Here is a 57347-nt window from a genome sequence, read left to right as displayed (position 1 = left end):
ATCAGATCATCGGCGTCCTCTGCACCCAGAAAGCGGTGCGGCCAGAAGGTCAATGCCTTGGAGCCGATGCGGATCGTCTGAACGTGGTCAAACTCGGGCTGCAGCAAGGGCTCGAGGTAATCACGCAGGTGGCGCGTCTTCATCACCATGGGGTCGCCACCGGTGAACAACACATCGGTGACATCGGTGTTGCGGCGCAGATGCTCGTGCAGCGCGCCAGCTTCTGAGGATGCGATGCGCAGCTCCTTGTCACCCACGAACTGCGCCCAGCGGAAACAGAAGGTGCAGTAGCTGTGACAGGTCTGCCCCTGGCTGGGGAAGAACAGCACCGTTTCACGGTACTTGTGCTGGATGCCGTCCAGGCGCGCGCCGTCCTCGTCACGCGGCATGTTCATTTCCATCTGGTCGGCCGGGTGCGGATTGAGTTCCATGCGCACTTCGCTGACGGCCTGTTCCAGCTCGACCTTGTCGGCACCCTCACGCAACAGAGTGGCGATGCGCTCGAAGTGCTCGGGCGCCAGCATGCCACGCTGCGGGAAGGTGAGCTGAAAGATGGGATCGGCGGGGATGTTGCTCCAGTCGATGAGCTCGTCGATGACGTACTGATTGACCCGGAAGGGCAACACCGAGGCCACCACCTTCATCTCGAAGCGCTGTTCGGCGGGCAGATTCTCGAGTTGGGGGATACGTTCGAGGTCACGCTGGGTGTAGACCTTGAACGGCACGGGATCGAAAACCGCCTGCGCAGCGTTCTCGATCCTCCACAGCGGCTTGAGTGCTTTCGCTTTCACTTGAGCATTCATGGTTCGTCTCCTTATGGTCTGGCTTGGCGTATTGCGGCAAGGCCGGGAAGGCGGCGCCCACAGCTCGGTGACCGGATGCACATGGATCGGGTCGGACGGTTGTCAGCCAAGCGGGAAAATCATCCGGCGGCGCAGGGATGCGCCGGGCCCGGACTGCAATGCACCCGTTTCCGGGGCCTTGGTAGAGGTGGGCGCATGGTATTTCACAAACTGAATTTGTGCAAATATGAGTACTCGCCGGGTAATTTGGTTCCGAAGGCACTCCACGGCCATGCCCTGCCGAACCCTGGCTTGAGCGCAGCTGCAACTCATGAGCGGATCCAGCAACAGCCCCAGGACGGGAATCCAGGAGCGGCATGCGGTATCCTGCCCGAGTCTCAACAGCGCCGCTTTTCCCGCATTCAGTCACACCTCAAGGAGAACCCCATGTCCGACCTCTGGCTCAGCACCCTGAAAACAGCCACCCCTCAAGAAGGCTATGAGCTCGCCATCAAGCTTTCTCGAATGGGTATCAAATACACCCAGCCATCCGATGAAGTCCGCCAGAAACTGAGGGATGACTATGCCAACAACGCCGACAGCCTGACGGCGGTGTCACAGGTCGTCGCAACCAACTTCCAGACCGTTGCCGCGGCAAACAATTACTGGAACGAGCGCACTTGAGAACGTGGAGCCCAAGCCTGGCTCCGTCTTGAAGCAGCAGCCCTGAAAAAAAACGGGCCTGCTTGCGCAGACCCGTCGATTCGACAGACACCCGGGCATCACGCCCGGGCTTCTCTTGCCATCGAATGAAAGTGTTGATCGGATCCGATCACTCGAACTCGATGATCACCTCGTCGACTGCCAGGCTGGCGCCAGGCGTGGCGACAATTGACTTCACCTTGCCATCCTGCTCGGCCCTGAGCAGGTTCTCCATCTTCATCGCCTCGATCACGGCGAGCTTCTCGCCCGCCTTCACTTCCTGACCCTCGGTCACCGCAATCTCGCGCAGCAGACCCGGCATCGGCGAGAGCAGGAACTTCGACATGTCGGGCGGCAGCTTCTCGGGCATCAAGGACAACAGATAGGCCGCCCGTACCGTCATCACGATGGGCTCGACCTGCAGGCCGAAGTGCGAAATACGGTAGCGCAGGCCACGACGCTCGATCTGCAGATTTATCGGCGCACCGTTGACCGTGCCGGTAAACAAGAGCTCGCCGAAAACCCAGTTCGACACGATGTTGTAGGTCTTGCCCTCGTGGGTGACGGCAAGACCACCCTCGATCGGCTGGCTGGTCAGCGCGTAGTGCTTGTTGCCCATGACCACCACCCACTCGCTGGACACCTTGCGGCCGTGCCCGGCGAGCTGACCTTCGATCTGCACCGCACGCTCGATGTAGCGCATGCGGGCAAAGGTCGCCACCGCGGCGAGCAGCGCCGGGTCTTCGTAGGGCACCATCGAGACGTCGAAACCGTCCGGGTACTCCTCGGCAATGAAGCCGGTGTTGAAGTTGCCCGAGCAGAAGCGCGGATGCTGCAGCAGCGCCGCCTGGAAGGGGATGTTCGAGCTGATGCCGCGGATGACGAAGGCGTTGAGCGCATCGCGCATGCGGCGGATGGCGTCCTGCCGATCCGTGCCGTGCACGATCAGCTTGGCGATCATCGAGTCGTAGAACATCGAGATCTCGCCACCTTCGTGCACGCCAGTGTCGACGCGCACGCCATCGCCTTCGGCCGGCGGCTGGAACTTGACCAGGCGACCGGTGGAGGGCAAAAAGCCACGGAAGGGGTCTTCGGCGTTGATGCGGCACTCCATCGACCAACCGTCGAGCTTGATGTCTTCCTGCTTGAACGACAGTTTCTCGCCCGCAGCGACGCGAATCATCTGCTCGACGAGATCGATGCCGGTGATGTTCTCGGTCACCGGATGCTCCACCTGCAGGCGGGTGTTCATCTCGAGGAAGTAAAAGCTCTTGTCGGCACCCACGACAAACTCGACGGTACCGGCCGACTCGTAGTTCACCGCCTTCGCCAGAGCCACGGCCTGCTCGCCCATGGCCTTGCGTGTGGCGGGGTCGATGAAGGGGCTGGGCGCCTCTTCGATCACTTTCTGGTGCCGACGCTGGATCGAGCATTCGCGCTCGTGCAGGTACACGGTGTTGCCATGCGCGTCGCCCAGGACCTGGATCTCGATGTGGCGGGGCTCGACGACGAACTTCTCGATGAACACGCGATCATCGCCAAAGCTGTTGCGCGCCTCGTTCACGCAGGCGGCGAAACCCTCATGCGCCTCCTTGTCGTCATACGCCACGCGCAGACCCTTGCCACCACCACCGGCCGAAGCCTTGATCATCACCGGGTAGCCGATCTTCCTGGCGATTTCCACCGCCTCGTCAGGGCCGGAGATGGCTTCGTTGTGGCCAGGGATGGTATTGACGCCCGCATCCATCGCCAGCTTCTTCGACTCGATCTTGTCGCCCATCTTGCCGACCGAGTAGTGCTTGGGGCCGATGAAGACAATGCCTTCCTCTTCCAGCCGGCGCGAGAACTCCGCGTTCTCGGACAGGAAGCCGTAACCCGGGTGCACCGCTTCAGCGCCGGTCTGCTTGCAGGCGGCGATGATCTTGTCCATCACCAGGTAGGACTCTTTCGAGGCCGCCGGGCCGATGCACACGCCTTCGTCGGCGAGTTCCACATGCAGCGAGCCCTTGTCCGCCTCCGAATACACGGCAACGGTGGCGATGCCCATCTTGCGGGCGGTCTTGATGACGCGGCAGGCGATTTCCCCGCGGTTTGCAATCAGTATTTTCTTGAACATTTGATTTTTCCTCGTGCGCGGATCAGAGCGGGATGTTGCCGTGCTTGCGCCACGGGTTTTCCAGTTCCTTGTCCTTGAGCATGGCCAGCGAGCGGCACACGCGCTTGCGCGTCTCGTGCGGCATGATCACGTCGTCGATGAAGCCGCGTGCGCCGGCGACGAAGGGGTTCGCGAAGCGCTCCTTGTATTCGGCCTCACGCTCGGCGATCTTGGCCGGGTCGTTCTTCTCCTCACGGAAGATGATCTCCACGGCACCCTTAGGCCCCATCACCGCGATTTCGGCGCTCGGCCAGGCGAAGTTCACGTCGCCACGCAGGTGCTTGGATGACATCACGTCGTAGGCACCGCCGTAAGCTTTGCGCGTGATGAGGGTGACCTTGGGCACCGTGCATTCGGCGTAGGCATAGAGCAGCTTGGCGCCGTGGGTGATGATGCCGCCGTACTCCTGTGAGGTCCCGGGCATGAAGCCAGGCACGTCCACGAGGGTGACCACCGGGATGTTGAACGCATCGCAGAAACGCACGAAACGTGCAGCCTTGATCGCGCTCTTGATGTCGAGGCAACCGGCCAGCACCAGCGGCTGGTTGGCGACGATGCCCACCGGCGAGCCTTCCATGCGCGCGAAGCCGATGAGGATGTTCCTGGCGTAGTCCGGCTGCAGCTCGAAGAAATCGCCGTCATCGACCATCTTGATGATCAGCTCCTTCATGTCATAGGGCTGATTGGGGTTGCTCGGCACCAGGGTGTCGAGCGAATAGTCGATGCGATCGGCAAGGTCGATGGCCGGCACCGCCGGCGGTTTCTCGCGATTGCTGGAGGGGATGAAGCCCACGAGGCGACGCGTCATCATCAAGGCCTCGACGTCGTTCTCGAAGGCCAGATCCGCCACACCGGACTTGGTGGTGTGAGTCACCGCGCCACCAAGCTCCTCGGCGGTCACTTCCTCGTGGGTCACGGTCTTGACCACTTCCGGGCCGGTCACGAACATGTACGACGAGTCCTTCACCATGAAGATGAAGTCCGTCATCGACGGGCTGTACACCGCGCCACCGGCGCACGGACCCATGATCAGCGAGATCTGCGGCACCACGCCCGAGGCCAGGACGTTGCGCTGGAACACGTCGGCATAGCCGCCGAGCGAATCCACCCCCTCCTGGATGCGCGCGCCGCCCGAGTCATTGAGGCCGATCACCGGCGCACCGACCTTCATCGCATGGTCCATGACCTTGCAGATCTTTTCGGCGTGAGTCTCGGACAACGAGCCGCCGAACACGGTGAAGTCCTGCGAGAACACGAACACCAGACGGCCATTGACCGTGCCATAACCGGTGACCACGCCGTCACCCGGCGTGTGATCGGCGTTCATGCCGAAATCGTTGCAGCGGTGCTCCTTGAACATGTCCCACTCTTCGAAGCTGCCATCGTCAAGCAGCAACTGGAGGCGCTCGCGCGCAGTGAGCTTGCCCTTGGCATGCTGGGCGTCGATGCGCGTCTGGCCACCGCCGAGGCGGGCCTTCTCGCGCTTCTCCTCCAGCTGACGGATGATGTCGGTCATTGATGATCTCCTGTGAGGTCCTGGGAATGATTTGCCCGCAAGATACGCGGGCGCTTGATGTACTTCAAAGATGGCCGAGCAGGCGCAGCGCAGCGATCGAAGGCGTGGTGCTGCCTTCCTCCACCGCGCGCGCCAGCGCCGGTAGTTCCTGTTTGACTTGCGGGTGATTGCGGAAACGGCTGCGCAGCTCGGAGTCGATCAGCTCCCACATCCAGGCCATGGCCTGATGGCGGCGCTTGGCCGCGAGCTCACCCGAGTCAGTCAGCGTGCGCCGATAGTCCATCACCGCGTTCCAGAAATCGGCAATGCCCTGCTTTTTCAAGGCGGACAGCGTCAGCACCGGCACTGCCCAGTTGGGGCTGGCCGGACGCAACATGTGCAACGCGGTCTTGATCTGCGACTTGGCGCGCATCGCCGCCACGGGGTCGATATCGGCCTTGTTGATCACGATCAGGTCGGCGATCTCCATGATGCCTTTCTTGATCGCCTGCAGATCGTCACCCGCATTGGGCAATTGCAGCAGGCAGAAGATGTCGGTCATGCCGGCAACCGCGGTCTCGCTCTGGCCCACACCCACGGTCTCGATGATGATGACGTCGAAGCCGGCGGCCTCGCACACCAGCATGGATTCGCGCGTCTTCTCCGCCACCCCGCCCAGGCTGCACGCCGAAGGGCTGGGGCGGATGAAGGCGGCTGGGTTCTGACTGAGCAACTCCATGCGCGTCTTGTCGCCGAGGATGGAGCCGCCGGTGACCGAGGACGAAGGATCCACCGCCAGCACCGCAACGCGCAGCCCCTGCTCGATCAGATACAGCCCCAGCCCCTCGATGAAGGTCGACTTGCCCACGCCCGGCACACCCGAGATGCCTACCCGCATCGCGCCACCGGTATGCGGCAGCAAGGCCTCAAGCACCTTATGCGCGCGCCCCCTGTGGTCCTCACGCAGTGATTCGATCAGCGTGATGGTCTTGGCGAGCGGGCGGAGCTGGCGCGCGAGCACCCCGTCGACCAGAGCCTGGTCGGCGGGGGCGAGGGAGGAGGAGGACGGAGCAAGCATGTTCGATCGTGTAGGCGCGCGTCGTTGCGTGTTGGTGAGGCGGTTTTTGTGGGCGGGGCTGTTGTGGGAGCGGCGCGAGCCGCGAGCCTTTAAGGCAGTGATCCAAATAAATCCTGAACCCGAATCCAAAAACTCGCGGCTTGCGCCGCTCCTACAGGGCCGTCCACGCGCGGTCCGGCGCGGGACGTACTGGCCCTCACACCTTGCGTGCGGCGCGGATCTGCTTGAGCACCTCGCGCGCCGCGCTCGGGATCGGCGTGCCCGGGCCGAAGATGCCCTTCGCGCCCGCGGCATACAGCTCGTCATAGTCCTGCGCCGGGATCACGCCACCGACGAAGGTGATGATGTCGTCGGCGCCGAGGCGCTTGAGCTCGTTGATCACTGCTGGCACCAGGGTCTTGTGGCCGGCGGCGAGGCTGGAGCAGCCCACCGCATGGACGTCGTTCTCGACCGCGTGCCGGGCCGCCTCTTCCGGGGTCTGGAAGAGCGGACCGATGTCGATGTCGAAGCCGAGGTCGGCAAAGGCCGAAGCCACCACCTTGGAGCCGCGGTCGTGGCCATCCTGGCCAAGCTTGGCGATCATCACACGCGGGCGACGACCCTCTTCCGCGATGAAGGCCTCGATGTCGGCCTTGAGGGCCTTCCAGTCTTCCTGTTCTTCCACGACAGCTCCATAGACGCCGGACACGGCTTGCGGGTTGGCACGATAGCGCCCGAAGGTCTTCTCCAGGGCATCGGAGACCTCGCCCACGGTGGCGCGCGCACGCATCGCTTTCACCGCCAGGTCGAGCAGATTGCCTCCGCCCCCTTCGGCACACTGGGTCAGCGCATCGAGCGCGGCCTGCACGGCGGCGGCATCGCGCGTGGCACGAATGTTCTTGAGGCGGGCGATCTGCGACTCGCGCACGGCGTGGTTGTCGATGTCGAGAATCTCGATCGGGTCCTGCTTGTCGAGCTTGTACTTATTGACGCCAACGATCACGTCCTTGCCCGAGTCGATGCGTGCCTGCTTGTCGGCGGCGCACTCCTCGACCTTCATCTTCGCCCAGCCGGACTCGACCGCCTTGGTCATGCCGCCCATGGACTCGATCTCCTCGATCAGTTCCCAGGCCTTGTCGGCCATGTCCTGGGTGAGCTTCTCCATCATGTAGGAGCCCGCCCAGGGATCGACGACATTGCAGATGTGGGTCTCTTCCTGAATGATGATCTGGGTGTTGCGCGCGATCCGCGACGAGAACTCGGTCGGCAGCGCAATCGCCTCGTCGAGCGCGTTGGTGTGCAGCGACTGCGTGCCGCCGAACACCGCCGCCATGGCCTCGATGGTGGTGCGCACGACGTTGTTGTACGGATCCTGCTCGGTGAGCGACCAGCCCGAGGTCTGCGAGTGCGTGCGCAGCATCATCGACTTCTGACTCTTGGGCTCGAACTGCTTCATGATCCGCCACCACAGCAGACGCGCAGCGCGCATCTTGGCGATCTCGAGGTAGAAGTTCATGCCCACCGCCCAGAAGAAGGACAGGCGGCCGGCGAAGGTGTCGACGTCCATGCCGGACGCGATGCCGGTGCGCACGTACTCCAGGCCGTCGGCGAGCGTGAACGCCAGCTCGATGGCCTGGTTCGCTCCCGCTTCCTGGATGTGGTAGCCGGAGATCGAGATGCTGTTGAACTTCGGCATGTGCTGCGCGGTGTAGCCGAAGATGTCGGCGATGATCTTCATCGACGGCGTGGGCGGATAGATGTAGGTGTTGCGCACCATGAATTCTTTCAGGATGTCGTTCTGGATCGTGCCCGTGAGCTTGTCCTGGCTGACCCCCTGCTCCTCGGCGGCGACGATGTAGCCGGCGAGGATGGGCAGCACGGCACCGTTCATCGTCATCGACACCGACACCTTGTCGAGCGGGATGCTGTCGAACAGGATCTTCATGTCCTCGACCGAATCGATCGCCACGCCGGCCTTGCCGACGTCGCCGGTCACGCGCGGATGGTCGGAGTCGTAGCCACGGTGGGTGGCGAGATCGAAGGCCACCGACACGCCCTGGCCACCGGCCGCGAGCGCCTTGCGGTAGAAGGCATTGGAGGCCTCGGCAGTGGAGAAGCCGGCGTACTGGCGGATGGTCCACGGCTTGACCGCGTACATCGTCGGCTGCGGGCCGCGCAGATAAGGCTCGAAGCCCGGCAGGGTGTCGGCGTGCTTGAGTTCAGCCGTGTCCGCCTTTGTATACAAAGGCTTGACCGTCAACCCCTCGGGCGTGATCCAGTTGAGCTTGTCGACATCACCACCCGGAGAGTGCTTGGCGGCAGCTTTGGTCCAGGCCTCGAGGCTGGGCTGGGGATAGATCGGCTCGTTCGCGTTCGACATGGAAACCTCTCGGATACAGGTGCCGCACATGCGGCAAATCAGTGTTGGACCTAAGCGTCTTGCTTGATACTGCGCGCCCTGCGCGCACTTCGCTCGAGAACGGCGACGAGGCCGCGGCCGGCGGGGGCCGTCGCGCTGCATGCCCCTCTCCACGCGCCGGATGATAGCCCGGCACCCTCAAACACGCAGCACGAAGGATGTTGACTTGTAGCAAGGACGAAATAATACTTTATCCATAATTATGAACGCAATCTTGCCTTGCTGCACGAGCTTGGCCTTGCATCGGCGCCGCACACGGCGCTGCTCATGCCGATTCACAACACACTCCGCATGCCCGCGCTCGCCAACCGCGTTGCACATCACTCGGCCCAAGCATGAACGCTACCCGCATTGCTCCCCTCGCGCTCTACCAGGAAGTTGCCGAACGTCTGCGCGAGCGGATATTTGCACACGAACTCACGCCCGGAACCTGGGTGGACGAACAGGCGCTGGCCGAACAGTACGGCATCTCGCGCACACCCTTGCGCGAGGCGCTGAAGGTGCTCGCCTCCGAAGGGCTGGTCATCCTCAAGCCGCGCCGGGGGTGCTATGTGACCGAGATCTCCGAACGCGATCTCGACGAGGTGTTCTCCATCATGGCGCTGCTCGAAGGCGAATGCGTGCGCATCATGGTCGAGCGCGCGAGCGACGCCCAGCTCGATGAGCTGAAGGCCATCCACGCCGAGCTCGAGCGCGCCGCAGCGGCCAGGGACATCAAGGGCTTCTTCGAGGCCAACCAGGCCTTTCACCGCAGCATTCAGGAGTTCGCCGACAACCGCTGGCTGCTGCAGGTGATCGAAGACCTGCGCAAGGTCATCAAACTCTCACGCCACCACTCCCTGTACTCGGAAGGCCGCCTCGAGCAGGCCCTGGCCGAGCACCGCGCCCTCCTCGATGCACTCATCGCGCGCGACGCCAGCGCGGCCGAAGCCCTCATGCGCGCCCACATCCGCCGCGGCCGCGAGGCGGTGGCACGCATCGCCGCCGCCAGGACGAAGACCACCTGAGCCTGCGCCACGCTCACTGCGCAGGCGCGGCCTCGAGCTCCCGGGTCACCAGCACCTGATCGATGCGGTAGTTGTCGATGTCGACGACCTCGAATTTGTAGCCTGCATACACCACGAAGTCGGTCCGCCTGGGCACCTTGCGCAGGCGATACATCAGAAAGCCGGCGACGGTTTCGTAATTCTGAAAGCCTTCAAAGACCTCGATATCGAGCGCTTGCATGACGTCCTCGATCGGTGTCACGCCGTCGATCAGCCATGAGTTGTCGTCGCGGCGCACGATCAGCTCTTCCTGGAAGGGGCTGACCAGATCCCCCATGACCGTGCTCATCACGTCCTGCAATGACAGCAGGCCGACCACCAGGGCGTATTCGTTGAGGACGAGGGCGAAGTCCTCCTTGGCATCGCGAAAGCGTTCGAGCGCCTCAAACAGGGTCAGCGTATCGGGCAGCATCAGAATCTTGCGCACGATGGGCTCGGTACGCAGCGACAGATCCAGCCCCTGCACGATGCGCGGCAGGATGTCCTTCGAGTCCACATAGCCGATCACGCTGTCTATGGCGTCCTCACACACCGGAAACTTGCCGTGCGGATGCGCAGCAATCTTGCGCCGAATGCTCTCTTCCGACTCCCCCAGGGTGAGGAAGACAATGCTCTCACGTGAGGTCATGGCCGAGGGCACGATGCGTGAATCGAGCTCGAAGACATTGCTGATCAGGTATTGCTCCTGACGCAACAAGGCCCCGGCCTGCGCACCGGCATCGGCCATGGCCACGATGTCGGCAGCGGTGATGCTCTCGGTGCGCACGCTGGGCACCTTCAACCAGCGAAACAGGGCATCGGCGAGACCATTGAAGAACCACACCATGGGCCCGATCAGCCACATGCACATCTGCATCGGTCGCACCACGGCCACCGCGATGCGCTCGGGTTGCACCATGGCAAGGCGCTTGGGCATCAGGTCGGCAAAGAGCACGAACAAGGAGGTCACAAAAACGAAGGAGAAGGCAAAGCTGAAGGTGCCCAGCAGGGGGCCGTCATAGAACGGCCGCAAACCATCGGCGACGTGCGGCGACAAGGCCTGCTCGCCGAGGATGCCACCCAGAATGGCGACGGCGTTGAGGCCGATCTGCACCACGGTAAAGAAGCTGCCCGGATTGTCCTGCAGCGCGAGCACGCGCTGGGCGTTGTGATGACCGCCTTCGGCCATCAGCCGCAGCTTGATCTTGCGTGACGCGGCGAGCGATATCTCGGAAACGGAAAAGAACGCGCTGACCACGATCAGCAGCGCGATAAGAAAAAGATTGTTCAACAGGCTCACGAACGCTCCGGCCCGGTCACTGCCGGCCGAATGCGGCGCGGGCGCTGGCCGCAGTTTATCATCCGCACCAAATCACCGTCGCGGCCCGGTCATCGCCGCCGGCACCACCCAGCGGTCGTAATCCTGCGCGCTGACATCACCACTTGCCAGCGCCGCCTCGCGCAGACTGAGTCCTTCGTGAAGCGCGCGTTTGGCAATCGCGGCCGCGCGATCGTAACCAATATGAGGATTGAGCGCGGTCACCAGCATCAGGTTGGCCGCGAGGTGGCGCTCGATGCCGGCGAGGTCGGGCTCGATGCCGCGCGCGCAGTGGTGCTCGAAGGACAGGCAGGCATCGGTCAGGAGTGCGATGCTCTCAAGCACGTTGTGCGCCATTACCGGCTTGTAGACGTTGAGCTGGAAGTTTCCCTGAGTGCCGGCGAAGGCGACACTGGCGTCGTTGCCGAACACCTGCACGCAGACCATGGTGAGCGCCTCGCACTGGGTCGGGTTCACCTTGCCCGGCATGATCGATGAGCCAGGCTCGTTTTCGGGGATGCGCAGCTCACCGATGCCGCAACGCGGCCCGCTCGCCAGCCAGCGCACATCGTTGGCCATCTTCATCAGGCCGCCGGCCAGGGTGCGCAGCGCCGCCGAGGTCTGCACCAGCGCGTCGTGCGCTGCGAGCGCGAAGAAGCGATTGGTCGCGCTGAAAAATGGATAACCACTGAGCTCTGCCAGCCGCTGCGCACATTGATCGCCGAAGGCCGGGTGGGCATTGAGCCCGGTCCCCACCGCCGTGCCGCCGATCGCGAGCGCATACAGCCCGGCCCGGCTCGCCCTCACCGCCTCCAGACCAAAGTCGATCTGGCTGACCCAGGCGCCGATCTCCTGGCCCAGGGTGAGCGGGGTGGCGTCCTGCAGATGGGTGCGCCCGGTCTTGACCACCGCAGCAAAGGCTTCAGCGCGCTCGGCGAGCGTGTCGCGCAAGCGCTCCACCGCGGGCAAGAGGCGTTCACTGAGCTCGAGCACCACCGCCACGTACATTGCGGTGGGGAAAGTGTCATTGGAGGACTGCCCGCGGTTGACGTGGTCGTTCGGGTGCACCGGCTGCTTGCTGCCAAGCTCGCCACCCGCCAGCTCGATGGCACGGTTGGCAATCACCTCGTTGGCGTTCATGTTGGACTGCGTACCCGATCCGGTCTGAAACACGAGCAGCGGAAAATGCGCATCCAGCCGCCCGTCGATCACCTCATCAGCAGCGCGCACGATGAGCTCGGCCACGGCCGGCGGCAGTTCGCCCAGCTCGGCATTCGTCAGCGCCGCGGCCTTCTTCAGCAGGCCCAGCGCACGGATCATCGGCCGCTGCCAGCGAAAGCGCTCGACCCCGATGGCGAAATGTTCGATCGAGCGTTGAGTCTGCGCCCCCCAGTAGCGATCAGCCTGCACCTCGATGCGACCCATCGAATCGGTTTCCGTACGTGTGGCATTCATGGTGTGCTCCTGTTGCTCAGACTCAGCTTGGACGCCGACACAAGAGATTAGATCCATTGGCGGGGCAAGCGCAGGGGTCTACAGGCGGTCGCCCAGAGCAAGCAGGAAATCGACGAACAGCCGCACGCGCAGAGCAGGATGGCGTGCCTGCGGGTAGACGATGGACAGCGGCGGGCCGACGGTCGCGTACTCGGCGAGCAAGGGCCGCAGGCGCCCGCCATCGAGCGCATCGCGCACCAGGTAGCGCGGGGCCTGGACGATACCGCAGCCTTGTTCAGCAAGCGGCACCAGGAGCGCCGCCTGGTCAGTGATGAAGCATCCCTCGGGGCGCACCTTCACCGCCTCGCCGTCGCGCATGAAGTGCCAGGCGCGCGGCGCCCCGGTGGTGGCCGCAAAGTAGGCGAGGCAGTTGTGACCGGCGAGGTCGGCGGGACTCGCCGGCGTACCGTGGCGCTCGAGATAGGCGGGCGCCGCACAGGTGACGAAGCGGTGCGGCGGCATCGCACGCGCCACCAGGCGTGAGTCGGGCACCTCGCCCAGCCGCATCGCGAGATCGAGCCGCTCCTCGCCGAGGTCGGCGTAGCGGTCGGTGAGCATCAACTCCACCTTGACCCCCGGGTGGCGCGCGAGCCAGCCCGCCAGCGCAGGGCCGACGACAAACTGGCCGAACGAGATCGGCACACACGCACGCAAGGTGCCGCGCGCCTCCCGGCCACCACCGGCAAGGCCGGCGCGGGCATCCTCCGCAGCATGGACGAGGTGGCGGCACTGGCGGAAGAAATCCTCGCCGTCTCCGGTGAGGACAACCTCGCGCCGGCCGCGGTTGAACAGCCGGACGCCCAACTCGGCCTCCAGGCGCGACACCGCCTTGCTGATTGCCGACGGCGTGACTCCGAGCAGGCGGGCGGCGGCGGTGAAACTGCGCGCCTCGGCAGCACGGACAAAGGCGGCAAGGCCGGGAAAGGGGTCTGCGCTCATCTTTGATGAATTCCTGTCACTTTGACTGTGCCGAGAATGGTATTACGCGGACATGACTTCACGCGATAGAGTGGCGCCCCCCCGCGAAACCAATCGCTCCGTCACTCGAGCACCACCCTCATGATCGTCCGTCCCCGCCCCCGCGGCATCGAATATTTTCTCGTCCTCCACGGCTCCATCCTTCCGACGATCTGGCTCAAGCTCACGCTCACGGTAGTCACTGCGGTGCTGGTCACCCTCGCCCACGGCGCCCTCTTTCACGTCAAGGTCATCCTCACCCCGATGCCCTTCAACCTGATGGGGTTGGCGCTGGCGATCTTCCTCGGCTTCCGCAACTCGGCAAGCTACGAGCGTTTCTGGGAGGGGCGCAAGCTGTGGGGAGCGTTGATGGTGACGAGCCGCGATCTCGCACGTCAGTTCGAGTCCTTCCTGCACCCGGCCGGCGGCGGCGAGGATGAAGCGGCCGAACTCGCCCACACCCGCCACCGCATGACGCGCGCCATCATCGCCTATGCCCACGCCTTGCGTCACCATCTGCGCGGCAGCGATCCGGGACCCGACTTTGACCGTCTGCTGCCTGCCGACTGGCGCCCAGCGCTGGCACACGCAGAGCACCGCCCGGCCGCAGTCCTTCAGCGCCTGGGCGGGGAGCTGCGCCTGTGCATCGAGCGCGCTTGGGTGGCGCCGATCCTGGCACAGGAGATAGACCGCAGCTTCAGCCGTCTCGGCGAGGTTCTCGGTGGCTGCGAGCGCATCCGCAGCACGCCCATCCCGTTCTCCTATTCGGTCCTGCTGCACCGCACGGTCTACGTGTATTGCTACCTGCTGCCGTTCGGCCTCATCGACACCATCGGCAACTTCACCCCGCTGGTGGTCGGCATCGTCGCCTACACATTCTTCGGCCTGGACGCGATCGGCGACGAGATCGAAGAGCCGTTCGGCACCACCGCCAACGATCTGCCGCTTTCAGCGCTCAGCCACGCGGTGGAGGCCGACCTGCGCGAATTGAGCGGAGAGGGCTGCACGCCGCCATCGCCCAAGGCGGTCAACTACTGCCTGCAATAGCCCGCGCATCGCATGCTGGGCGCACATGGAAAAAGCCCCGCACGGCAGCTCTGCCGGGCGGGGCTTGAATACGCGGCTGCAGGGGCCAGGACGCCCCCGCAGTCAGTCCGTTCAGTGTGCAGAGGCCGTGTCTGCACCCACGCCCGTCTGGGCACGCACGTACTGGTCCTCGAAGGCTTCGATTTCGCGCTTGCCCTCTGCGCTGCTGTCCATCTTCGACACCAGGAAGGTGGCGAGGAAGGCGAGCGGCATCGAGAACAGGGCGGGCTGGGTGTAGGGGAAGATCGGCGAGGCAAAGCCCAGCACGTCGACCCACACCGACTTCGACAGCACGACGAAAGTCACCGCGCTGAGCAGACCCAGATAACCACCGGCGAGCGCACCCTTGGTGGTCAGACCGCGCCAGTACATCGACAGGATCAGCACCGGGAAGTTGGCCGAAGCCGCCACACCGAAGGCCAGCGCGACCATGAACGCGATGTTCATCTTCTCGAAGGCCATGCCCAGCAGCACTGCAACCAGGCCCAGGCCGATGGTGGCGAACTTGGTGACGCGCAGCTCCTTCTTTTCGTCGGACTTGCCCTTCATGATCACGCTGGCGTAGATGTCGTGCGAGATCGCCGCCGCTCCTGCCAGCGCAAGACCCGCCACCACCGCAAGAATGGTCGCGAAGGCCACTGCCGAGAGGAAGCCGAGCAGCAGGTTGCCGCCGACCGCCTGCGCCAGGTGCATGGCGATCATGTTGCCACCGCCGATCACCTTGCCGCCGATCACGCCACCTTCAAAGAAGTCCGGGTTCTGACCGACGATCAGGATCGCGCACAGTCCCATGATGGCGATGACGTTGAAGAAGTAGGCGACGATGCCCGAGGCGTACAGCACCGACTTGCGTGCTTCCTTGGCATTGGTCACGGTGAAGAAGCGCATCAGGATGTGCGGCAGACCTGCGGTGCCGAACATCAGACCGAGGCCGAGCGAAATGGCCGTCACCGGATCGGCAAGCAGGCTGCCCGGGTTGAGCAGGCCCTGGCCGAGCTTGTGAACTTCCATCGCGCGCGTGGTCAGCTCGTCAAAGCTGAAGTTGAACTGGCTGAATGCCAGCACGCCGACCGTGGTACCACCGACGAGCAGCATGCAGGCCTTGATGATCTGCACCCAGGTGGTGGCGACCATGCCACCGAAGGTGACATACACCATCATCAGGCCACCGACGACGAACAGCGCGATGTTGTAGTCCAGGCCGAAGAGCAGCTTGATGAGCTGACCGGCACCGACCATCTGCGCCACCAGATAGAAGCACACCACGGTCAGCGAGCTGATCGCGGCCATGGTGCGCACCTTGCCCTGATTGAGGCGGTAGGCGGTGATGTCGGCGAAGGTGAACTTGCCCAGGTTGCGCAGGCGCTCAGCCATCAGGAACAGGATGATCGGCCAGCCGACGAAGAAGGACAGCATGTAGATGTAGGCATCGACACCCTGCACGTACAGCATCGCGGTCAGGCCGAGCAGCGTCGCCGCCGACATGTAGTCACCGGCGATCGCAAGACCGTTCTGAAAACCGGTGATGCCCCCGCCTGCGGTGTAGAAGTCAGACGTGGACTTGGTGCGGCTGGCCGCCCAGTAGGTAATGCCCAGGGTGAGCAACACGAACACGAAGAACATCGCGATCGCGTGCAGGTTGAGCGACTGCTTCTGCGTCGCATCCATCGCAGGCCCGGCAGCCAGAACCGGGGCCGAGATGGCGAGCGAGAGCAGGCCGGCACTGAGCCGGGAGAAGAGTTGGGAGTTGATCATTTTTCTGCCTTCCATCCAGCCTTGACGATTTCCTGGTTGATGTCATCGAACTCGCCATTGGCGCGACGCACGTAGACCAGAGTCAGGATCCAGAAAAAGATGAACTGGACGAAAGCGGCCAGAATGCCGAAGGTCAGGTTGCTGCCCTCGAACAGTCGCTTGCCGATCAACTCGGGCGCGAAGGCCACGAGCAGAACGAAGCCATAAAATACCACCAGCACGATGGCCGCAAGAATGCCCGCAAAGCGGGTGCGCTTGGCCACCAGTTCGGTAAAGCGCGGATTGCGCCTGATGTGCGCATAGACTGAGCTAGACACTTTCTCCCTCCTCAAGGAACAGCAACGTTGAAAAACGTACTCCCCACCCCCCTTTGACCGCTCGGCCGTCTGCTGCGGCGTTCCAGTGTTGCGGATGATATATCATCCATAAGACTCCATACATGTCCGTATGGAAACTTTTTATTCATTGCTCTGCATATACCATGGATTCAGGGATCTTGTTTGATTTCAGTGCCGGCATCGCCACCGTGACGCTGCACAACCCAGGCAAACTCAACGCGGTGAACGCCGAGATGTGGCGCGGCCTGTCCAGCGCCATGCAGCGCGTGGCGCAGACGCCGGAGGTCCGCTGCGTGATCCTGCGCGGCGCAGGCGAGGAGGCCTTTGCTGCAGGCGGCGACATCGAAGAGTTCCTGACCGTGCGCGCCACGGTGGAGGACGCCCTGCACTACCACGACGAGCTGGTCGCGAGCGCACTGGATGCGATCCGGTCGTGCGCACTGCCCACGGTGGCGGCGATCCGCGGCGCCTGCATCGGCGGCGGCCTGGAGATAGCCGGCTGCTGCGACATTCGCATCGCGGGCGAGTCGTCGCGCTTCGGGGCGCCGATCAATCGCCTCGGTTTCTCGATGTACCCGGGCGAGATGGCCGGCCTGCTCGCACTCGTTGGCCCGGCCGTGGTGCTGGAGATCTTGCTCGAGGGGCGCATCCTGAGCGCACGCGAGGCGCTGGACAAGGGCCTGCTGTCACGCGTGGTGGACGATGCCAGGGTATTCGACGAAGCCGCAGCCTGTGCCGCGCGCATCTGTGCCGGTGCGCCTCTGGTGGCACGCTGGCACAAGCAGTGGGTGAAGCGGCTGATGAACGGCGCGCCACTGAGCGAGGCCGAAAAACGCGAGGCCTTCGACTTTCTCGCCACCGCTGATTATCGCGAGGGGCTGGATGCCTTCCTGCACAAGAGAACGCCCCGCTTTACGGGGCGATGATCCTTGCTGCGCATCTCCTTGCGACCACATGCCACCCCATGAGCTTCACATTTGCGGGATGGCGGTCACCGCGCGAATGTCACCTGCTTCGCCATGCTCAACGATGACCACCCGCATCTGCTGCCACGCCAGGACACTCTCCTCGGAGCGCCCCAGCATCGTCGCGATTGCCGCTGGCGTAACGGAAGGAAAAGCCTTGCGGCGATCCATTCCTCGAAACCGGAGATGATTGTATTTTGCCCAGGTCAGAAGCACGAAGCTGATCAGGAAAATGATGGCAGCATAAATACTGATGAGCTCCACGAAGCCGCCTATTCCGCCAAGATCAAACATGTGCACCTTGAATTGCCAGCCGAAGAACGCCCATCCAGTCAGGGTCAGTAACGGCATCCACAAGGCAAGCCAGAGGAGCCAGAAAAAGGTGGTGAGAGCCCCGGAAATTGCGCGCTGCGACCAGGACTGAAGGTCAGGACGATCAATGATCAGGGAACATGGGGTCGAATTCCACGATCCGGACTTTTCCATCTTGCGCGCCTTCTTCCTCTGAGCAGAACACTCGGCAGTGCAACGACCGAGGTGCAGACATTAAGAATCCAGTACGCCAGCGGGTACCAGATCATCCAGTAGTAATAGCGACCGTATCCTCGTTCATAGCGAGAATCGAGGAACATGCTCACACCGAACTGCAAAAGACAGGTGGAGCCAATCACAAGCCCACCCCAACCGGGCGCAAGACTGCGAATCTGCAACGCTTCAGGCAGATCAACAAGCAGACCCACGCCAAACAACAGGACAATGAGGGCCATCGAATAGGCCCAGGCGACACTGGTGAAATATTCGATGTAGATCGGCCACAAGCGCCGCTGGCGCCAGCGCAAGAGAACGCCAAATTGCGTCATCAGAACCTGGCTTCCCCCCATCGCCCAGCGCAAACGCTGGCGCCAGAGCCCGCGCAAGGTTTCGGGCATCAGAATCCAGCACAAGGCATTGGGCTCGAAGCGGACGTCCCAGTGACGCACCTCGAGGCGCCAGCTGACATCAATGTCTTCGGTGAGTGCATCGGGGTTCCAGTAGCCAACGTCATGAAGAGCGCTGCGACGAAAGCACACCATCACACCCGATACCGTGAAGACCTTGCCGTAAGTGCGCTGAGCGCGCTTGATGAGACCGATGATGGAAGAGAACTCACCGACCTGAATCTTTCCAATGAGGGTCGAACGGGTGCGGATACGTGGGTTGCCCGTCACGGCCCCCACCCGTGGACTGCCCAGCAAGTGCCGCATCATCCACTTGAGACAATGCATGTCCACCAGGGAGTCGCCGTCGATACACAGGAAATAATCATGCCTCGCCAAGGTTGCCGCCGTGTTCAGGCCCACCGCCTTACCCTGATTACGGGCAAGACGGACAACGCGGATACGGTCATCGCCTTGTGCCAGGCGTTCGATATGGGCACCCGTATCGTCGGTGCTGCCATCATCAATGAGCAAGATCTCATATTCCGGGTAATCCAGTGCCTGCAGCGCGGCCACCGTTTCGCAGATGTTTTCACCCTCGTTATGGCAGGGCACGAGGATGCTCACGGCCGGATAGTGCAGTAGGGGAGGCGGCTTATCGGGCGGTGGATCCTTGCGCTCGTAATGCAGGTAATAGTAGAGACCACCGCTCATCCACAGATAGGCCATGAAAAGCGGATAATAAAAACAGAAGGCAAAGAGGACGCGAACAAGATCGGTCGTGAATTCAATCATGATCGGCACTCGTCGTTTTCTCGAGTCATTTAGAAATACATGCTGAGCGCGCCGTAGAGATAGGCACGCGTCTCATGGTCGCCGTCATAGGGAAAACGGCGAACGCCAATGCCGTACCGAGCAGAGAGCTCATCACTCGCCTTCCATTCATGCTCATATCTCAGTTCGCCAAAGACCTTCCAGCCATGGTCGATATCGCGCTGCTCAGTATCACGTGGCTCCGCCGCAGACTGCTGCCGATAGCTTCCCAAGCTTGCAGCGACGCGCTGATTGAAGCGCCGGCCATAGTCGTGCCAGGTCAGCCAATCCGAAACGACCATTACCGAGAGCGCATAGTCACGCCTGGGGTTGAAATACTCAGCGCCAGCTCGAGTATTGCTGCTGGTATAGGCTGCGCCATGCACGTCGATGGTGTGCCGCGGGGCGGCATGAACACGCTCGATCCAGGTCGTGGTCAAAGTCTCACGGCTGTTGCCATCCTTGAAGTCGTAGTAACCCACATCCGCCAAGAAGCGCCGTGACTCATTGACGAAATGGGTGACACCAAGGGCAAGTCGATGCGCGCTGAGCACCGTACCGAAATCCTCAAGGTAGTAATAACGCCCCTTCACGGAAACGTCATCAGCATGAGACTCAGCGCTGGCGCGAAAACCCCAATGATCCGAGGCCTGCAAACTGCCGCGTAGGGAGAAGGTGGTGTCGCGTCCGTAAGTGCGCTCGCGACCGAGCTCGGCCGCCATGCTCCAGTCACGTCGCGTCAGCTCCAGTCCGGCCCCAACGCGGATATGCTGCGCCCGATTGTCGTCAAAATCCGCGGCAACCCGGTGATGATGCGCGAACAGCCTCAGCCCACTCGTCGCCAGTGGGCCATGGAGCCAAAGATCGGTGCTGATATCGTCCTTGCCAGCAATGCTGCCGTAGCCGCGCCCGGCATTGACTTCCATGCTCAACCAGGCCCGACGCGCGGAGTTCCAGGAGTTCGTCAAACGCCTGACCGCCGGATGCTCAGGGGCATGTTCATTGAGTCGATCAAGCTGGGCGTGCACCTCGTCCAGGGCGCCTGCGGCCCACGCAGCCTCGGCCAGCCCGACTGCAGCACGGATGTTGTCGGGTGCTGCGGCGAGCGCACCGGCGTAAGTCTTTTCAGCAGTCCGCGGCAGTCCGCGCGCCTGCGCCAGGGCAGCCTCCTCCAGCGCCGCCTCCACGGTGTCACGCTCATCCGCGCCGAGAGCGTCCACGAGTTGCTGCGCCTGCGCCAACCGATCATTGAATCGTGTCATGCGCACGCGCAGCAGACGGACATCGAGCGATGCGCGATCGATACGTTCAAGCGTGCTCAGCGTGCTCTCGAGCTCGTGCAGTTGCCCGGCCTCAAGATAGGCGTACGCGAGGTTTACGTGCAGCGCCACCGATTCGGGCTGCACCGCGAGCGCGGCACGATAATGCCTTGCGGCCTCAAGCGGGCGACGCTGGCGCATCGCGACGTCACCGGCGACCTGGATGGCAAACGGGGGCAAGACAGCATCGCCACCCAACTCCGTCAACAGCCTGGCCGCCTCATCGTCACGGCCGCGGGCTGCAAGCGCCAACGCCCGATCAAGTCGCAGCGCACGCTCAACCGGAGAAAAGCCACCGGCCGCAAGCAGCCTTTCGAGTCGCTCGGCATTGTCCTTGAGGGCATCATCGATGCGTGCGTAGCGCGCCGGCGTCCAGTCTCGATCCAATTGACGCATGCCCGCACGAATCAGCTCTGCATTCGCCTGCTGCTCCTCCCACCATACAGCTGCAGACACGGGCTCGACGCCAGCACCATCCACGCACCAGGCCAGTTTGCAGAAAGCAAGCAGGGCCAGTGAAAAAAGCGTGCGTGGGGACAGGAGGATCATGATGCGCAGCCGACTCGACGAAAAAGCACAGGCCGATACTCATTGATGTGAGCACCCTTGAACAGGGCGCAGATCACGCTCGATGAGCTCAAGCCATAAGAACGCCAAACCGGTGCAGACCTTGTTCATTTCGTGATGGACTTCCTCGACAACTGCCCCCCTGTCATCAACAATCCCCACCATAAGAATTCATATGAATCAGGGGCAAACGCCATGCCAAATCTCCTTTTGAAGTCTTTCAGCGCGCTCGCCTGCTGCGTCTGCCTGGCTCACCCCGCATCGGCCACGCTCATGCTCGACCCGCTGAGCACGGCCTCCTATGTGACCGGCGGAGGCCTGTCTGCAACCTGGAGCCAGATCCGCGACGATTACCGTTTCAGCCAGCAGACCTGGGTTGAACCCGGTCAGGGCCCGCAAGCAATCGGCAACTTCAGCTGGGGCACCGGAATCTGGGGCACGGTAGACATCGCCCATGTGCACAACCTCTCGCCTACCGACGCCGCCCTCATCGGCCGCGTGAGCACGGTGTCGGCAGTGAGCTTCGCGAACCAGACCTACAATGATTTCGCCAGCAACGGTAGCTATGGCTCCTGGGGCTACGACTACCAACGCCCGCTAGCGCCCATCGTGGCGCAGACCGGAGTACAAACGAACTACGCGGCAAGCTTTGGTGGCTTCGTCTACATCGCCGAGGCTGGCCTCTACGACTTCAGCTTGTTTGCCGATGACGGCTTCACGTTCGCGCTTACCGGCGCCAACGGGATGCTCGGGGTCAGTCGCGAAACGCTGGCAGGGAGCAGTACCGGGCGTGATCATTACACCCTCAGCGGCGCCAATGGCAACAGCGCCGTGAGCCTGGGCAGCGGCTATTACGGCATCCAGATTGACTACTTCAACCGCCTTGAGTCGGGCGTCATCGATCTCGCCCTGTGGGGGCCACAAGACCAGGACTGGCACAGCATCTCTTCAGACCGGCTCTATGTATCCATCCCGAGCAACTCCGTGTCCGAGCCTGGCATGCTCGCGCTGCTGACATTGGGACTCATAGGCCTGGGCGGCAGCCAACGCGGCAGGAAATTCCGCTCAGTCTGAGGTCGGGACAAGCTGGCGGCAGCGCACACGACGCCGTTCGGCGCGTGGCTGCACTGCCTGCCCAGCCCAGGTATGTTTTAACGTGGCAGCGGCTCGGTGTACGCCTCCACCTTCATGGCGCGCATCTGATAGCCCGCGCTCCCCAACTCCGACGCCACCCTGCCCACGTTCAGCACCCCATTCACCCACACCGGCGACATGTTCAGGCCGGCTGCGATGGGCTGGTCGGGGATGACGTGAATGAGCTGGTTGGCGGGCGGGGGCGGCACGTGCACACAGGCGCCAAAGTAGGGCACGAGCAGGAACTCGCGGATCGTCCTGCCGTCGCTTTCAAGGGGCACGACAAAGCCGGGGATGCGCACCTGCTGGCCGGAGAAACGCTCCACCACCGGCGCCCGGTCCCATTCTTCGCGCATGCGCTGCATGAGCTCCATCGCGCGCGGATCGTTGTCCTGCAGATCGTCGAGCTCGAGGTCAGCAAGGAACTTCTCGGGGTTCCAGTCGGCAGGGATCAGATCATCCCAGCTGATCTCGCGAAAGCCCGTCTTGCCGCCCTTGTCGGCGCCGGCGAGGCGGTCGCCGACCTGATGGCTGCCACCGGATTGCGCCCACACGGGTGGCGCCAGGCCCAGCGTCAGCCCACTCAGGGCCACCAACGACAGCATCATTGGCAGCATCAAGCGGGCTGCGCGCAGGCGCGCAGGTTTCAAAAGCATCATCTCTAGATCCTGATCGTCAGTCCATCGGCGAGCGAATAACGGTAGGCGCGCCACGCCGGCACCAGGCTCGCCACCAGGCTGGCGCCCAGCACCGCAGCCAGCAGCCGCCACTCGCCTGCAGCAGGCCAATCCAGCACCAGATTCAATCCATGGCTCGCCGCCAGCCAGGGCGCGGCCAGCGCCGTCGCACCATACAGCACGCCCATTCCCAGCACGATGCCCGCCAGGGACAAGAGCACGCTCTCCAGCGCCAGCAGGGCAAAGATCTGCATTGGGCTGGCCCCCAGGGCGCGCAGGATGGCCAGCTCGCGCCTGCGCTCGCCCAGGCTGGCGACCACCACCGCCACCAGCCCGGCAAGGCCGACCACCACCACCAGCGCCGACACCGCCAGCAGCGCGCGCTCGGCGATGCCCACCAGCGCCCACAGCTCCTGCAGCGTGGCACCCGGCAGGATCGCCGTCAGCGGCTCATTGGCAAAGCTGTTGATCTGGCGCTGCACACGGAACACTGCGATGCGGCTGTCCAGCCCCACCAGCGCCGCTGTCACCGACTTGGGGCTGAGGTCGAACTTGCGCACATGCTCGGGCGCGATCGACAGCCCTGGAATCGGCGCGCCGCCATGCCAATCGACGTGGATGGCCTCGATGCCCTCCAGCCCCACCAGCACCGCCCGATCCACCGGCGTGGCGCTGGGCGCGAGCACGCCGACGATGGTGAAGGGCTTGTCGGCATGATCGGCAAAGCGCGGCCCGCCCTCACCGCCCAGGCTGCCATGGCTCAGCACGATCTGCTGCCCCACACGATAGGCGAAGCGCGCCGCCACTTCGGCCCCGATCACCGCCTCGAACAGGCCATCGGGCGCGGCCGCGAACGCCCGCCCCGCGGCAAAGCCCAAAGTGCGCCGGTCGCCATGGCGGTAATGCGTGAAGAACTCTGCCGTGGTGCCCACCACCCGCATGCCGCGGTGAGAATCCCCAAGCGAGATCGGCACCAGCCACTTCACCTGCGGCAGGGCTGCGATATGCTGGATGCTCGGCCACGACACGTTGTTGCTGGCATTGCCGATGTGAAACACCGCATACAGCAGCAACTGCAGCGCCCCGCCACGCGCCCCCACCACCAGGTCAGTGCCGGAAATGGTCTGCGCAAAACCCTCGCGCGCATCGTTGCGCAGGCGCTCCACCCCCAGCAGCAGCGCCACCGACAGCGCAACCGCAATCACTGTGAGCGCCACCGACAAGCGTCGATTGCCGATGCTGCGCAGCGCGAGCACAAACATCGGGCTCATGGCCTCGGCTCCGTCAAGGCGGCCACGCGATTGATGCGGGCCAGATCCAGCACACGATCGAAATGCCGCGCCAGTCGCAGGTCGTGGCTGACGAACAGCAAGGCCGCTCCCGCCGCCGCGCATTCGCCGCGCAGCAAATCGATGAAGGCCTGCTGGCGATCGGCGTCGAGCGCCGAAGTCGGTTCGTCAGCGATGATCAAGCCGGGTCGCCCGATCAGCGCGCGCGCCGCGGCCACGCGCTGCTGCTGGCCCACCGACAGCTCCGCGGCCGCGCGAGCGAGAACATCGCCCCCCAGATCGAGGCGCTCGGCAAGGCGCGCAAGCTCGGCTGCGGGCGAAGTGTTGCGCGCCCTCAGCCGCGCACGGCGCGCCGCCGAGAAACGGCAGGCGAGCAAGATGTTGTCGCGTGCCGACAGATAAGGCAGCAGGTTGAACATCTGAAACACGAAGCCGACGTGATCCGCCCGAAAACGATCGCGCGCGCCGGCCGACAAACGATCGAGCGCCTGACCCGCAACCGTGACCGTCCCCGCCTGCGGCTGGATGACTCCGCCCACCAGAGACAGCAAGGTAGTCTTGCCGCTGCCGCTGGGGCCGCGTACAAAGACGCGCTCACCCGCGGCCAGCACGAGCTCATCGATGGCCAGGCAGTCCGCCGCCGCGCGCGGCCAGCGATATCGCACTGCGCTCATCACCACCGCAGGCGCAGGCACGGCGCGTGCGGCATCAGGAGCCTTCTCCATCACCAGTAGAGGTAGGGCGTGGCGGGCTTCAGTGTCGCCGCGCCCTGCCCCTTCGCCGTTGCACTTTGAGCACGCACTTCATGCAGTCGTGGGAAAGCATCGAACAAGCGCGTGTGCAGGCGCTCAAGCTTGTGCGGCGCAGCGCACTCGTAGTGGTAGAGCGCCACCATCTCGGCATGCGCAGCGGAGGGTGCGGACGCATGTTCATGATCGGGGCTGACGTCATGGTCGTGGTCTTGCCCCCGGTCGTGCTCATCGCGTGCACCCTGCAGCCAGGGCGATTCAAGCACGACCTCCTGCAGCACACACTCTGCCTCGGCCGACAGCTGCAAGAGCGCGGCCGCATCACGCAGGCGGGCTTGGGCCGCGCCCATCGCCGTGCGCTGTGCGTCCGTACGGGGCGCATGCTCGAAACCCACCAGATTGTCGAGCGGGCTGACAAATTCGATCATCAGCGTCGCGCCCTCACTGACAACGCGCAACACGGCAACACCGTGCTCGTGCGCCGCGTCCGCATGAACCGGGCTGGCACTGGCCAGACCACCGGCCATCAGGATGGATAGGGCAAAAGCTCTCATCACTTCTCCACACAAGATACAAGCTTGGCTCAGGTTTCAAATGCTACAATGTTGCATCAAAACTCGAACGGCCGCCATTCTGTCATGCCCGCCCCTGCCTCTTCCAGCCCTGTTCCTGCGGATTTCCCCGCGACCACCGCCAGCGCGCTGATTGCCGCGCACGGCGGCCGCGTCACGCGCACCCGGGTCGCCGTCATCGAGGCCTTGCAGGGCGCTGCGCACCCGCTGTCCCATGACGAGGTCGGTGTCGCGCTCACCGATGCCGGCATCGCCCACGACCGTGTCACGCTCTATCGCGCGCTCGAATGGCTCGTCGACAAGGACATCGCGCAGCGCATCGCGGCCAGTGAGCGCGCCTGGCGCTTCGAGATCCGGCGCGGCGGCGAGCACCGCCACGCACACTTCCACTGCGACCGTTGCGGCCAGGTGCTGTGCCTGGAAGACGTGCCCTCCGACTCGAAGCCGGCGCTGCCTGCCGGCTTCGAGCTGGACCGCAGCGAACTCGTGCTGCACGGCGCCTGTGCCGACTGCGGCCGCCGCGGCCTCAAGATGGAGGCGCGATGAACAACACCGCGCACCATCACGCGCACGAGCGCAAGCCCCCTTCCCCTGCACCCAGACCGTGGGCCTACCCGCCGCGCAGCCTGCTCGGCGTCGGCGTTGGCGCGCGCCTGGGCCTTGCAACGCTGGGCAGTGGTGTGCTGTGGCTCACCGTATGGTGGGCGATGAATTGAACACGCATCCTGCCACTCCCTTGATCCGAATCGAAAACCTCACGCTGGGCTATGACCGCCACCCGGCGGTGCACCACCTCAGCGGCGACATTGCGGCCGGCGCGCTGGTGGCTGTCATTGGCCCCAACGGCGCCGGCAAGTCCACCCTGCTCAAAGGCCTGGCGGGCGAGCTGCGCCCGATCGGTGGCCGCATCCTGATGCCCGGCGTGCACCCGCGCGCGCTCGCCTATCTGCCGCAGCGTGGCGAGATCGACCATGGTTTTCCGGTGTCGGTGTTCGACGTCGTCGCCATGGGACTATGGCGCGAAGTGGGCGCCTTCGGGGGCCTGTCGCGGGCGCAGCGCCAGCGCGTGCACGACGCCCTGGCCGCGGTGGGCATGGCCGGTTTCGAGGCGCGTCTGATCGGCTCGCTGTCGGGCGGGCAGCTGCAGCGCGCGCGCTTTGCCCGCCTGATCCTGCAGGATGCGCCGCTGATCCTGCTCGACGAGCCCTTCGCGGCCATCGACACTCGCACCGTGGATGATCTCATCGCCCTCATCCTGGGCTGGCATCGCGAAGGACGCACGGTGCTCACCGTGGTGCACGACCTCGAGCAGGTGCGCCGCCACTTTCCGACCTGTTTGTTGCTGTCGCGCGAACCGGTGGCATTCGGCCCCACCGCCCAGGTATTGACGACTGAACTGCTCGCGCGCGCGCGCCACCTGTCCGAAGCGTTCAACGACGACGCACCCGAATGCCAGCTCGAAGGCGCGCCCGCCACCGCCCCCCCCCTGCCTGGCGCTGCGCAGCCGCAAGCCCACCCCGAGGCGCACGGTCACGCCGCGCATCGCCACTAGCCCCGGATCACCCCTGCAGCTCTTCGCCCCACTTCGCAGCACCTTCATTGCGCCCTCACCGTGACCGACTTCCTCATCTCGCCCTTCACCGACTTTGCCTTCATGCGCCGCGCACTGGCCGGCTGCCTGGCGCTTGCGCTGGGCGCCACGCCGGTCGGCGTGTTCCTGCTGCTGCGCCGCATGAGCCTGATGGGCGACGCCATGAGCCACGCCATCCTGCCCGGCGCGGCGCTCGGCTACCTCACCTTCGGCTTGTCGCTGGGCGCGATGACGATTGGTGGCATCATCGCCGGACTGTTCGTGGTGCTCGCCGCAGGCGTGGTCACGCGCGCGTCGGTGCTCAAGGAAGACGCCAGCCTCGCCGCCTTCTACCTGCTGTCGCTGGCAGCAGGCGTGATGATCGTGTCGCTGCGCGGGCGCAACCTCGACCTGCTGCATGTGCTGTTCGGCTCGGTGCTGGCACTGGACGACGGCTCACTGCTGCTGATCACCACGATCGCCAGCGTCACCCTGTTCTGCCTCGCCTTGCTGTTCCGCCCGCTGGTGATGGAGTGCTTTGATCCGGCCTTTCTGCGCGGCGTCAGCAACTGGTCTGCGGCGGCGCATTACGGCTTTCTGATGCTGGTGGTGCTCAACCTGGTGAGCGGCTTTCACGCCCTTGGCACCCTGATGGCAGTGGGCATCATGATCCTGCCTTCGGCCGCAGCGCGGCTATGGGCGCGCGGCCTGCCCATGCTGCTGCTGCTCGCCGTGCTGTTCGCCTTCGGCAGTGGCGCCGCCGGCCTGCTGCTGTCCTTCCACGCCGACGTGCCGGCCGGGCCGGCAATCGTGTTGATGTGTGGCCTGGTGTATTTCATCTCGCTGCTCGCCGCACCGGGCGGGCTGCTGGCCGGCCGCCTGCCGGTGCGCCACCACCTCGAGTCCTGACCGCTCCCCACTTCCCATCCACTCACCCTGACGTGCCGCCATGAAAACCCACCGACTGACGCTGTGCCGCTTTGCCGCCGCCCTTGGCCTGTTCACCCTCAGCAGCACGACCACCCTGGCGCAGCCACCGGCGCTGGAGGTGACGACCAGTTTCAGCATCCTGGGCGACCTCGTGCGCCAGGTCGGTGGCGACAAGGTCAATGTTCGAACCCTGGTGGGCACCGACGAAGACGCCCACGCCTTCCAGCCGCGTCCGTCCGACGCCCGTGCCATCGGCGCCTCCGCGCTGGTGGTGGTCAATGGCCTGGGCTTCGACGACTGGATGACGCGGCTCGCGCGCTCGGGCGGCTTCAAGGGCCAGATCGTGGTCGCCAGCGCGGGCATCAACACGCTGGCGATGGTCGATGGCGATGACCACGGCCACGATAGCCACGCCTACCAGCACGGCCACGCGCACGCTGCCGACCCGCACGCCTGGCAGGACCTTGGCAACGCACAGCGCTATGTGGCCAATATCGCCGCCGCGCTGGCACTCACCGACCCCACCCACGCCGACACTTATCGTGCCAACGCCGAGCGCTACAACGGTGAGCTCAAAGCGCTCGACAGCGAGATCCGCGCCGCCTTCGCAGCCCTGCCCAGCGAGCGCCGCAAGGTGGTGAGTTCGCACGACGCCTTCGCCTACTTCGGCCAGGCCTACGGCATCCGCTTCCTGTCACCGGTTGGCGTATCGAACAACGCCGAACCCACCGCCAAGGACGTCGCCAGCCTGATCCGCCAGCTCAAGACGGAAGAAATCCCCGCGGTCTTCATCGAAAACGTGGTCGAGCCGCGCCTGATCGAGCGCATCCGCAGCGAAAGCGGCACTCGCGTCGGGGGCACCCTGTACTCGGACGCGCTGTCGGCGGCGGGCGGTCCGGCGCCCGACTATCTGTCGATGATGCGCTCCAACTTCAAGACCCTGCACGAGGCCCTCCGCCCCGCGCCCTAGACCGAAACGGCCGCGTGCCCGCGCCGCGCTCACGTCAGCCAAAGATGCTGTGCAGCATCTTCGCGCACAGCGCCATCAGCAAGCCGGCAAAGATCTTCTTCAGCAGCGCCACCGGCAAGCGATGCGCCAGGCGCGCGCCCATCGGCGCCATCACCATGCTGACCAGTGACACCAGCACGAGCGCGGGCAGATACACATAGCCCAGCGTCAGCGCGGGGGTTCCAGCGGCGTTCCAGCCATTGACGAGATAGCCGAGGGTGCCGGCGAGCGCGATCGGCAGCCCGATCGCCGCCGACGTGCCGATCGCGTTCTGCACCTTGAGGTTGCACCAGGTCATGAAGGGTACCGACAGCGAGCCGCCACCGATCGCCACCAGCGCCGACACGCCGCCTATGCCCAGACCGACAGCCGTCATGCCCGCCAGGCCGGGCAACTCGCGGCTGGGCTTGGGCTTGATGTTGAGCAGCATCTGAATCGACACGTAGGCCATGAACACGGCGAAGAAGATCGCCAGCCCCGCCGTATCCACCCTGGACGCAATGAAAGTGCCGGCAAAGGTGCCCACGAGGATGCCGGGCGTGATCCGGCGCACCACGCCCCAATGCACTGCGCCATGGGCATGATGGGCGCGCAGGCTGGAGATCGAGGTCAGCACGATGGCGGCCATCGAGGTACCGAGCGCCATGTGCACCACCTGCGCCAGCGCAAAGCCCTGGGCGAGGAAGAGCGTCGTCAGGATGGGCACCATGATGCCGCCGCCACCGACACCGAGCAGACCGGCAACGAAACCCACGACCGCGCCCAGCACCGGGTAACTCAACCACCAGAGATCGAAAATCATGCACAGAGATCCTTATTGCTTAGGCTATCGTCGCCCGCAACCGGACGATGCCCGTGATGGACCTGGTCACGGCGGCCCGGGTTCGAAGTTTTCAATACGGGGTGCCGCGCGCCAGCCCCTGCACTTGGCGAAAATCCCCGGTACACGCAAAGTAAACGCAAAAAGGCGCAACCGTCATGGCTGCGCCTTTTCGTTTGGCCCCCCGCCTGTGCCGTCTAGGCCGAGTGTCCTGAACCTAGGGTTCAGGGAGGCTGCGTTCCTTCCGCTTCAGGATCACCCGACTAGGGGCGTTCACACCAGCGGCATCAATGGTCGGCAACCGAGTCTCTCGACTATTGGTTCAAGGAATCTACGACTTCGACGAACACTGCAGGGGATTGATCGGTACTGCATTTCGGCTTGCCCGGAGCGCTCCCTCAGAAAGGCTTTTCCTGTTGCTCCAGCACCCCATCGAGGCGTGCTTTCATGAGTCCGATTCTACGCTTCACACCCGCCATGTCAAACCCGTCGCCACGCTGATGCTGGAGGAATTCATGGGCGATATTGAGGGCGGTCATGACCGCCAGCTTTTCGCCTGTCGCGTTTGTCTTCACGCTCAGATCCGAGAACTTGTCGCTGAGGTAGGCCACGGTTGCCAGCAGCTCGTCCCGCGTTTCGGGAGTGCACGAAACCCGATACTCCTTGCCCAGCAACATCACATCCAGTTGATTCATCGACACGTTTCTCAAGCCTCCGGCAATTTGTCGAGCACGGCCTCAAGCCGCTCGGTGGCAAGCTTGAGCTTGGCCGAGAGCTTGCGGTTGTCGGCCTCGAGTTGCGCGACGCGTCCATGCAGGCCGCTGTTGTCGGCTTTCAGGCGGCCGTAGCGGCCAATGAGTTGTTCGAGCTGAGTCTCGAGCTGGGCAAGTTCGGTTTCCATGGCGCCGATGTTAGAGAGGGCTTTCCCAGCGGTCAATCAACGCTGCACCTGAGTCACGTCGCGCACCGCGCCGGTATCGGCCGAGGTGGTGAGCGCGGCGTAGGCCTGCAGGGCAGCCGACACCAGGCGCTCGCGCTTGACGGGCTTCCAGGCCGCAGCACCCTTGGCGTCCATCGCACGCCGGCGCGCGGCGAGTTCGTCCGCAGAAATGACGAGCTCGATGCTGCGCTGCGGAATGTCGATCGCAATCGTGTCGCCATCCTCGATCAGGGCGATCGCACCGCCGCAGGCGGCCTCGGGCGAGGCGTGACCGATGGAAAGGCCAGACGTGCCACCCGAGAAGCGCCCGTCGGTGAGCAGCGCGCATTGCGCACCCAGCCCCCGGCTCTTCAGGTAGGAGGTCGGATAGAGCATTTCCTGCATCCCCGGCCCGCCCTTCGGCCCTTCGTAGCGAATGATGACCACCTCACCGGGCTGCACCTGTTCACCCAGAATGCCCTCCACCGCATCTTCCTGGCTTTCGTACACCCGTGCCTTGCCGGTGAACTTCCAGATCGACTCATCGACACCCGCCGTCTTCACGATGCAGCCTTTCTCGGCGATGTTGCCGTAGAGCACGGCGAGGCCGCCGTCCTGGCTGAAAGCATGGGCGTGGTCACGGATGATGCCGTGCGCGCGATCCATGTCGAGCTCGTTCCAGCGCCGGTTCTGCGAGAACGCGACCTGCGTCGGCACCCCACCGGGCGCGGCGCGAAACAGCCTGAACACCTCGGGGTCATGCGCCTGCATGATGTCCCAGCGCGCGATGGCCTCCGCCATGCTCCTGCTGTGCACAGTCGGCACCTCGCGGTTGATGAGGCCGGCGCGATCGAGCTCACCGAGGATGCTCATGATGCCGCCTGCACGGTGCACGTCCTCGACGTGCACATCGGCGATGGCGGGCGCCACCTTGCACAGGCAGGGCACGCGCCGGCTGATGCGGTCGATGTCCTTCATGGTGAAGTCCACGCCCGCCTCGTGCGCGGCGGCCAGCAGGTGCAGCACGGTGTTGGTCGAGCCGCCCATGGCGACGTCGAGGCTGATCGCGTTCTCGAACGCGGCGAAGCTCGCAATCGAACGCGGCAGCGCCGACTCGTCATCGTGCTCGTAGTAGCGCCGTGCCAGGTCGACGATGCGGTGCCCCGCCTCCTTGAACAGCTGCTCACGATCGGCATGGGTGGCGAGCGTGGTGCCGTTGCCCGGCAGCGACAGGCCCAGCGCCTCGGTGAGGCAGTTCATCGAGTTGGCGGTGAACATGCCCGAGCACGAACCACAGGTCGGGCAGGCGGAGCGCTCGACCGCCGCCAGCTCTTCGTCGGAGCAGTCCTTGTCGGCCGCCTTCACCATCGCATCGACGAGGTCGAGCGAGATGACCTTGGCCTCCCACTTGACCTTGCCCGCCTCCATCGGCCCGCCCGAGACGAAGATCGCGGGGATGTTGAGGCGCAGCGCAGCCATCAGCATGCCCGGGGTGATCTTGTCGCAGTTCGAGATGCACACCAGCGCGTCCGCGGTGTGGGCGTTGCACATGTACTCGACGCTGTCGGCGATGAGCTCGCGCGAAGGCAGCGAGTACAGCATGCCGCCGTGACCCATGGCGATGCCGTCATCGACCGCGATGGTGTTGAACTCCTTGGCGACGCCGCCGGCGGCCTCGATCTCGCGCGCGACCAACTGGCCCATGTCCTTCAGGTGCACGTGGCCGGGCACGAACTGGGTGAAGCTGTTGGCGATCGCGATGATCGGCTTTTCGAAGTCACCGTCCTTCATGCCGGTGGCGCGCCACAGCGCGCGGGCACCCGCCATGTTACGACCGGCGGTGGAGGTGCGGGAACGATACTGAGGCATGACGGCGCTCCGATAACTGTGCAGAAAGGTCGGTGATTCTAACGCGCGCAACGAAGCATGCGTATCATCCCGGCTCTCGCCTTAGCTCAGGAGCCATCATGCAAGCGCCCACCCCCGCCACCGGGTCGTCCGCCGAATCTTCTGCCGAGGCGGGTTTCGATCTCGACGCCGTTGAAATCCGCGTGCTCGGCGTGCTCATCGAGAAAGCCTTCGTCACCCCCGACGCCTATCCGATGTCGATCAACGCCATCCTCACCGGCAGCAACCAGCTCACCGCGCGCGAGCCGGTGATGAGCCTGTCGGAAGCCGAAGTGCAGGCTGCGATCGACAGCCTGATCGGGCGTCGCCTGGTCTCCAAGCGCGACCAGCCCAGCGCCCGCGTCGCCAAGTACGAACACCTGGTGCGCCTGCGCCATTCGCTACCGCCGCCCGAACAGGCGGTGCTGGCGACACTGATGCTGCGTGGCGCGCAGACTGCGGGCGAGTTGCGCCAGCGCTGTGAGCGCCTGCACCGTTTTGACGACATCGCTGCAGTTGATGCCGTGCTCGAACACCTGGCAGAAAAATATCCGGCGCTGACGCGCCCCCTGGCGCGCGCGCCCGGCACCAAGGAGACCCGCCACGTCCATCTGCTCGGGGGCGAAGCCGCGGTGGAAGAGATGGCCGAAAGCCAGCACGCAGGCGGCGCCAGCGCTGGGCGCGGCCGCATCGCGGAACTGGAGGACGAAGTGCGCAGTCTGCGTGAAGACGTGGAGGCGCTGCGCAGCGCCTTCGACCTCTTCCGCCAGCAGTTCGACTGAACATGCGCACCACCAGGCCGGCTGCCCTGCAGCGCGGCCTGGCCTCCAGACACTGCTGCCCCCGCCGAGCGCTGCACCCATGCTGATCCATCCCCAGTTCGACCCCATCGCCTTCTCCGTCGGCCCGCTTTCGGTGCGCTGGTATGGGTTGATGTATCTCATCGCCTTCACCCTCTTCATCGTGCTCGGGCGCCTGCATGCGCGCCGCCGCCCCGAACTGGGCTGGAACGCCCAGATGCTGGACGATGTGCTGCTGTATGGGGTGCTTGGGGTGATCATCGGCGGGCGCCTGGGTGAAGTGCTGTTCTTCCAGCCTGGCTATTACATCGAGCACCCGGCGCAGATCCTCGCCATCTGGAAGGGCGGCATGAGCTTTCACGGCGGCTTCCTCGGCGTCCTCGCCGCGATGTGGCTCTACGGCAGGCGTCACGGCAAGGGCTTCTGGCAGGTGACCGACTTCATCGCCCCGCTGGTGCCGACCGGCCTGGCCGCCGGGCGCATGGGCAACTTCATCAATGGCGAGTTGTGGGGGCGGGCGGTGGACACCGAACTGCCATGGGCGATGGTCTTTCCCTGGGTGGACGCCTTGCCACGCCACCCGTCGCAGCTGTATCAGGTGCTGGGCGAGGGTATCTTGCTGTTCATCATCCTGTGGACCTACTCTGCCAGCCCGCGCCCGCTGCGCGCAGTCTCGGCGATGTTCCTGATCGGCTACGGCAGCCTGCGCTTCGGCGCGGAATTCTTCCGCACCCCCGACCCCGGCATCTTCGGCACCCTCGCGTTCGGCCTGTCGACCGCACAGTGGCTGTGCGTGCCCATGGTGATCATCGGCGCCGTCGTGTTGCGCCAAAGCAAACGCGGCACATAGACGCAAGCCTCACCGCGGCCAGCGCTCAGCAACTGAATCCAAGCTCCGCCGTGACATGCCTCCTCACTCGCCACCGCAATTCGGCAAGTGTGCGTCAGGCAAGCGTTATGATCGAACGGTCACGCATAGGGACTCAGGGAAACCATGTCAGAGACCGGACTCGTATCGCGCAGCCTCTCCCGCATGAGGCAGCTGATGAACGGCAGGGGCGAGCAGGCGACCGAACCCACGGCACGCAGCCTGGAGAGGATTCGCGCGCAACTGCACGAATGTGCTGAAGGCCGCGGCGGTGAAATCTCCACACGCCAGCGCGCGGCGCGCCTTGCCGAAGCCTATCTGCGCCTCGACGACAGCGGACGCAAGGCGGTCCTGCGCATGATCGCGCTCGAATTCGGCCCCGATCCGGCGCAAGTTCAGGCCGCACACAGCGCTTACCAGGCTGCAGTCAACACGCCCGCGCAATGGGACGCTGAAGCGCAGTTGCGCGCCGCCATGCGTTCGCGCCGGCTGCGCATCCTGACCCAGTTCAATGCCATCCCGCAGGGCGTCAAGTTCCTCGTCGACCTGCGCGCCGACCTGCTGCGCTTCGTCGTCGACGACCCCCAGCTCAAGCCCCTGGACCGCGAACTCGAAGCCCGCCTGTCAGCGTGGTTTGACGTCGGCTTTCTCGAGTTGCAGCGCATCACCTGGGCCTCTCCGGCCGCGCTGCTGGAAAGGCTGGTGCAATACGAGGCGGTGCACGAGATCCGCTCCTGGGATGACCTCAAGAATCGCCTCGACTCGGACCGCCGCTGCTATGCCTTTTTCCATCCGCGCATGCCGCTCGAACCGCTCATCTTTGTCCAGGTGGCGCTGCTCGAAGAGCTTGCCGACGATGTGCAGCGCCTGCTCGACATCGAGGCGCCCCTCACCGATGCCAGCAAGGCCACCACGGCGATCTTCTACTCGATCAGCGCCACCCAGGCCGGTCTGCGCGGCGTCTCCTTCGGCAACTTCCTGCTCAAGCGCGTTGTGGACGATCTCCAGCGCGACTTCCCCCGCCTCAAGACCTTCGCCACCCTGTCACCCCTTCCCGGCCTGATGCGCTGGGCTCAACGCAACCCGCAGGAGCTGGCGCAGGTCTTCAGCGCGAGCGACTGGAAGCGCCTCGCCGCCGCGGGCGTGGACGGGCCGGAGAGCCCGCAGCTGGCCGCCCTGCTGGAGGGCACAAGCGAAGGCGCGGGCACATGCCTGTCCGCCCCGCAACTCACCCCTGCCCTGCGCGAACCCCTGCTGCGTCTGGCCGCACGCTACCTGATGCACGCCAGCCGGGATGACAAGCCGGTGGACGCCGTAGCACGCTTCCATCTTGGCAACGGCGCGCGCATCGAACGCCTGAACTGGCTGGCCGATACGTCGACGAGAGGTCTCACGCAATCATGGGGGATCATGGTCAACTACCTATATGATCCTGATCGCATAGAGAGCAATCTTGAGGCCTTCGCCGCGGGCGGACGCATTGACGCCTCCACGACCGTCAAACGCCAGGCGAAGCGTTGAAGTTGCAGCGCGCTCCGACACCCTGGACTGAGAGCCCAGGCTCGCCCGGGGATACTTCAGAAACTCGTCTCCAGACCTGCGTTGTACATGCACTGGAGAGCGCCGGACCCCCTTGATGTCCTTCACCTTTCGCTCCTCTTCGATCCGCTTCCGGCTGCTGCTGGCCAGCACCACCGTGCAGGTGGTGCTGCTCAGCCTGCTGCTGGCCAACAGCGTGCGGCTGATGAACAACGCCGCATCGGCCAGCCTGGACACCACCATCAGCCAGAATGCAAGCATGCTGCACGCCATGGCCACGACCTATGGCGAGCAGCAGCGCTACGAGGAACTGGAGGACGTGCTCGGTGAACTACTGGTGGGCGCGAGCGAAGGCCTGGTCTACGTGCGCATCGTCACCCCCGATCTTCAACCACTGGTGAAGGCCGGGCTGGTCGACATGGCAGAACTGCCAGAACCGACGGTGATCCGCACCAGCTTCTTTGAAAACGTGTTCGGCAACGAACTCGTGCATGTACGCCGCCCCCTGCTGCTGCCGCGCAACGAAGTCGGCGTGCTCCAGTTTGGCGTGTCGATTGCCGGCCTCGCTGCCGCCCGCAGCGCGATCACCGAGCAGGGGCTGGCGATCGCGCTGTCCGAGATCGTGCTCACCTTCCTGCTGCTGTCGACCGTGGGCTATCTGCTCACGCGCAATCTTGGGCGGTTGCTGGCGGGCAGCAAGGCCATCGCAGACGGCCATCTCGAGCACCGCGTACCTTTCTTCGGCAACGACGAACTTTCCACCATCTCACGCCACTTCAACATCATGGCGGCCACCTTGCAGCGGCGCATGGCCGAACTGCAGGACACGGCGGGACGCCTGAAGGCCAGCGAGGAGCGCCACGCACTTGCCATGCGGGGCGCAAACGACGGCCTGTGGGACTGGGATCTGCCTGCAGACACGGCCTATTACTCTGATCGTTTCTGCGAAATCCTCGGACTTGCGCCAGGCGGCCTCGCCGCCACGCCTGACGCCTTCCTCGACTTCATCCACGCCGATGAGCTGCCTGCCTATCGCGAGCGCATGATCGAGCACCTCAAGGGCAAGAGCTCGCGATTCATGATGGAGCACCGGGTACGCTTGCCCGACGGCAAGTATCGCTGGGTCCTGACCCGCGGCGTGGCGCGCCGCGACGACTCGCGCCAGATCACGCGCATGGCCGGCTCGATCAGCGATATCGACATCCGCAAGCGCGCCGAGGAGCAGCTCATTCACGACGCGCTGCACGACGGCCTGACTGGCCTGCCCAATCGCGCGCTGTTCATCGAGCACGTCAATCGCGCCCTCGCCCAGCGTCGTCGCGATGACGACGACGATGGCGAGGACGAAGTCGCGGTCGTCGCCATCAATGTCGAGCGCTTCAGTCTGGTGAACGACAGCTATGGCCATGCGGTTGGTGACGAGTTGCTGCGCCGCGTCGCGGCCCACATCAGCACGGCGATACGCGAAGGCGACGTCGCTGCCCGAGTGGGCGGAGATCAGTTCGCGGTATTGCTGAACGGCCTCTCGTGTTCAGCCGACGCCCTGCGCGTGTGCGAGACCCTGGTGGCACTACCCTCGTTTTCGGTGCCCACGGCCGATCGTATCCTCCATCCACGCTGTCGCGTCGGCATCGCCTTGAGTGAGGCGGATGACGAGGACGCGCAGGCCTTGCTGCGCGACGCGGACAATGCCCTGCACAAGGCGCGCCAGAGCGAAACCGCACCCATAGAGTTTTTCCATGCCTCCATGCACGCTCAGGCGGTGCGCACGATACAGCTCGAGTCCGACCTGCGCTGGGCGCTCGCCCATGGCGGGCTGGCGGTGCATTACCAGCCCATCGTCGCACTGTCCGACCACCGCACGGCAAGTTTCGAAGCGCTGGTGCGCTGGCCGCACCCGACGCATGGCTTGCTCTCACCGTCCGAGTTCATCCCGCTCGCCGAGACCCTGAACCTCATCCACGGCCTGGGCATGGAAGTCCTGCGCATCGCCTGCGCCGACATCCGCAACTGGAAGAACCTCCCGGAAAACCTGCGCGCGCGCGTCAGCGTCAATCTTTCCGCGCGCCAGCTCGCCCGGCCGATGCTCGCGACCGAATTGCTGGCCGTCATCGACCGCAATGGCCTGCCGCACGAACTCATCCGCTTCGAGGTCACCGAGAGCATCCTTGCCCGCCCCGACGGCCCCGCAACCCGCAACCTGAGGGAGTTGCGCCATGCCGGCATAGAGATCCTCATCGACGACTTCGGTACCGGCTTCTCAACCCTGAGCTACCTCCATACAATGCCTTGCGATCAGGTCAAGCTCGACGGCTCCTTCGTGCGCTCGATCACCGAAGATCGCCGTCTGCAGGCCATCGTGCGCCGCAGCATCGAACTCGCCCATGATCTTGGCATGACCGTTGTCGCCGAATGCATCGAGGACGAACAACAACTCGATGTCCTGCGCGAACTCGGCTGCGACTACGGCCAAGGCTACTACTTTGCACGTCCCCAGGACCGCGACCGGACGCTGCAGTGGATGCGTCAGGAAACGGAAAAGGCAACACCGTGAAATACAGACTGGCAACACTTGCGGCCATCATCGCCGCCCACGCCGCACCCGTGAGCGCCGCCACCGACGCCATCACCTTCTCCGGCTTCGGCACCCTGGGCGCGGTGCTGACGCACTCTGACGACCTCCAGTTCAGGCGGGTGGGTGTCGAGGCTCCCGGCACACAGAGCGTGGACTTCGCCCCCGACACCGTACTGGGCGTACAGACCAACTTTCGCCTCGGCGACAGCGCCGAAGCCGTGCTCCAGGTATTGAGCCGTGAAACCCCTAAAAACACTTACACTCCGCGCGCCTCACTCGCGTTCCTGAGCTACTCCCTCTCCCCCGAGTCCACGCTACGGGCGGGGCGCCTGCGCTTGCCCACCTTCATGCTCTCGGACTCCATGCTCATCAGCTATGCCCATCCCTGGGTGCGCCCGCCGGTGGAAGTCTATGGACTCAGCCCATTTTCCGACCTGGATGGCATCGACTTTTTTTACCGCAGGCGAATCAAGGATGTGGACGTCGAACTCCACCCCTATCTGGGGCGCAGTCAGCTCGATATCGTGCAAACCGGCCACAGCTCACTGTCGCATCTGCGCGGTCTGAACATCGGGCTATCCAGCGGCGCCCTCACCCTCCATGCGGGCTACGCACGAGCAAGGCTCGACATGCGCTGGGGCGATCCCTTCACCAGCCGCCTGCTCGATGCACTGCAAAGCGCTCCCGGCGGTGAACACATCATTGCCAAAATGCAGGGCAGCGACGCTGCCACCTCGTTCACCTCCGCCGGTTTCCAGTGGGACGGTGAGCGCTGGCTGTTGATCGGGGAGTACGCTGCGCGTCGTGCCGCGGCCTTTGCGAACAGTGCCTACGGCTGGCATCTCACCGTCGGCCGTCACATCGGGCCGTTCACGCCTTATCTCAAGCTCGCCCGCACCATACAGACCAGCCCGATCATCAGTGATCAGCTCAGTGCAGGGCAACCGGCGCTGCAGCGCTTCAACGCCTCGCGCAATGGCGCCCAACGCAGCTTTGGCGCGGGCCTGCGCTGGGATCTGCGCCACGACGCCGCCTTCAAGATGGAGTTCGCACGCACGCACACCGACAACGACTCATGGGGGGCGTTCTTTCCTGTCCACCACTTGACGCGCGTCAGTGATCGTACGATCAACACCCTGAGTGTCTCGATAGATGTCGTCTTCTAAGCGCCATGGCCCTCTGCGGCGCTGGATCGCGCTCGCATCGATCCTGCTGATGCTTGCCGCGCCCGCGGTACGCGCCGAGATCGTGCTCGTCACCGCAATGGACAGCGCGATCGAGGCACTGAGCCGTGACGAGGCCGAGCAGTTGTATCTGGGACGGCGCGCCACGCTCTCCGCACGTGGCGCGTTGATATTGCTGGATCTGCCGTCCGGGCCGGTACGTGACCAGTTCTACCGCCTGCTCACCGGCAAGAATCCAAGTCAGATCAGGGCCTACTGGTCGCGCATGGTGTTTACCGGTCGCGCACTGCCGCCCACTGAATCAGCCAATGTGAGCGATGCCCACCGCATCCTGCTGGAAAACCCCAACGCCATCGCCTACCTGCCCGCGACTTACGCCGAGGATCCCAGTCTGCGGGTTCTCCTGCGCCTCGAGTAGCACCCCGACGGGCTTGATCGCCCCGGCCTTACCCTCTTAGTCCGCCGCAAAATATTCAACTCCAGCATTGACGTACTCAAGGCACACATGCTGTAATGAGAATCGTTATTGTTTCCATAAGCAAGCAATGTACCCCCGACAGGATCCGTACCGCACGCAGGCCGACCATGATGAGGCGCTCGATGAGCCCCTCATCGAGCCTCGGCCCAAGGCCAGCAGCGGCTCAGACACACTGACCGCCAGCCAGACACTGTCGACCGCGTTGCTGCTCGCGGGCCGCAGTGCGGTGACCATCGAGCATCAAGGCGTGCACTACGTGCTGCGCGCAACCCGTTCCGGAAAGTTGATCCTGACCAAATAAGTCAGGGCTGCCGTCGGGCAGAATTGACCATCGAGGCTAAACTATGTACGTCTGTGTGTGCAACGCCGTAACCGAGCGCGATATCGCTGCAGCCGTGTGCGATGGGATGACGACGCTGCGTCAACTGCGACGGGATCTGGGCGTCACGGCCGATTGTGGACGCTGCGCGCGCTACGCTCACGACTGCCTGCGCTCGGCGCTCGCTCAGCACACTGACCAGGCGGTCGCGACTGCGCCCGCCTTCGCTCGGCCTACTTTACCGCTCGCTCTGGAGGCAACATGAAAGGTGACAAGAAAGTCATTCAGCTTCTCAACAAGCAGCTGACCATCGAACTGACAGCGATCAACCAGTACTTCCTTCATGCCCGCATGTACAAGAACTGGGGTTTCACCCGCCTTGGCAAACACGAATACGACGAATCCATCGAGGAGATGAAGCATGCCGACATGCTCATCGAGCGCGTGCTCTTCCTCGACGGCCTGCCCAATCTGCAAAACCTCGACAAACTGCTCATCGGCGAGAACGTCAAGGAATGCATGCAGGGCGACCTGCAGGTCGAACTCGGTGGGCGCAGCAACCTGATCGAAGCCATCGGTTACTGTGAATCGTGCCAGGACTACGTCTCACGCGAACTTTTCGAGCACATTCTCAGCGATACCGAGGAACACATCGATTACCTCGAAACCCAGCTCGGCCTGATTGAAAGCGTGGGCCTGCAGAACTACCTGCAAGCGCAGATGGACCCAAGCGCATCCTGAGCCCAGAGCGCAAGCGCTGAGCGTACGCGTTCCGGCGCGACCCGTGCCCGCGCTTCGTGCGCGTGGCAGTACTGCCTGTGCCTTCTCCTTCGCCGATGAACTCCGCCTCTGCCGCTCTGTCGCCGTTGTCACGCCAGCCACTCCCCATGCCCCGCAAGCGCCCCGCCCCAGCCACTGGCGCGCCCATGCGGCTGCCTGCCAGCAGCGCGAGACTGGGTGAGGGCGGCGCGCTGCAACGCCTTGGCCTTGCGGGACTGGTCATCATCGCCCACGCTGCAGGCCTTGCACTGCTCGTCCAGTTCGCGAACCGGCCCGTCCTCATTCCTGAGCTCACGACGATCAGTCTGGCACTGATTGAGGCCGAACCCGCGCTCACGCCGGAGCCCCCAGCGCCCGCTCCCAGCGTGCCACCGACTCCACCCCAGCCGAAAGTGGAAAAGCTGGAGCCGCCACCGCCCAAGCCTCAGCCCGCACCTGAACCCATCACCAAACCGAGCCCCAAGCCCACCCCCAAACCGGCCCCCAAACCGAAGCTGACGCAGTCCGCAAGCGCACTCAGCCAAACCGAACCCACTCCCGAGCCCACCTCCGAGCCCACCGTCGCGCCGGCCCCAGTCGCCCCCGCTCCTGCCGTCGCTGCGGCGCCAGTGCGCGAGGCAGCACCTGCAGCGCTCACCGCCGCCCGCTTCGATGCCGCCTATCTGAACAACCCAGCACCCGCCTACCCCATGCTTTCACGTCGCCTGCGTGAAGAGGGCGAGGTCATGCTGCGCGTACTGGTCGCTGCCGACGGCCAGCCCATGCGCATCGAGGTGCGCACCGGCTCCGGCTCGGAGCGCCTCGACCGTGCCGCCGAAGACGCCGTCGCACGCTGGCGCTTTGTCCCCGCTCGGCGCGGCGATACCGCGGTGGAAGCCTGGGTGCTGGTGCCCATCGTCTTCAAACTCAAAGGGAACTGAACCATGGAAACCATGCCGGCTTTCGGCCTCGCCCACCTGTGGGCTCAATCCGACGCCATCATCCGCGGCGTCGCGCTGGTCTTGCTGCTGATGTCGGTGACGAGCTGGTATCTGATCCTCGCACGCACGCTGCGCCAGCTGCGCGCGCGCAAGCATGAGGACGCAGTGGAAGCCTTCTGGGCCGCACCCGATCTCGACAATGGGCTGCAGCGCCTGCGCACGCTGGCGCCACAATCACCGTTCGAGGCCCTCGCCCTGCAAGGAGCAGCCGCGACCCAGCACGTGCGCCGGCATACACACAGCGACACGCTCGGCGGCAAGCTCGACGCCGACAAGGTCATCACCCGGGCGCTACGCAAATCGATCGTGCTGTCGACCTCCGCGCTCGAGTCGGGCATGACCCTGCTCGCCTCCATCGGCTCCACCGCGCCCTTCGTCGGCCTGTTCGGCACCGTATGGGGCATCTACCATGCGCTGGTCAATATCAGCGCCTCGGGCATGGCCACGCTGGACAAGGTGGCCGGACCGGTCGGTGAGGCGCTGATCATGACTGCCTTCGGTCTGTTCGTCGCCATCCCCGCCGTGCTCGCCTACAACACCATCGCCCGCAGTAACCGGGTCGAGCTCACCGAGCTCGATGCCTTCGCCCACGATCTGCACGCCTGGTTCTCGACCGGCACGCGCATCTCCCCCCTCAGCGCCCAGCTCTGCACACCGGCAAACACCGCGCACGCCGCACCGACACAGGCGAAGAACGTGGCCCACGGAGCCGCGTGATGGCTTTCGGCAGCTTCAACGACGGCGACAGCCGTCCCCTGCAGAGCGACATCAACATGGTGCCGCTGATCGACGTCATGCTCGTGCTGCTGATCGTCTTCATGATCACCGCACCGCTGCTAACGCACTCGGTGAAGATCGACCTGCCTCAGGCCTCCAGCCAGCCCACGCAGGAAAAGCCACAGACCGTGGCGCTGTCGATCAGTGCCGATGGGCAGCTGTTCTGGAACAACGAGCTCGTCGACGCCACCACCCTGCCCGCACGGCTGGCCAGCGCCGCGGCCCAGACCCCTCAGCCCGAACTGCAGCTGCGCGCGGATCGCGACACGCGCTACCAGCAGCTGGCCGAAGTGATGTCACAAGCACGCGCCGCCGGCATCGAAAAGATGGGCTTCATCACCCAACCGGATACGAAGGCGGCCGAGCGCTGAAGCGGTGCACGGCCATAGGCACGCGCAGCGCCGGGTTGAACCGACTGGAGGCCCGGCCTCGGCCACGCTCCGGCCGACCGGGTCATCAACTGCGTTTGCTGCGCACGCGCACGATCAGATCGATCTCCTCAAGCTCGAAGCCTGGGGGCAGCATCGGCACACCGACCACCTGCAGCGCGTCACCCGCAAGGTCCCAGACCTGGCCCGTGTCGACGTCATAGAGGTGGTGATGGGCGCTGGCGTTGGAATCGAACACCGCCCGGTCGCGGTCGACAATCAGCTCGCGTACCAATTTTTTCTCGCAGAACAGGCGCAGCGTGTTGTAGACGGTCGCGCGCGAGGTGTCGGGCGCACGCACGCGCACGCGCTCGAGCACCTGCTCGGCCGTCAGATGCACCGGCTGCGCGAACAGGACGCGGGTGATCTCGATACGCTGCTGGGTAACGGGAAGGCCGACGCTGCGCAGGCAGGCGATGGCCTCGGCGGGGGTATGGATGTTCATGTCTCTCTCCGGCTCCGGGCCTGATTCCGTGCCTGACCCCGGGCTGACTTTCACGCTGCAGCGGCGACCGTGCAACGCTTGAACGGATCACAGGAGAAAGTCGGCAGGCAGGTCGGCAAGGCGTCAGGGGGCAAGTCTGAGCTTGCTCGCTCGTGCGTCAACAACAAGCCCGGCCCTTCACACGAGGACGGCCGGGCTCTGGCTACAGGCTCACTCCCAGGGATTGGGCTTGGGCGTGTCGTTGGAAGACGGCGGCAGCAAGGGCATCACGAAAGTCGGCTGATCGCCGGTGAGCGCCTTCAGGAAGGCCACGATGTCAGCGATCTCTGCCTCGCTGTACTTGCGTCCCAGTTGCAGACGCCCCATCACATCCACCGCCTCCTCCAGCGTTGCCGCCTCACCGTCATGGAAGTACGGATAGGTGAGTTCGACGTTGCGCAAGGTCGGCACCTTGAAGTTCATGCGGTCGGCGTCATTGCCGGTAACGGCGGAGCGGCCTTCGGCGGGGTTGTTGGTCTTGTAGGGCTCGAACAAGCCCATCTTCTGGAACGAGGTTCCGCCCATCGCCGGCCCGTTATGACAGGCCACGCAACCGCTCTCCTTGAACAAGCCATAGCCGGCGAGTTCGCGGTCGGTGAGCGCCTTGTCGTCGCCCTTCAGCCAGGCGTCGAAGGGTGAGTTGGGCGTCACCAGGGTCTCCTCGAAGGCAGCAATCGCCTGCGTGACCTTGTCGATGTTGATCGCAGCCGAGCCGAACACCGACTTGAATTCGGCGACATAGCCGGGGATGGAGCGCAGGGTGCCCACCGCCAGATCGTGGGTGAAGGCCATCTCGCCCGGGTTGGCGATGGGGCCACCGGCCTGCTCCTTGAGGTCAGCCGCGCGCCCATCCCAGAACTGCGCCACCGCCAGGCTGGAGTTCAGCACCGTGGGCGAGTTGATCGGGCCCTGCTGCCACTTGTCGCCGATGGACGTCTTCAGGTTGTCGCTACCGCCCATGGACAGGTTGTGGCAGGAGTTGCACGAAATGAAGCCCGAACGCGACAGACGCGGATCGAAGAACAGCTTCTTGCCCAGCTCAACCATGGCAGGGTTGGTGACCTTTGCCGCCTGAATCGGCTCGATCGGCTCGTCACGAACGGTCGCCGCCCATGCGCTGCCAGCCAGGGCCAACGCGGATGCAATCGCAATCGCCTTGAGTTTCATGATGTTCTCCTTGCTTGATTGAAATGGAATGCCAGGTTTTTAGACTCATTCTAAGATTGGCGTCCATTAGACGTGACTCATGCAAGTCCATTCTTGATCAAAGTCAATGGTTGTGCATCCGGCCGGGCACGCTGCAAGCCGATACAAACCCGCGCCCGACGAACGACTATGCTTGCCACGCTGTCTTCCTCAGGTCTCGTGCTCGTCACGCCTGCCTCCAGCCTCGCACCCATCAAGAACAATGACGCCCTCCTCACCCGCCTCCAGAGCCCCCCGCCGCTGGGCTCGCACCGCCACTGCCGCTGCCGTCCTTCTCGTCGCCGGCCTCGCCACCTGGCTCGCATGGCCCCATCTTTTCGGCGACAAGGATGCGCTCTCGGCTTACCAGTTCGCGCTCGTGCAGCGGGGTGATATCGAGGACGTGGTCACCGCCACCGGCACGCTGCAGCCACGCGACTACGTCGACGTCGGTGCCCAGGTTTCAGGCCAGGTGAAGAAGATCCATGTCGAGGTCGGCAGCGCAGTGCAGGAAGGCGAGCTCCTCGCCGAGATCGACCCCACGGTGTATCGCGCCCGCGTCGACGCCTCGCGCGCACAACTGCGCAACCTGCGCGCCTCAGTCAAGGACCGTGAAGCCCAGCTCACGCTCGCCCGCATCCAGCTGCGCCGCCAGCAAGCGCTGATGGCGGCCGACGCCACCACCCGCGAAGGCCTGCAAACGGCTGAAGCCAACGCGCAGTCGGCCGCGGCCCAACTCGAGGCGCTCGGCGCCCAGATCGAGCAGATCGAATCCACCCTGCGCGCCGACGAGGCCAACCTGCAGTACGCCCGCATCCTGTCGCCGATGAGCGGCACCGTGGTGTCGATCACCGCGCGCCAGGGCCAGACCCTGAACACCAACCAGCAGGCGCCGGTCATCCTGCGCGTCGCCGACCTCAACACCATGACCGTGCAGACGCAGGTATCGGAAGCCGACATCAGCCGCCTGCAGCTGGGCATGGAGGCCTATTTCACCACCCTGGGCGGCAGCGGCAAGCGCTGGCACGGCAAGCTGGAAAAGATCGAACCCACCCCCACCGTGACCAACAACGTCGTGCTCTACAACGGCCTGTTCGACGTACCCAACCCCGACGGGCTGCTGATGACGCAGATGACGGCGCAGGTGTTCTTCGTGGTCGCGCAGGCGAAGGACGCCTTGCTGGTGCCGATGGCGGCGCTGACCCAGGACAGCGCACGTGCGCGTCCCGGCATCGCCTCTGCACGCAGCGCCGCACAGGGCGCGGGGGGCGCACCGGCAAAGCCGGCAATGGGCAAGGTCAAGGTGATCGATGAGCGCGGCGCGCTGAGCGAGCGCGTGGTCGAGGTCGGCGTCTCCAACCGGGTTCAGGCCCAGGTCCTGGTCGGCCTCGAGGAGGGCGAACGCGTGGTCTCCGGGCGCAGCACAGGCTCAGAGACGGGTCGTCCGTCACGGACACCGCGCCTGTGAAGCCCGCCCAGCACCCGCCCGCGCCAGCGCATGCGGCGCACCCTCAGCCTGCCGGGGCGGCCGTACCCCTGATCGAACTCAGCGACATCAGCCGCAGCTTTCGCAATGGCGAAATCGAAACCCGGGTGCTGCAAGGCATAGACCTCAAGATCTACGCCGGTGAGTTCATCGCCATCATGGGCGCCTCGGGCTCGGGCAAGAGCACGCTGATGAACATCCTCGGCTGTCTTGACCGAGCCAGCAGCGGCACCTATCGCTTCATGGGCGAAGATGTCGCCGGCTTCAGCAGCGATGAGCTGGCACGGGTGCGGCGCGAGACCTTCGGCTTCGTGTTTCAGAGCTACAACCTCATCAGCGGCGCCAGCGCGCGCGACAACGTCGAGGTGCCGGCGGTGTACTCGGGCATGGCGCCCGCGCGCCGCCATCAACGCGCCGAGGAGCTCCTGTCCGCGCTGGGGCTGGCCGAACGCCTTCACCATCGCCCCAGCCAGCTCTCCGGCGGCCAGCAGCAGCGCGTGTCGATCGCGCGCGCGCTGATGAACGGTGGTCGCGTCGTACTTGCCGACGAACCCACGGGCGCGCTCGACACCAGGACCGGTGCCGAGGTCATGAAGCTGCTCCATGAGCTGTCGGCGGCCGGCCACACCATCATCCTCATCACCCACGAGCGCGAGATCGCCGAGCAGGCGCAGCGCATCATCGAGATCCGCGACGGTCGCGTCGTCGCCGACCCGGGCCCGCGCCTACCCACCGGCCCCGAGCCGGACTTCGCCCCCCACATCGATCACATCTCGCTCTTGTCCGATGTCGTCGAAGCCACCCGCACCGCGCTGCGTGCGCTGCGCGCAAACCTGTTTCGCGCCTCGCTGACCTTGCTCGGCATCGTCATCGGTGTGGCCTCGGTGATCGCCATGCTCGCCATCGGCGATGGCGCCAAGCAAAAAGTGGTAGAACAGATCAGCGCCATGGGCACCAACCTGCTCACCGTACGCCCTGGCGCACCCAACACCCGCGGCCGCGACGCGCCGGCAACGCTGGTGATCGAAGACGTGCACGCCATTGCCGAGTTGCCCAACGTGCTCGCCTCGGTGCCCGAACAGGGCGGCACGATCACCGTGCGCGCAGGCAACATCGACCACCGCACCAGCGTCAACGGCACCTCGGCCGACTACATCGTCGCGCGCGACTGGGAAATGGCCTCGGGCACCTTCTTTCGCGCCGAGGACGAAACGCGCTACGCCACCGTGGCCGTACTCGGCCGCACGGTCGCGAACGCCTTGTTTCCGGACGGCGACGGCATCGGCGAGTTCGTGCTGGTCAACAACATCCCCTTTCAGGTTGTGGGCGTGATGACGCCCAAGGGCGCAACGCCGTGGGGACAGGACCAGGACGACATCGTCTTCGTGCCCTACACCACCGGCAGCCTGCGCCTCACCGGCCAGCGCTTCCTGCGCAACGTCACCGTGGCGGTGGAGGACGTGGCGCGCATCGACGACACCCAGGCTCAGGTGCACGCCGTGCTGCTCGCCCGCCATGGGGTCGAGGACTTTCAGATCCGCAACATGGCCTCCATCATCGACACCGTGTCCGAGACACAGAACACGCTCACCCTCCTGCTCGGCACCGTCGCCGCCATTTCCCTGCTCGTGGGCGGCATCGGGGTGATGAACATCATGCTGGTCTCGGTCACCGAGCGCACGCGCGAGATCGGCATCCGCATGGCCACCGGCGCGCGCATGAAGAACATCCTGCAGCAGTTCCTCATCGAGGCGCTGGTGGTGTCCGCCCTGGGCGGGGTGATCGGCGTTGCGCTCGGTCTTGCCAGCGCAGCGCTCATCGAGCGCTTCGGCACCGCAGTGCAATACTCGCTGGCGCCGGTGGTCCTCGCCTTCAGCTGCGCCTTCCTCACCGGCCTGGTCTTCGGCTACCTGCCCGCACGCAAAGCCGCACGCCTCGACCCGGTGGCCGCACTGGCGTCGGAATGAAGCCGTCCGCGCACCCCACTCACCCCGCACACGCTTTTCCCACTTTCATGCCCCACCCTGTCACTCACCACCTGCCCTGCCCCCGCCGCCTTGTCCTGACCGTGCTTGCCGCCAGCGTGCTGGGCGGCTGCGCCATCAGCGAGCCCGTGCTGCGCCCAACGATGAGCCTGTCTACGAGCTGGAGCGAGCCGGCGGACACGAGCGCAGCCAGCATCCCCGACACCTGGTGGCAGAGCTTCGGCTCACCTCAACTCGACGCCCTCATCGCCGAAGCCATGCTCGCCGCCCCGGACCTGCTCATCCAGGGCGAGCGCGTGGTGCAGGCCGAGCTCGCGCTGCGCCAGAGCGGCGCCTCGCTGCTGCCCACGCTGTCCCTCGCCGGCAGCAGCGGCGTGCGCAATATCGAGGGCAATGAAACGGGCGCGAGCGAGCTCGGTCTTGCCGCGGCGTATGAGATCGACCTCTGGGGCCGCCTTGCCGCCAGCGTGGACGCCAGCCGTGCCCGGCTCGCCGCCACCCGCTTCGATTACGCCGCCGCCCGCCTGTCGCTCAGCGCCAGCGTGAGCAGCCTGTGGTTTCAGAGCCTCGCGCTCGAAGACAGGCTGGCGATCGCGCGCAACAACCTCAGCATCGCCGAGAGCGTGCTGCGCGTCGTGCAGGCGCGCTATGACAACGGTGCAGCTTCGGCACTGGAACTGAGCCAGCAGCGCAGCACCGTACTCGCCCAGCGCCAGGCGATCGAGCCGCTCGCCGTGCAGCTGCGCCAGACGCGCTCGGCGCTCGCCATCCTGCTCGGGCGCGGCCCGCAGGCGCGCTTCATCGAAGGCGAGCGCCTCGCCGAGCTGAGCCTGCCCACGATCGCCACCGGGCTGCCGTCCGAGCTGCTGTGGCGCCGCCCCGACCTCGCTGCGAGCGAGGCTGGCCTGGTGGCCGCGGCCGCCGACATCGCCGCTGCGCGCGCCGCCCTGCTGCCCAGCATCAGCTTGTCCGCTGGCGCCGGCATTGCCAGCGGCGCACTGCTCGCACTGGCTGACAACACGCGCACGCTGTCCATTTCAGCCTCGGTGCTGCAGAAAATCTTCGATGGTGGCCGCCTCAAAGCCGACGTCGACCTCCAGCGCTCGCGCCAGCGCGAACTGCTCGAGGCCCACCGCAGCAACATCCTCACCGCGCTCAAGGAGGTCGAGGACGCGCTCGCCAACGGCGCCCGCGACCGCCGCCAGGAAGCCGTGCAGCGCGAGATCCTCGCCGAGGCACAACGCAGCCTGAGCCTGGCCGAACTGCGCTACCGCGAAGGCGCCGACAGCCTGCTGGTCGTGCTCGACGCCCAGCGCACGCTGTTCGCAGCACAGGATCAAATGGCCCAGCTCAGACTGGCACGGCTGACAGCGGCGGTGAATCTGTACAAGGCGCTGGGCGGTGGCTGGCAGAACGCCCTTGCGCTGCAGCCGGACTTGGACAAGAACGCACTCCCAACGCCTGCGGCCCAACGCTGAAGTCCTTCATCACCCGCTGCCGCGGACTATGTCGTGGCCGCCGTAACAATGAGAATTGTTCGCAATAGCATTGACAGACATCCCATCCTTGTTGAGAATTGCGCGCATCTGCAAGCGCAGGTGATGAATGTGGCGGGACGTCGCCCCAGGGACGCCCCGCCACATTCATGTCAGCCAGCCACTCCGCACCCTCGGATCAGCCAGCCAAGCCAGCCCGATCAAGCTTGACCCGGAGATCCGCAGCTGCGTTGGCGGCACGACGTCCTCGTCGTTTGCCACTCGTGTTCCTCACCGTTGTTCGCCTCGTGCCTCAGTTCAGGGCCTCTCGCTGTCGCCAAGGACAGGAACGCCAGGTGCTGCTGCCGGCAAACGTATGCGCACGCTCCCCCAAGCCAGGGCTGATCACCCCCACGCCCCGAACCACCGTGATCAGGAAACCCCGATGTCCGTGAACAAGCCTCACCCCCGGCAAGCCGCAGCGCTGCGCAAGCGACCGAGCACCCTTCTCAACACCTCCGCCTCCACGGCAATGGCCGTCAGCCTGGCCTCCCTCGCGCTGGCACCCATGGCGGCCCACGCCCAGGAACAGAAACCCGCCGCCGAATCCCAGTTGGAAACCGTCAAGGTCATCAGCACCGCGCTCGAAGCCAACCCGAACGCCGAACCCGGCGTGCCCTACAAGGCCAAGTACTCGGGGGATGAGCGCCACAAGCGCGCGCTGGCCGACACCGCGCAAAACATCCAGGTGCTGACCAAGGCCCAGATCGAAGACTCGGGCTACACCGACCTGCGCGAGATCCTCGATGCCCAGCCCGGCATCACCCTGGGCACCGGCGAGAACGGCAACGCCTTTGGCGACCGCTACATCATCCGCGGCCAGGAAGCGCGCAGCGACGTCTTCGTCGACGGCTTGCGCGACCCCGGCATGAGCATTCGCGAGAGCTTTGCCACCGAACAGATCGAGATCTCCAAAGGCCCGAACTCCAGCTTCGCCGGGCGCGGCACCTCGGGCGGAGCGGTCAACTCGGTGACCAAGCAGGCCAGCACCGATTACTCCTACACTCGCCTGTCGACCGGCTTTGGCACCGACAAGCACACTCGCCTGACGCTGGACACCAACCAGGTCGTCAACGCAGACCTCGCCGTGCGCGCCAACCTGCTGTATGGCTACGAAGAGATCCCTGATCGCAGCCCCACCGACCGCGAGCGCAAGGGCCTGGCGCTGTCCGGCTTCTGGGCGGCGACCGACAAGCTCGATGTCACGCTCGACTACTACGGTCTCGAGGCCGACGACAATCCCGACATGGGCGGCTTTCTGGTCGGCACCGTGCCGAAGCGCAAGCCGGCCAAAGACGTACCGGTGTACGCGCAGGACAATGATTTCCTCAGTTCCGACGTCGACATCGTCAGCGCCCGTCTGCGCTATCAGTTCGACCAGGACACGCGCATCACCAACCTGACCCGCGTGGGCCAGGCCGACAACGGCTACGTCGTCACCGGCGCACGTGCAGCCAGCTTCGGCGCCAACGACCCACGCGCCGGCGCCTCGACCATCACCCTGAGCACGCACCAGGGCTGGCAGGAGGTCGAGTACTTCGTCAACCAGACCAACCTGCATCTGGACCGCGTCCTGGGCGGGCTCAAGCACGAGTTCATCTTCGGCCTGGAGTATTCGGATCACAGCGTGCTGAACGGGGTCTACAACGTCGCAAACTCGGGCCAGAACTGCATCACCGGCAACACCGCCACGGCCAACAACGCCTGGTGCGCCAGCGGCGCGGGCGGCGCTACCGTCAACGGTCTCAACAGCCTGATGAACCGTCAGATCAGCCGCGGCGCCTGGGACATCGACTGGAACGTGAAGACGGTGTCCCTGTCGGCGATGGATACGGTGGACCTCAACGACAAATGGACCGCCTTCGGCGGCCTGCGCTGGGACCGTTACGAATTCGACACCACCACCATCTCACGCGGCCTCACCAAACGCTACGAGTACTCCGACAGCATGTGGAATGGTCACCTCGGCCTGAGCTACAAGATCAGGCCCGACGCCAACGTGTACTTCAGCTACGCCACCGCCAGCGACATCAACGGCGGCGAATCCGACGTCGGCTCGAGCTGCGGCTACGGCGGCATCTGCGTCGATGACAGCAATGGTGTCGCCATCGCCGACAGCAAGCCGGAAAAGACACAGAGCATCGAACTGGGCACGAAGTGGAACCTGATGGGCGAGAAGCTGCTGCTATCGGCCGCGCTGTTCCAGATCACCAAGTCTGACGTCATGGAGTCGGCGCCGTCGGGCTCGGGCTATGAGTCCAGCGGCGCGCTCAACACCGGCAAGAACCGTGTCCACGGTCTGGAGCTGGCGCTCACCGGCCTGATCACGCCCCAGCTCACCGCCCAGGCCGGCGTGGCCTTCATGAAGTCCAAGGTGCTCGAGTCGAACGTGGCCGCAAACGAAGGCAAGACGCTGAGCAACTTCGCCGACAACAGCGCCTTCGCCCAGCTCAAGTACCAGGCCACTGACAAGTTTGCCCTCGGCGCGGCGGCCAAATACGAAGGCAGGAAGTACGCCGGCCAGCCCGACTCGGCCGCGGGCTTCAATGCCGACGGACTGTACACCCAGCCCGTACCGTCCTACACCGTGCTCGACCTGTTCGCGAGCTATCGCGTCAACAAGAACATGGACGTGAGGCTGAACGTGGGCAACGTGACCGACAAGGACTACTACCTGGCGGCCTACCGCTCCGGCTCCTTCCTGTACATGGGCGACGCCCGCAATGCGCGCGTCACGCTCAACTACGACTTCTGAGTCCGGGTGAGCCGTGCCGGGTTCGCGCTGCAAGGTGCGACTCGGCGCGGCCTCCTGGTCATTCCTTCGTCTTTCCCGAGCACTCGCCTTGTTCGGCATTCAGCCGCCCAGGAGCGCTGCGGGTCGCGCACTTACTGAGCACACCATCCATGCACAGCTTATTCCCTCCCCCTGCCTCCCCCGCGCCGGCTTCGATCAGCCGCCGTCGCACTCTGCAGGCCATGGCCGCCGCGCTCGCCGCCACCACCCTTCCCACCCAGGCGCGCGCCGCAGCGAACGCCACTCGTGCGGTGATCGGCGCCGCCTGGCGCGGTCCGCGCGCCAGCGACCCCAACTTCGCCGGCACCCTGGTCGCCGACTGGGCGGCACGCACGCTCAGCTTCGGCTACACCGTCCCCCTACCCAGCCGGCCACACGGCCTGATGGCCGAAGCCGACGGCGGCTTGCTGGTGTGCTCTGCCCGCCCCGGCACCTGGATGCTGCGCTGCGACGGGCAGGGCAAGGTGGTCACACGCATCGACGTTCAGGGTGAAGGCGAGTGCCGCCTCGGCGGCCATATCATCGCCTCCGCCGACGGCGAGCAGCTGTACACGACCGAAACCGATTTCAGCACCGGCAAGGGCAAGATCGGCGTGCGCGAGCGCCGCAGCCTGCGCAAGATCGCCGAGTGGGACACCCACGGCCTGGACCCGCACCAACTGCTGCTCGATGCCCACGGCCATCTGTTCGTCGCCAACGGCGGCATCCCGCGCACGCCCAGCGACCGCAAGTTCGACATCCACCGCATGGACGCCTCGCTGGTGCACATCGACACCTCGAACGGCAGCCTGCTGGGCAAGTGGAAGGTGGACGACGCGCGCCTGAGCCTGCGCCACATGGCCTGGAGCCGCGCCCCGCAAGACCCCGACGCACTGCTCGGCATCGCCATGCAGGCCGAACACGATCTCGAAGCCGAGCGCCGTCGCGCCCCTATCCTCGCGGTGTTCGACGGCAACAGCCTGAGCATTCCCACTCAGGAGAACGACGGCATCGGCTACGCCGGCGACATCGCGCCCGCGCTGCACGACGGCTTTGCGCTATCGAGCCATCAGGCCGACGTCGCCAACCTGTGGCATCCCGGCCTGCCCGAGCGCATGCGCCCCATCATCGAGCTCAAGGCGCCTTATGCGCTGAGCGGTTGGCATGGCGCGCAGGACGGTGGCGGAATAGTGGTCGCCACCGCCTACGGGCTCGGCAGCTGGCATCCGAGCACGCCGCCGAATATATTGCCCTGGCCCGAAGCCATGGCGCTCGACAACCACTGGATCGTGATCAGCGAGGCCTGAGCTTCACGCGGACCGGCAGGGTCTGCGGGTCCGCAGTTTTTTGGCATCTACCACAGGATGAAAAACAGCACCCAGCTCCAGACAAAGGGCAACAAGCCCAACGCCACCAGCACCACCGCCGTTGCGCGGCGCCAGGCGTTGGACGTGCGCAGGCCCGCCAGGCGCCACTGGAAGCGCAGACTCCAGGCCAGGGCCAGCGCCAGCAGCGCAAAGCGCACCGGATTGGCCCAGCCGATGGCGACCCCCTCGTGCTGCAAGAGGGTCAGGGTAGTGGCCGACAGCCCCAGGAACACCCCGCTGCCCGCCGCCGGTATCAAGCCCTGGGCGAGATTGTGCACGCCGTCAAATCGACTGCGCACGCGCTCGCCGGCTGCACCCCTCATCCCAGGGCGCCTCATCGCCGGCAAGGCGTAATCAGCGAGCCACAGCCCGAGCAACACGGCGCCCCCCACGACGAGAGCCGTGGCAGCGATAAACAGCAGGATCACCGCGCCATCGAGCCAGCTGAAGCTGTCGTTGACCTGCGGGTAATGCGTCAGGATGAACCAGGGTGCATTTTCGGCCAGCGGCCAATAGACATCATGATTGACGAGCCAGGTCGCAATGCTCTGCTTGAGCGTTACATACCAGGGGCTCGCGCTCCACAGGAAGGCCCCCACCGCCAGCCCCATCAAGCCAAAAACGATCAGCACCGTCTGCCAGGCGTTGCCGCCGGCCACATCAACGATCTCAGCCTCGGGTGAGCGCGGGCTGGGCGCTATGGCGCCACGATAATCACTGCAACGCCCGCACATGTGACAGTCCGCTGCGCCCTGCATCGTGCGCAGCGGCAGCAGGGGCGCACAGTTGATGGCTTCGGTGCGGCGCAACGGCGCACGCCAGGCCTCCGCATCCACGCGATAGTGCCAGGGCGAGAGCTTGGCGAGCAGGTTGAAGACGCCGCTCACCGGGCACAGGTATTTGCACCAGACGCGTTTGTCCTTGCCATACAGCCAACCGACGATGATCGCCGCCACGGTGGAGCCGCCGAGCACGACTGCGACGGCCCACGGATACTGGTACACACTCACCAACTGCCCATACACCGTGGTGAGCGCAAAGGCCACGAAAGGCCATCCTCCCCAGCGCATCCAGCGTGGAATCGCACCGCCGCGGCCATGGCGACTGGCCCATTCCGTGAGCGCGCCTTCGGGGCAGAACAAGCCGCACCAGGCGCGACCAAACAGCGGCATGGACAGCAGCACGAAGGGCCACCAGATACCCCAGAAGGCGAACTGCGCCACGATGCTCAGGTTGTTGAACACGGACGCCGTACGATCTGGCAGGGGCAGGAGCGCCGGGAGCACCAGCAGCGCCACATAGACGATCACGATCGCCCACTGCATACGCTGGATCGCCAGCTGATGGTCACGCAGGAAATCACCCGCGCGGGCAAGGCGGGCACGAAAGGTAGAGGGGGTCATGGCGGACATGGGTCAGCAGTGAGCGGAGAGTCGCGGCATCACGCTGCAAGCGCGCCATGGTCCGGGTTCGCCGCGGGAGGCTGCACCAGCTTGCGCGCGGAGCTGCGCAGCAAGACGATCACCGCCGCCCAATATGCGAACCAGACCAGCACCTGCGACAGTGCCGGCATGGCGCGATAGCCGGCAAAATCCGCCAGCAGCTTGCCCAAACCTTGCTCAGTGCCCATCAGCCACGCGCTATCCCACACCGGGTCGATCAGCGTCGGCAAAACCTCGAGCGAAATCAGCCTGTCGGTCGCCAGCACCAGCAGCGCCCCGGCGAGCAGCAACAGTAAGGTTTCAGTGATCCGGAAAAAACGCCGCCAGGTGATGAAGCGCCCCCCCAGCTGCAGCAGCCAGAAGCTCAGCAGCGCCAGCGCGAAGCCGCCAAGGCCGGCAAGACCCATGGCCGCGGCGCTGCCCTCAGTCCGCGACGAGAGCACAGTGCCATACAGAAAGACCACTGTTTCACTCCCCTCGCGTGCCACGGCAATCATGACCAGCGCGAACAGCCCCCACCAACGCTGCTGGTGTATCTGCTCCGAGGCCCCCGTTTCCAGCTCACGCCTGAGGCTGCGGCCACGCTGGCGCATCCAGAGCACCATGTGCACCACCAGCGCGCACGCGGCCAGCGCCATCACGGCCTGAAACCACTCCTGTCCGGTATCGCTCAACCACGACGCAAGCCCGAGCAGCACCAGCCCCAAGGCGCCGGCCAGCAGCAGACCGGCCCCCACTCCGCCCCACAGCCATGGCAGACCACGACGCCCCTCGGGCGAGGCGCGCAACCACGTAAACAGGATGCCCACCACCAGCAGGGCCTCGATACTTTCGCGCCAGACAATGAAGGCGACTTGTTCCATGGTGAATCCGACGATTTGGGGGTTTATGGTTCGGGGATCTACGGCTTGGGCAGCACGACCAGCGTGCCCTTCACCTGCGGGTGAAAGTCGTCAAAGAAGGGGTATTCACCCGGCCGTGACAGCGACAGCACCACAAATGAAGTCACGCCCGGGCCCAGGACCTTTTCCTTGCGCAGCGGCAGGCTTTCGAACTCCACCGCCTCGCTGCTCTCGTTCACCAGCACGATCTTGAAGCGCCCGGCCGGGACCTCCAGCCGTGTTGGCTCGAAAGTCCCGTCTGCCCTGAAAGTCAGGGTGCAGGTGGGCGTGTCGGCAGATGCTGCCGACACCGGACCGAAGCCGCCCGCCAACACGCACAGAGCCAGTCCTAGCCCGATACGCACCTCAATACCCACCTTTCTTGCCGGTGCCGGCATAGACGAACTCGTACTTCAGCTCGAAGGTCTTGAACCACGGCGCGACGCCCGTTTCCTTGTCCACGTGGCGGCCGAAGTGGTTGCCCGCAGCGCTCTCTGGCGAGCCGATCACAAAGGTGAGCTCATATTTCCCCGGGCCCTCGAGCTTGACGTTGTCGCCGTAGTGCGGACCGTCATTGGCCACCATGGGCATGAGCTCGCCTTTGATGACCGTGTCACTACCTTTTTTCTGCAATGCGTACTGGATGTTCAGATAGGGCGCCCACGCACCTTCGGGCAGGCCGTTGGTGTTATCAGCGGTGGCGTGAATGTCAGCCTCCAGATGAATGTCGGAGTCCTTGGCCGCACGCATCATGCCGCCCG

General features: G+C 64.8%; 54 protein-coding genes and 1 other RNA gene (2 of these 55 running past the window's edge). 27 read left to right on the top strand and 28 right to left on the bottom strand.

Annotated elements, in window-relative coordinates:
* Nucleotides 1–803: the 5' portion of a KamA family radical SAM protein gene (locus M622_RS37580; RefSeq protein WP_021250888.1), read on the bottom strand. Its footprint begins 601 nt before the window's first position; the window shows 803 of its 1404 coding nt (coding positions 1–803); it begins with the start codon at nt 801–803; its stop codon lies beyond the left edge, outside the window.
* Nucleotides 804–1229: 426 nt separating this feature from the next.
* Here M622_RS37580 and M622_RS37575 point away from each other — a divergent pair, with 426 nt between their 5' ends.
* The gene (locus M622_RS37575) at nt 1230–1466 is read left to right on the top strand and encodes a hexameric tyrosine-coordinated heme protein (protein WP_021250887.1); all 237 of its coding nucleotides are present in this window, start codon (nt 1230–1232) and stop codon (nt 1464–1466) included.
* Nucleotides 1467–1614: 148 nt separating this feature from the next.
* Here M622_RS37575 and accC read toward each other — a convergent pair whose 3' ends face one another.
* The 4 genes from accC to scpA all read right to left on the bottom strand — a co-directional run bounded on the left by accC (nt 1615) and on the right by scpA (nt 8571).
* The gene (accC, locus tag M622_RS37570; protein WP_021250886.1) at nt 1615–3600 is read right to left on the bottom strand and encodes an acetyl-CoA carboxylase biotin carboxylase subunit; all 1986 of its coding nucleotides are present in this window, start codon (nt 3598–3600) and stop codon (nt 1615–1617) included.
* A 22-nt stretch (nt 3601–3622) separates the two neighbouring features.
* A complete protein-coding gene (locus M622_RS37565) occupies nt 3623–5155 on the bottom strand; it encodes an acyl-CoA carboxylase subunit beta (protein WP_021250885.1) in 1533 nt (510 codons plus the stop codon).
* Nucleotides 5156–5219: 64 nt separating this feature from the next.
* Nucleotides 5220–6212: a methylmalonyl Co-A mutase-associated GTPase MeaB gene (meaB, locus tag M622_RS37560; RefSeq protein WP_021250884.1), complete on the bottom strand. Its 993-nt coding sequence runs from the start codon at nt 6210–6212 to the stop codon at nt 5220–5222.
* 196 nt (nt 6213–6408) lie between these two features.
* On the bottom strand, nt 6409–8571 hold the full coding sequence (gene scpA / locus M622_RS37555; protein ID WP_031347525.1) for a methylmalonyl-CoA mutase: 2163 nt from the start codon (nt 8569–8571) through the stop codon (nt 6409–6411).
* A gap of 374 nt (nt 8572–8945) precedes the next feature.
* Here scpA and M622_RS37550 point away from each other — a divergent pair, with 374 nt between their 5' ends.
* Entirely contained in the window at nt 8946–9617 is a 672-nt protein-coding gene (locus M622_RS37550; RefSeq protein ID WP_021250881.1) for a GntR family transcriptional regulator, read from the top strand.
* Between the two features lie 13 nt (nt 9618–9630).
* On the opposite strand, the gene paeA is transcribed toward M622_RS37550, so the two are convergent.
* The 3 genes from paeA to M622_RS37535 all read right to left on the bottom strand — a co-directional run bounded on the left by paeA (nt 9631) and on the right by M622_RS37535 (nt 13386).
* Nucleotides 9631–10929, bottom strand: a complete 1299-nt coding sequence (gene paeA, locus M622_RS37545; protein WP_084520811.1) for a polyamine export protein PaeA — start codon at nt 10927–10929, stop codon at nt 9631–9633.
* 78 nt (nt 10930–11007) lie between these two features.
* Nucleotides 11008–12408: a class II fumarate hydratase gene (gene fumC / locus M622_RS37540; RefSeq protein ID WP_021250879.1), complete on the bottom strand. Its 1401-nt coding sequence runs from the start codon at nt 12406–12408 to the stop codon at nt 11008–11010.
* Nucleotides 12409–12486: 78 nt separating this feature from the next.
* Entirely contained in the window at nt 12487–13386 is a 900-nt protein-coding gene (locus M622_RS37535; RefSeq protein WP_021250878.1) for a LysR family transcriptional regulator, read from the bottom strand.
* A gap of 120 nt (nt 13387–13506) precedes the next feature.
* On the opposite strand from M622_RS37535, the gene M622_RS37530 reads away from it, so the two are divergent.
* Nucleotides 13507–14451, top strand: a complete 945-nt coding sequence (locus M622_RS37530) for a bestrophin family protein (protein WP_021250877.1) — start codon at nt 13507–13509, stop codon at nt 14449–14451.
* A gap of 111 nt (nt 14452–14562) precedes the next feature.
* On the opposite strand, the gene M622_RS37525 is transcribed toward M622_RS37530, so the two are convergent.
* Nucleotides 14563–16245, bottom strand: a complete 1683-nt coding sequence (locus M622_RS37525; RefSeq protein WP_021250876.1) for a cation acetate symporter — start codon at nt 16243–16245, stop codon at nt 14563–14565.
* On the bottom strand, nt 16242–16562 hold the full coding sequence (locus M622_RS37520) for a DUF485 domain-containing protein (protein WP_021250875.1): 321 nt from the start codon (nt 16560–16562) through the stop codon (nt 16242–16244). The genes M622_RS37525 and M622_RS37520 overlap by 4 nt, the downstream gene beginning before the upstream one ends.
* A gap of 164 nt (nt 16563–16726) precedes the next feature.
* Between M622_RS37520 and M622_RS37515 the strand changes: the two genes are divergently transcribed.
* Entirely contained in the window at nt 16727–17509 is a 783-nt protein-coding gene (locus tag M622_RS37515; RefSeq protein ID WP_021250874.1) for an enoyl-CoA hydratase/isomerase family protein, read from the top strand.
* Between the two features lie 45 nt (nt 17510–17554).
* On the opposite strand, the gene pgaD is transcribed toward M622_RS37515, so the two are convergent.
* Genes pgaD through M622_RS37505 form a run of 3 tightly spaced genes read right to left on the bottom strand, consistent with a single transcriptional unit; the run spans nt 17555 to nt 21146 of the window.
* Nucleotides 17555–18034 carry a poly-beta-1,6-N-acetyl-D-glucosamine biosynthesis protein PgaD gene (pgaD, locus tag M622_RS0120730; protein WP_084520809.1) on the bottom strand — a complete coding sequence of 160 codons (480 nt, stop codon included), beginning with the start codon at nt 18032–18034 and terminating at the stop codon, nt 17555–17557.
* Nucleotides 17992–19260 (bottom strand): poly-beta-1,6-N-acetyl-D-glucosamine synthase, encoded by a 1269-nt coding sequence (gene pgaC / locus M622_RS37510; protein WP_031347522.1) that lies wholly within the window; start codon nt 19258–19260, stop codon nt 17992–17994. The genes pgaD and pgaC overlap by 43 nt, the downstream gene beginning before the upstream one ends.
* A 29-nt stretch (nt 19261–19289) precedes the next feature.
* Nucleotides 19290–21146, bottom strand: coding sequence for a tetratricopeptide repeat protein (locus M622_RS37505; protein ID WP_021250871.1), 1857 nt, complete (start codon nt 21144–21146; stop codon nt 19290–19292).
* Nucleotides 21147–21359: 213 nt separating this feature from the next.
* Here M622_RS37505 and M622_RS37500 point away from each other — a divergent pair, with 213 nt between their 5' ends.
* Entirely contained in the window at nt 21360–22238 is an 879-nt protein-coding gene (locus M622_RS37500) for a PA14 domain-containing protein (RefSeq protein WP_021250870.1), read from the top strand.
* Between the two features lie 77 nt (nt 22239–22315).
* Here the strand turns inward: M622_RS37500 and M622_RS37495 are convergent, their stop codons facing one another.
* From M622_RS37495 to M622_RS37480, 4 genes are read right to left on the bottom strand one after another with little or no spacing between them, the layout of a single operon-like run.
* A complete protein-coding gene (locus M622_RS37495; protein ID WP_021250869.1) occupies nt 22316–22957 on the bottom strand; it encodes a DUF3299 domain-containing protein in 642 nt (213 codons plus the stop codon).
* Nucleotides 22958–22959: 2 nt separating this feature from the next.
* A complete protein-coding gene (locus M622_RS37490; protein WP_021250868.1) occupies nt 22960–24246 on the bottom strand; it encodes an ABC transporter permease in 1287 nt (428 codons plus the stop codon).
* Nucleotides 24243–24989 (bottom strand): ABC transporter ATP-binding protein, encoded by a 747-nt coding sequence (locus M622_RS37485; protein ID WP_021250867.1) that lies wholly within the window; start codon nt 24987–24989, stop codon nt 24243–24245. Before M622_RS37485 ends, M622_RS37490 begins: the two co-directional genes overlap by 4 nt.
* Complete coding sequence (locus tag M622_RS37480; protein ID WP_052028754.1) at nt 24989–25567, bottom strand: DUF2796 domain-containing protein; 579 nt, start codon at nt 25565–25567, stop codon at nt 24989–24991. Before M622_RS37480 ends, M622_RS37485 begins: the two co-directional genes overlap by 1 nt.
* Before the next feature lie 84 nt (nt 25568–25651).
* Between M622_RS37480 and M622_RS37475 the strand changes: the two genes are divergently transcribed.
* From M622_RS37475 to M622_RS37460, 5 genes are read left to right on the top strand one after another with little or no spacing between them, the layout of a single operon-like run.
* Entirely contained in the window at nt 25652–26131 is a 480-nt protein-coding gene (locus M622_RS37475) for a Fur family transcriptional regulator (RefSeq protein WP_021250865.1), read from the top strand.
* Nucleotides 26128–26301 (top strand): hypothetical protein, encoded by a 174-nt coding sequence (locus M622_RS40355; protein WP_021250864.1) that lies wholly within the window; start codon nt 26128–26130, stop codon nt 26299–26301. Before M622_RS37475 ends, M622_RS40355 begins: the two co-directional genes overlap by 4 nt.
* A complete protein-coding gene (locus tag M622_RS37470) occupies nt 26283–27137 on the top strand; it encodes a metal ABC transporter ATP-binding protein (protein ID WP_021250863.1) in 855 nt (284 codons plus the stop codon). The genes M622_RS40355 and M622_RS37470 overlap by 19 nt, the downstream gene beginning before the upstream one ends.
* A 60-nt stretch (nt 27138–27197) precedes the next feature.
* Nucleotides 27198–28064 (top strand): metal ABC transporter permease, encoded by an 867-nt coding sequence (locus M622_RS37465; protein ID WP_021250862.1) that lies wholly within the window; start codon nt 27198–27200, stop codon nt 28062–28064.
* A gap of 40 nt (nt 28065–28104) precedes the next feature.
* Nucleotides 28105–29055, top strand: a complete 951-nt coding sequence (locus M622_RS37460; RefSeq protein WP_021250861.1) for a metal ABC transporter solute-binding protein, Zn/Mn family — start codon at nt 28105–28107, stop codon at nt 29053–29055.
* Between the two features lie 34 nt (nt 29056–29089).
* On the opposite strand, the gene M622_RS37455 is transcribed toward M622_RS37460, so the two are convergent.
* The 5 genes from M622_RS37455 to ilvD all read right to left on the bottom strand — a co-directional run bounded on the left by M622_RS37455 (nt 29090) and on the right by ilvD (nt 32702).
* A complete protein-coding gene (locus M622_RS37455) occupies nt 29090–29896 on the bottom strand; it encodes a sulfite exporter TauE/SafE family protein (protein ID WP_021250860.1) in 807 nt (268 codons plus the stop codon).
* A 195-nt stretch (nt 29897–30091) separates the two neighbouring features.
* Nucleotides 30092–30275, bottom strand: a non-coding RNA gene (gene ssrS, locus M622_RS39970) — 6S RNA.
* A gap of 37 nt (nt 30276–30312) precedes the next feature.
* Nucleotides 30313–30609 carry a cell division protein ZapA gene (locus M622_RS37450; RefSeq protein WP_021250859.1) on the bottom strand — a complete coding sequence of 99 codons (297 nt, stop codon included), beginning with the start codon at nt 30607–30609 and terminating at the stop codon, nt 30313–30315.
* 11 nt (nt 30610–30620) lie between these two features.
* Nucleotides 30621–30815 carry a hypothetical protein gene (locus M622_RS37445; RefSeq protein WP_021250858.1) on the bottom strand — a complete coding sequence of 65 codons (195 nt, stop codon included), beginning with the start codon at nt 30813–30815 and terminating at the stop codon, nt 30621–30623.
* 36 nt (nt 30816–30851) lie between these two features.
* The gene (gene ilvD / locus M622_RS37440) at nt 30852–32702 is read right to left on the bottom strand and encodes a dihydroxy-acid dehydratase (RefSeq protein WP_031347519.1); all 1851 of its coding nucleotides are present in this window, start codon (nt 32700–32702) and stop codon (nt 30852–30854) included.
* Nucleotides 32703–32800: 98 nt separating this feature from the next.
* Here ilvD and M622_RS37435 point away from each other — a divergent pair, with 98 nt between their 5' ends.
* The 12 genes from M622_RS37435 (at nt 32801) to M622_RS37385 (ending at nt 43391) form a co-directional block, all read left to right on the top strand.
* A complete protein-coding gene (locus M622_RS37435) occupies nt 32801–33502 on the top strand; it encodes a YceH family protein (RefSeq protein ID WP_021250856.1) in 702 nt (233 codons plus the stop codon).
* Between the two features lie 79 nt (nt 33503–33581).
* Complete coding sequence (lgt, locus tag M622_RS37430) at nt 33582–34370, top strand: prolipoprotein diacylglyceryl transferase (protein ID WP_021250855.1); 789 nt, start codon at nt 33582–33584, stop codon at nt 34368–34370.
* Nucleotides 34371–34514: 144 nt separating this feature from the next.
* Nucleotides 34515–35909 carry a malonyl-CoA decarboxylase gene (locus M622_RS37425; protein ID WP_031347518.1) on the top strand — a complete coding sequence of 465 codons (1395 nt, stop codon included), beginning with the start codon at nt 34515–34517 and terminating at the stop codon, nt 35907–35909.
* A gap of 115 nt (nt 35910–36024) precedes the next feature.
* On the top strand, nt 36025–38481 hold the full coding sequence (locus M622_RS37420) for an EAL domain-containing protein (protein WP_021250853.1): 2457 nt from the start codon (nt 36025–36027) through the stop codon (nt 38479–38481).
* A complete protein-coding gene (locus M622_RS37415) occupies nt 38478–39668 on the top strand; it encodes a hypothetical protein (protein ID WP_021250852.1) in 1191 nt (396 codons plus the stop codon). The genes M622_RS37420 and M622_RS37415 overlap by 4 nt, the downstream gene beginning before the upstream one ends.
* Nucleotides 39655–40104 (top strand): hypothetical protein, encoded by a 450-nt coding sequence (locus tag M622_RS37410; RefSeq protein WP_021250851.1) that lies wholly within the window; start codon nt 39655–39657, stop codon nt 40102–40104. The genes M622_RS37415 and M622_RS37410 overlap by 14 nt, the downstream gene beginning before the upstream one ends.
* Before the next feature lie 127 nt (nt 40105–40231).
* Complete coding sequence (hemP, locus tag M622_RS37405) at nt 40232–40465, top strand: hemin uptake protein HemP (protein WP_021250850.1); 234 nt, start codon at nt 40232–40234, stop codon at nt 40463–40465.
* A gap of 43 nt (nt 40466–40508) precedes the next feature.
* Complete coding sequence (locus tag M622_RS39965) at nt 40509–40748, top strand: (2Fe-2S)-binding protein (RefSeq protein ID WP_084520808.1); 240 nt, start codon at nt 40509–40511, stop codon at nt 40746–40748.
* Nucleotides 40745–41224, top strand: a complete 480-nt coding sequence (gene bfr / locus M622_RS37400) for a bacterioferritin (RefSeq protein WP_021250849.1) — start codon at nt 40745–40747, stop codon at nt 41222–41224. Before M622_RS39965 ends, bfr begins: the two co-directional genes overlap by 4 nt.
* Before the next feature lie 185 nt (nt 41225–41409).
* Complete coding sequence (locus M622_RS37395; RefSeq protein ID WP_021250848.1) at nt 41410–42183, top strand: energy transducer TonB; 774 nt, start codon at nt 41410–41412, stop codon at nt 42181–42183.
* Nucleotides 42184–42186: 3 nt separating this feature from the next.
* Complete coding sequence (locus tag M622_RS37390) at nt 42187–42960, top strand: MotA/TolQ/ExbB proton channel family protein (protein WP_021250847.1); 774 nt, start codon at nt 42187–42189, stop codon at nt 42958–42960.
* Complete coding sequence (locus M622_RS37385; RefSeq protein ID WP_021250846.1) at nt 42960–43391, top strand: ExbD/TolR family protein; 432 nt, start codon at nt 42960–42962, stop codon at nt 43389–43391. The genes M622_RS37390 and M622_RS37385 overlap by 1 nt, the downstream gene beginning before the upstream one ends.
* 85 nt (nt 43392–43476) lie before the next feature.
* On the opposite strand, the gene M622_RS37380 is transcribed toward M622_RS37385, so the two are convergent.
* Nucleotides 43477–43893: a Fur family transcriptional regulator gene (locus tag M622_RS37380; RefSeq protein WP_021250845.1), complete on the bottom strand. Its 417-nt coding sequence runs from the start codon at nt 43891–43893 to the stop codon at nt 43477–43479.
* A gap of 210 nt (nt 43894–44103) precedes the next feature.
* Nucleotides 44104–45099: a cytochrome-c peroxidase gene (locus tag M622_RS37375; protein WP_021250844.1), complete on the bottom strand. Its 996-nt coding sequence runs from the start codon at nt 45097–45099 to the stop codon at nt 44104–44106.
* Nucleotides 45100–45340: 241 nt separating this feature from the next.
* Between M622_RS37375 and M622_RS37370 the strand changes: the two genes are divergently transcribed.
* From M622_RS37370 to M622_RS37350, 5 genes are all read left to right on the top strand, one after another.
* On the top strand, nt 45341–46585 hold the full coding sequence (locus tag M622_RS37370) for an efflux RND transporter periplasmic adaptor subunit (RefSeq protein ID WP_021250843.1): 1245 nt from the start codon (nt 45341–45343) through the stop codon (nt 46583–46585).
* Nucleotides 46582–48570, top strand: a complete 1989-nt coding sequence (locus M622_RS37365) for a MacB family efflux pump subunit (RefSeq protein WP_021250842.1) — start codon at nt 46582–46584, stop codon at nt 48568–48570. Before M622_RS37370 ends, M622_RS37365 begins: the two co-directional genes overlap by 4 nt.
* A 47-nt stretch (nt 48571–48617) precedes the next feature.
* Nucleotides 48618–50066 carry an efflux transporter outer membrane subunit gene (locus M622_RS37360; protein ID WP_052028756.1) on the top strand — a complete coding sequence of 483 codons (1449 nt, stop codon included), beginning with the start codon at nt 48618–48620 and terminating at the stop codon, nt 50064–50066.
* A 442-nt stretch (nt 50067–50508) separates the two neighbouring features.
* Nucleotides 50509–52878, top strand: a complete 2370-nt coding sequence (locus M622_RS37355; protein WP_021250840.1) for a TonB-dependent receptor — start codon at nt 50509–50511, stop codon at nt 52876–52878.
* Between the two features lie 149 nt (nt 52879–53027).
* A complete protein-coding gene (locus M622_RS37350) occupies nt 53028–54203 on the top strand; it encodes a DUF1513 domain-containing protein (protein WP_031347514.1) in 1176 nt (391 codons plus the stop codon).
* A gap of 47 nt (nt 54204–54250) precedes the next feature.
* Here M622_RS37350 and M622_RS37345 read toward each other — a convergent pair whose 3' ends face one another.
* The 4 genes in view from M622_RS37345 to M622_RS37330 are tightly spaced (at most 38 nt apart) and all read right to left on the bottom strand, a layout consistent with a single transcriptional unit that may run on beyond the window.
* Nucleotides 54251–55666, bottom strand: a complete 1416-nt coding sequence (locus tag M622_RS37345; protein ID WP_031347513.1) for a 4Fe-4S binding protein — start codon at nt 55664–55666, stop codon at nt 54251–54253.
* A 38-nt stretch (nt 55667–55704) separates the two neighbouring features.
* The gene (locus M622_RS37340; protein ID WP_021250837.1) at nt 55705–56568 is read right to left on the bottom strand and encodes an FTR1 family iron permease; all 864 of its coding nucleotides are present in this window, start codon (nt 56566–56568) and stop codon (nt 55705–55707) included.
* A 38-nt stretch (nt 56569–56606) separates the two neighbouring features.
* Nucleotides 56607–56963, bottom strand: a complete 357-nt coding sequence (locus M622_RS37335; protein WP_245543107.1) for a cupredoxin domain-containing protein — start codon at nt 56961–56963, stop codon at nt 56607–56609.
* On the bottom strand, nt 56953–57347 hold the 3' portion of the coding sequence (locus M622_RS37330; RefSeq protein ID WP_021250835.1) for an iron transporter. Its footprint extends 142 nt past the window's final position; only the last 395 of its 537 coding nucleotides appear in the window; the start codon falls outside the window, past its right edge; the stop codon is at nt 56953–56955. Before M622_RS37330 ends, M622_RS37335 begins: the two co-directional genes overlap by 11 nt.

This window comes from Thauera terpenica 58Eu, from assembly GCF_000443165.1.
Lineage (GTDB): Bacteria > Pseudomonadota > Gammaproteobacteria > Burkholderiales > Rhodocyclaceae > Thauera > Thauera terpenica.
This window is presented reverse-complemented; position numbering and strand designations above follow the sequence as displayed.

Excerpts from the sequence above, each read along its gene's own strand:
- M622_RS37575 (WP_021250887.1), top strand. The coding sequence starts at position 1,230 with ATGTCCGACCTCTGGCTCAGCACCCTGAAAACAGCCACCCCTCAAGAA.
- accC (WP_021250886.1), bottom strand. The coding sequence starts at position 3,600 with ATGTTCAAGAAAATACTGATTGCAAACCGCGGGGAAATCGCCTGCCGC.
- M622_RS37565 (WP_021250885.1), bottom strand. The coding sequence starts at position 5,155 with ATGACCGACATCATCCGTCAGCTGGAGGAGAAGCGCGAGAAGGCCCGC.
- meaB (WP_021250884.1), bottom strand. The coding sequence starts at position 6,212 with ATGCTTGCTCCGTCCTCCTCCTCCCTCGCCCCCGCCGACCAGGCTCTG.
- scpA (WP_031347525.1), bottom strand. The coding sequence starts at position 8,571 with ATGTCGAACGCGAACGAGCCGATCTATCCCCAGCCCAGCCTCGAGGCC.
- M622_RS37550 (WP_021250881.1), top strand. The coding sequence starts at position 8,946 with ATGAACGCTACCCGCATTGCTCCCCTCGCGCTCTACCAGGAAGTTGCC.
- fumC (WP_021250879.1), bottom strand. The coding sequence starts at position 12,408 with ATGAATGCCACACGTACGGAAACCGATTCGATGGGTCGCATCGAGGTG.
- M622_RS37535 (WP_021250878.1), bottom strand. The coding sequence starts at position 13,386 with ATGAGCGCAGACCCCTTTCCCGGCCTTGCCGCCTTTGTCCGTGCTGCC.
- M622_RS37530 (WP_021250877.1), top strand. The coding sequence starts at position 13,507 with ATGATCGTCCGTCCCCGCCCCCGCGGCATCGAATATTTTCTCGTCCTC.
- M622_RS37525 (WP_021250876.1), bottom strand. The coding sequence starts at position 16,245 with ATGATCAACTCCCAACTCTTCTCCCGGCTCAGTGCCGGCCTGCTCTCG.
- M622_RS37515 (WP_021250874.1), top strand. The coding sequence starts at position 16,727 with ATGGATTCAGGGATCTTGTTTGATTTCAGTGCCGGCATCGCCACCGTG.
- pgaD (WP_084520809.1), bottom strand. The coding sequence starts at position 18,034 with ATGGAAAAGTCCGGATCGTGGAATTCGACCCCATGTTCCCTGATCATT.
- pgaC (WP_031347522.1), bottom strand. The coding sequence starts at position 19,260 with ATGATTGAATTCACGACCGATCTTGTTCGCGTCCTCTTTGCCTTCTGT.
- M622_RS37505 (WP_021250871.1), bottom strand. The coding sequence starts at position 21,146 with ATGATCCTCCTGTCCCCACGCACGCTTTTTTCACTGGCCCTGCTTGCT.
- M622_RS37500 (WP_021250870.1), top strand. The coding sequence starts at position 21,360 with ATGCCAAATCTCCTTTTGAAGTCTTTCAGCGCGCTCGCCTGCTGCGTC.
- M622_RS37495 (WP_021250869.1), bottom strand. The coding sequence starts at position 22,957 with ATGATGCTTTTGAAACCTGCGCGCCTGCGCGCAGCCCGCTTGATGCTG.
- M622_RS37490 (WP_021250868.1), bottom strand. The coding sequence starts at position 24,246 with ATGAGCCCGATGTTTGTGCTCGCGCTGCGCAGCATCGGCAATCGACGC.
- M622_RS37485 (WP_021250867.1), bottom strand. The coding sequence starts at position 24,989 with ATGGAGAAGGCTCCTGATGCCGCACGCGCCGTGCCTGCGCCTGCGGTG.
- M622_RS37480 (WP_052028754.1), bottom strand. The coding sequence starts at position 25,567 with ATGAGAGCTTTTGCCCTATCCATCCTGATGGCCGGTGGTCTGGCCAGT.
- M622_RS37475 (WP_021250865.1), top strand. The coding sequence starts at position 25,652 with ATGCCCGCCCCTGCCTCTTCCAGCCCTGTTCCTGCGGATTTCCCCGCG.
- M622_RS40355 (WP_021250864.1), top strand. The coding sequence starts at position 26,128 with ATGAACAACACCGCGCACCATCACGCGCACGAGCGCAAGCCCCCTTCC.
- M622_RS37470 (WP_021250863.1), top strand. The coding sequence starts at position 26,283 with ATGGTGGGCGATGAATTGAACACGCATCCTGCCACTCCCTTGATCCGA.
- M622_RS37460 (WP_021250861.1), top strand. The coding sequence starts at position 28,105 with ATGAAAACCCACCGACTGACGCTGTGCCGCTTTGCCGCCGCCCTTGGC.
- M622_RS37455 (WP_021250860.1), bottom strand. The coding sequence starts at position 29,896 with ATGATTTTCGATCTCTGGTGGTTGAGTTACCCGGTGCTGGGCGCGGTC.
- M622_RS37450 (WP_021250859.1), bottom strand. The coding sequence starts at position 30,609 with ATGAATCAACTGGATGTGATGTTGCTGGGCAAGGAGTATCGGGTTTCG.
- M622_RS37445 (WP_021250858.1), bottom strand. The coding sequence starts at position 30,815 with ATGGAAACCGAACTTGCCCAGCTCGAGACTCAGCTCGAACAACTCATT.
- ilvD (WP_031347519.1), bottom strand. The coding sequence starts at position 32,702 with ATGCCTCAGTATCGTTCCCGCACCTCCACCGCCGGTCGTAACATGGCG.
- M622_RS37435 (WP_021250856.1), top strand. The coding sequence starts at position 32,801 with ATGCAAGCGCCCACCCCCGCCACCGGGTCGTCCGCCGAATCTTCTGCC.
- lgt (WP_021250855.1), top strand. The coding sequence starts at position 33,582 with ATGCTGATCCATCCCCAGTTCGACCCCATCGCCTTCTCCGTCGGCCCG.
- M622_RS37425 (WP_031347518.1), top strand. The coding sequence starts at position 34,515 with ATGTCAGAGACCGGACTCGTATCGCGCAGCCTCTCCCGCATGAGGCAG.
- M622_RS37420 (WP_021250853.1), top strand. The coding sequence starts at position 36,025 with ATGTCCTTCACCTTTCGCTCCTCTTCGATCCGCTTCCGGCTGCTGCTG.
- M622_RS37410 (WP_021250851.1), top strand. The coding sequence starts at position 39,655 with ATGTCGTCTTCTAAGCGCCATGGCCCTCTGCGGCGCTGGATCGCGCTC.
- hemP (WP_021250850.1), top strand. The coding sequence starts at position 40,232 with ATGTACCCCCGACAGGATCCGTACCGCACGCAGGCCGACCATGATGAG.
- M622_RS39965 (WP_084520808.1), top strand. The coding sequence starts at position 40,509 with ATGTACGTCTGTGTGTGCAACGCCGTAACCGAGCGCGATATCGCTGCA.
- bfr (WP_021250849.1), top strand. The coding sequence starts at position 40,745 with ATGAAAGGTGACAAGAAAGTCATTCAGCTTCTCAACAAGCAGCTGACC.
- M622_RS37395 (WP_021250848.1), top strand. The coding sequence starts at position 41,410 with ATGCGGCTGCCTGCCAGCAGCGCGAGACTGGGTGAGGGCGGCGCGCTG.
- M622_RS37390 (WP_021250847.1), top strand. The coding sequence starts at position 42,187 with ATGGAAACCATGCCGGCTTTCGGCCTCGCCCACCTGTGGGCTCAATCC.
- M622_RS37385 (WP_021250846.1), top strand. The coding sequence starts at position 42,960 with ATGGCTTTCGGCAGCTTCAACGACGGCGACAGCCGTCCCCTGCAGAGC.
- M622_RS37380 (WP_021250845.1), bottom strand. The coding sequence starts at position 43,893 with ATGAACATCCATACCCCCGCCGAGGCCATCGCCTGCCTGCGCAGCGTC.
- M622_RS37375 (WP_021250844.1), bottom strand. The coding sequence starts at position 45,099 with ATGAAACTCAAGGCGATTGCGATTGCATCCGCGTTGGCCCTGGCTGGC.
- M622_RS37370 (WP_021250843.1), top strand. The coding sequence starts at position 45,341 with ATGACGCCCTCCTCACCCGCCTCCAGAGCCCCCCGCCGCTGGGCTCGC.
- M622_RS37360 (WP_052028756.1), top strand. The coding sequence starts at position 48,618 with ATGCCCCACCCTGTCACTCACCACCTGCCCTGCCCCCGCCGCCTTGTC.
- M622_RS37355 (WP_021250840.1), top strand. The coding sequence starts at position 50,509 with ATGTCCGTGAACAAGCCTCACCCCCGGCAAGCCGCAGCGCTGCGCAAG.
- M622_RS37350 (WP_031347514.1), top strand. The coding sequence starts at position 53,028 with ATGCACAGCTTATTCCCTCCCCCTGCCTCCCCCGCGCCGGCTTCGATC.
- M622_RS37345 (WP_031347513.1), bottom strand. The coding sequence starts at position 55,666 with ATGACCCCCTCTACCTTTCGTGCCCGCCTTGCCCGCGCGGGTGATTTC.
- M622_RS37340 (WP_021250837.1), bottom strand. The coding sequence starts at position 56,568 with ATGGAACAAGTCGCCTTCATTGTCTGGCGCGAAAGTATCGAGGCCCTG.